Here is a 44109-nt window from a genome sequence, read left to right as displayed (position 1 = left end):
CGACGGACGGCGGTTCCTCGACCGGTGGCTCGTCCGACGGTGATTCGACGGACGGCGGTTCCTCGACCGGTGGCTCGTCCGACGGTGATTCGACGGACGGCGGTTCCTCGACCGGTGGCTCGTCCGACGGTGATTCGACGAACGGTGGTTCCACCGACGGCGGTTCCTCGACGGCAGGGGGTTCCACAACCGGCGGTTCCACGAGCGGCGGCACGACGACCGGTGGTCCGGCGGGAGACAAGCTCGCGGACACCGGGGCCGGGATGGCGGTCCCGCTCGGCGTGGGAGGAGCGGCCCTCCTGGGAGTGGGCGCGGGCACCTCGGTGTATCTGTACCGCCGCAAGTCACGCGGAACCTCCGGCACGACGCCGGACGCGAACGCGTCCTGACCCGGGGCACGGGAGAAGACGGCCGACCGGCTCGCCCCGGACGAGCCGGGCCGGGTCTCCCTCTTCCCTTTCTTCAACGAGCTGTCGCGACGGTCGCCGGGCGCACCGTCGCAGGACCGAGGAGAACTCACCTCATGGCATCAGCCAGAAATCCGCGCGGAGTCGCCGCCGGAGCCATAGGCTCCGTCGTGCTGACCGCCGCGCTGTCGCCGGTGGCCTTCGCCGGCACTCCCGGCGGCACCGGCCGGACGCCGGGCCCCACCACGCCCCGGGTCGTCGTGAGCCTGGACGCCGACGCGCTCTCCCTGTCGCTGGACGACGGCGCGGACGCCGGGCCGGAGCCGTCCGGCACGCCCGGCGCGGTGGACCTCGAACTCGGACCGGACGCGAAGATGATGGTGCCGGAGGGTGAGCGGTATGCCTTCCTCGGCAGCACCGGCGACCCGGTGTGGATGCTGGACGGCTCCTCCTGGGGGCCGGACCACCTCGACGAGAACCCCCAGTGGGACACGACGGGAGTACCCGCGGACGAACTCGCCGACGGCAAGGTCGAGTGGGCGTTCACCGGTGTCGAAGGACCCGGTGACGTCATCGTGTTCGCACCGCGTCCGGAGGCCGCCGCCGACCCGGCCGCCGCGGCCCCGGAGGTGCTGTTCGACAGCGCCGACGACCTGCCCGACGCCCAGCCGCTGCCGGCCGGCGGGACGGGCGACGTGGCCTGGGCCTTCACCCGTCCGGGCATGTACAGCCTCACCTCGCGGGCCACGGCCCGGCTCGCCGACGGCAGGACGACGACGGACACCCAGCAGTGGACGGTCCGCGTCGCCGACGACACCGGTACGGCGTCGACGCCTTCCGGCTCCCCGGCACCGTCGCGGCCGGGTGCCGCCGCCGCGACGCCTTCGCCCGCCGCCACCGGTGCCGCACGCGGCGTCGAAAGCGCCCAGGGCACCGCCAAGAGCGCCCTCAGGTCGCTCGTCGCGGCGGACCGGGCGGACGAGGGCGACGGCATCGCCACGCAGCAGGTCGTGATCGACGACGGCCATGTGGACGCGATCGCGGGCAAGATGGTGGACGGAAAGCTGCGGGCCCTGTTCAAGGACAGCCGCAACCCCGGCGACATCGTCTGGCGGGAACCGTCCTCCGCGGTCGTTCACGTCAAGCCACAGGCCAAGGAGAAGGTGCCCGACTCCAGCACGTACGCGTTCCTCGGCAAGGCCGGGAGCGACTTCTGGCTGATTCCCCAGGTCCAGAAGCAGGGCGTGGTGTGGGCCGGATGGAACACCGAGGCACTGGGCGCCGGAGACCTCAAGGGGCCGATCGACATGAAGCTGACCAAGGTCAGCGGGCCCGGATCGGTGGCCGTCTGGGAGACCGCCGGCCTCGGCGGAGCACAGGTCCTCTACAACAGCAGGGACGGGCTGCCCGACTCCCAGAAGGTCAACCTGGGCGTGCACGCGCACGGCAACTGGGGCTTCAGCGAGCAGGGCGTCTACAAGCTGACCTTCCAGCTCAGCGGCACGCTGCCGTCCGGCAGGTCGGCCACCGACACCCGCACGTACACCTTCGCGGTCGGAGACGTCGACCCCTCCAAGGTCACCCCGGGTGGCGGCAGCGGCGACGGTGGCTCCGGTGGGGGCACCGGAGGATCGACCGGCGGAGCCACGGACAGCGGGTCCACGAACGGAACGTCCACGGGCGGTTCGGGATCCTTTGGCGGCGGTACGGGCTCCTCCGGCGGCGGTTCGGGCGCCGGTGGCAGCCTCGCGCACACCGGCAGCGTCCCGGCCGAAGCGCTGGCCGCGACGGCCGGAGCGCTCGTCCTGGGCGGTGCCGCCGCCGTCGGCGTGAGCCGGGCAGTGCGGCGGCGCACCGCGACCGCCCAGCACGGCGACTGATCCGGCCCCTCACGGATGCCCGCCCCACCGGCGGGCACCTCTCCACGGGCGGCGCCGGGCTGCTCGGCAGTCCGCCCGGCGCCGCCCCCTTCCAGGGAGTTCACTTCTCATGCCTCTGCCCCGCCCGATGATCCGGGCGCTGGCCGCCGCGGCCGTCCTCGGCGCCACGCTGACCGGTTGCAAGGGACATGCCCGGCCCGCCGCCGAGGCGGACCATCCCGACGCGGCCCTGCGGGTGGTGACCACCACGGAGATCCTGGCCGACCTCGTCCGCCAGGTCGGCGGCGACCGGGTCCAGGTCGACTCGATCGTGCCGCCCGGCGGCGACCCGCACTCCTACGAGCCCACGCCCAGGGACGCCGACGCGGTGTCCAGGGCGGACGTCACCTTCACCAACCATCTGCTCCTGGAGGAGCACGCCCTGATCAAGACCGTGGACTCCAACGCCCGCAAGGGGACCCCCAACGTCTCCCTCGCTGAGGCGTCGGAGACCTACGGCGCACACGTCATCCCCCTGGTCGAGGACATCGGCCTGGACGTGCTCTGGCTGGGACTGCGGGTGCGCGGCGCGGGCGAGGAGCGGGGGGCGACGCGCTCCTCCGACATCCTGCTGTCGGCGACAGACGTCAAGGGGCCCGGCGACCTGGTGGCCTACCTGACGGAGTCCCTGGGGCAGCCGGACGTCTACTTCGACTCCGTCGACGGCTTCGACGCCAAGGACACCACCACCCTGCCGCCGGCCGCGCACACCCATCTGAACTGGGCGTTCACCAAGCCCGGCGTGTACCGGCTCACGCTGGAGGCCAGATTGCGCAACCCCGGCGGCAAGCCCCGGCCGGTGGGCAAGGGCACCTTCACCTTCGCCGTCGGCGTCGACCCGCACACCGTGGCGGGGCCAGGCGACACCATCCTGGACGACGGCCACACCGATCTCACCGTCAACATCGACACCGGCCGCATGTCCGCCTTCACCGATCTGCGGACCAAGGGAAAGACTCAGGAGGAGATACCGCCCGGGGACGTCGTCATCGACGTCCCCAACCGGGCCCTGGACAAGGTCCCCACGGGAAAGCGGTTCGCCTTCCTCGGCCGCCCCGGTGCCGAGATCTACCAGCTCCCCCAGGCTGTGCTCGGCAAGCACGTGCACGGCGAGATCGACCCCCACCTGTGGCAGGACGTGCAGAACACGAAGTCCTACGTGCAACTGATCCGGGACACGCTGAAGAAACGGGACCCCGAGGGCGCCGCGGCCTATGACGCGAACAGCCGGAAGTACGAGAGCAGGCTCGACGCCCTCGACCGGTACGTACGCACCCGGATCGCCGGAATCCCCGCTGACAGACGGCAGTTGATCACCACCCATGACGCCTTCGGATATCTCGCGGACGCCTATGGCATGACCGTGGCCGGGTTCGTCGTCCCCAACCCCGCCCAGGAACCCGGCGCGGAGGACGTCCGCAAGCTCTCCCGCACGATCAGGAACCTTCGGGTGCCTGCCGTGTTCATGGAGCCCAACCTGGTCCAGCGCGCCACCGTGCTCACCCAGGTCGCCAAGGACCAGCACGTCAAGGCGTGCACGCTGTACGGCGACGCCTTCGACGACCACGTCCGGCACTACACCGACATGATGCGGCACAACGCCGATGAGCTCCGTTCCTGCCTCGGAGGCAGCAAGAAGTGAACAACACCCGTTCCCGACGCCGCACCGCCGCGCTCCTCGTGGCGGGCGCCGCCCTGCTGGCCGTGGCGAGTCCGCCGACCGCCGTCGCGGTCCCCGCCGCGTCTCCCACGCCCGGCGCCGAGTCCGACGCCGCCGCCGAGACCGGCCGGGGCCGTACCGTCATCGGCGACGGCCACATCGACATGGGCCCCCGCTTCGACCACGGACGCTGGACGGTGCAGATCCGCGACGACACGGGACGACCGGCCGTGTGGCGGAACACCGAGGACGTCGTCCTCCAGGTCAGGGACCGTGCCAGGGTCGAGGTGCCCAAGGACAAGACCTTCGGTTTCCTGGGCAGTCCGGGCAGCCGTGTCTGGCTGCTGCCCCAGGTGCAGCAGGAGGGCGTGCTGTGGCCGGGCTGGAACAGCCAGGAACCCGAGGTCGCCGCCACGGTGGACCGTGAGGTGACCTGGCAGCTCCTCGACGTGGAGGGCCCGGGCGACTTCATCCTCTTCCTCAACGGCAGCTTCGGTACGCCCACCGTCGTCTTCGACGCGCGCAGGAAGCTCCCCCAGGAGACGGGGATCGACGTCAACAGCCACGTCCACGGCAACTGGGCCTTCACCCGCCCCGGCACCTACCTGCTGCGGGTCCGGATGAGCGCGAAGAGCAAGGACGGAGCCGACCACACCGACACCAGGACCCTCCGGTTCTCCGTCGGACCGCAGGACCCGCGCAAGGCGTTCGCCACCGGCACGTCCAGCGCGTCCCCGGAGCCTTCGAAGAAGACCCCGTCCGGCCGCGGCTCGGCGGCGCCCCTGTGGTGGGGAGCGGTCGCCGCCGCGGTCGTGGCACTGACGGCGGTCGTGGTGGTCCTGCGGCGCCGCCCCCGCACGGAAGGTGCCGAGCCCGCGGTGAACCGGAGCACGACGGAGAGGAACGGCGAATGACGACGAGTCCCGTCCTGGAGGTGCGGTCGCTCGCGGTGGAACTGGGCGGCCGCCTGGTCCTCCACGACATCGACCTGACGGTGCGCAGCGGTGAACTCGTCGGGCTCATCGGGCCCAACGGAGCCGGCAAGACCACGCTGCTGCGGACCGTCCTCGGCCTGCTCAGTCCCCACAGCGGGGACGTGTGTCTTCAGGACCGGCCCGTCGACCGCGCCCGGGGCACCATCGGCTACGTTCCCCAACGCCACGAGTTCGCCTGGGACTTCCCTCTGTCGGTGGAGAAGGCCGTGCTCACCGGCCGTACCCACACCGTCGGCTGGCTGCGACGCCCCGGCCGCGACGACCGCGAGGCGGTCCGCGACGCGCTGGACCGCGTCGCCATGACGGATCTCCGGCACCGCCCCATCGGGGAGTTGTCCGGCGGCCAGCGCCAACGCGTCCTGGTGGCACGGGCCCTGGCTCTGCGCCCCGCACTGCTCCTGCTCGACGAGCCGTTCACCGGCCTGGACGTCCCCACCCAGGAGCTGCTCACGGCCCTGTTCCGCGAACTGCGGCAGGAGGGCAAGGCACTGCTGATGACCACTCACGACCTGCCCGCGGCAGCCGACATGGCCACGCGCCTCTGTCTGCTCAACAAGACCGTGATCGCGGACGGGCCACCCGAGAGCCTGAGGGATCCGGCGGTGTGGCTGCGCGCGTTCGGCGTGGCCAGGTCCGAACAACTGCTGACATCCCTGGGGGTCACCCGATGAGCACGGCACTGGATTTCCTCACGGGTCCGTGGGAGCACCTGTTCATGCGGCGGGCGCTCGCCGTCGCGGTCATGTGCGGCATCGTCTCCGGGGTGATCGGCGCGCACGTCGTCCTGCGCGGCATGGCCTTCATCGGCGACGCGGTCTCCCACTCCGTCTTCCCGGGAGTGGCGATCGCCTTCGTCTTCCAGTTCAACCTGGTCCTGGGCGGCGCCGTCGCCGGTCTGCTCACCGCGCTCGCGGTCGCCGTGTTCTCGCAGAACCGGAGGCTGAAGGAGGACAGCGTCATCGGTGTGTTCTTCGCCGCCGCCTTCGGTCTGGGCATCGTCATCCTCAGTACGGCACCCGGATACAGCGGATCCCTGGAGTCCTTCCTGTTCGGACAGATTCTCGGCATCAGCGACGGCGACGTCGTCACCGTCGCGGTCATGAGCGCGCTGCTGCTCCTGGTGGCCGCGGCCGTGCACAAGGAGCTGGTCACCGTCAGCCTGGACCGCGAAACCGCGAGGGCGGCGGGGCTGCCCGTGTTCGCCCTGGACATCGTGCTCTACGCGCTGGTCACCGTGACTGTGGTGATCTCCCTGCAGGCCGTCGGGAACATCCTCGTCCTGGCCCTGCTCATCACTCCCGCCGCCTGCGCACGCCTGCTCACCGACCGCATCGGCGCCATGATGGCCCTGGCGCCCGTGATCGGCGCAGGGTCGGCCGTGGTGGGCCTGTATCTCTCCTACATGTACAACCTCGCGGCCGGCGGCCTGATCGTCCTTGTCGTCACGGCGGTGTTCGTCCTGTGCTGGCTGTTCGCCCCGCGGCACGGACTGCTGACGGCCAGTCGGCATCGGGACGGCGGCGGCTCCCCGGCGCGGGAACCGGGGACCGGCGAGCCCGTCACCGGGACCGGCGCGGTGCCGCCGCACGGGGCTCCGGCGGAGAAGTCCCCCGCTCCGTGACCGCGACCTTCCGGGCGCTGCGGGTCGTGAGCGATGCCGTCCTGACCCTGGGCCTCGTCCTGCTCCTCTTCGCCGCCTACCTGCTGTGGTGGACCAACCACTCCACCCGGGCCCAGGCCCGCCATGAGGTGCACCGGCTCGAAGAGGAGTGGGGCCGGCATGGGGAAGGCGCAGCCCATGACAGCGGGGGACACACGCAACGGTCCGGACCCCGCGCGAGCGGCCGTACGGCACCTTCCGGCAACCGGCGTACCCGGACGGCGACAGCGCCGCCGTCGCCGTCACGGACCTACGCCATCCTGCGGATCCCGCGTCTCGGCCTCACCACGCCCATCGCGGAGGGCGTGGACAAGCTCCGGGTCCTGGACCGGGGGTTCATCGGTCACTACCCCGGAACCGCCCAGCCGGGTGAGACGGGCAACCTCGCGCTCGCCGCGCACCGCAACACCCACGGCGAGCCCTTCCGGCACCTCGACCGGATGAGACCCGGGGACACGGTGACGGCCTCCACCGCCGACGGCGACTTCCGGTACCGGATCGACCAGGTGCTGCCCCGGACATCGCCGGGCGACGCCTTGACGATCGCCGCCGTCCCCACGACCTCCCGGCCGCACCGGGGCGTCGTGGGGTACGCCAGACCCGGCCGGTACATCACGCTCACCACGTGCACGCCGGATTTCAGCTCCCGCTACCGCATGGTGGTCTGGGGAAGCCTTCTCGAGAACCGCTGACCACCGTCGGGACGGGCCGGGGCGCCGCTGACCGGATCAGTGGTCGTCCCAGTGCCCGTCGTGCGCGCCGCATGCGCAGCAGCATCCGCCCCGAAGCATGGCGGAGGGGGACCGGACCGGAAGACCGACGGGTCTGGCAAGCTGCTGGACGTGACGACCTCAGAGACCACTTCCGCGCTCTCGCTCGCGCGGATCACCTGTCCTCAGGATGTCTCCGCCGCGCTGGAGCACGCGCTCACCGACTGCTGGGCGGCGGTGATCAACGGCGGCGGAGCGGTGATCCCGTCCGACTGTCCGCCTGTGCCCGTGACGGCGGCGGGGCTGGCCCCGGCGACCGCCCACATCGTCCAGGGGCTCGCTCCGCAACGGAGGGCCCTTCTCGTCGCGACCGTCGTCGGCTCTCTCGCGGGCTGGCTGGTCCTCACCCGCCAGACCCATCCGCTTGAGGCGCACTGCGGAGTGGTGAACCATGTGCAGACACACCCCGGCTTCCGGAAGCGGGGCATCGGGGCCGCCCTGATGCGTCACGCCGCGGACACCGCCCGGGAGGACATGGGCCTGGAGCGGCTGAAACTCAGCGTCAGAGACGGCCTGGGGCTGGAGGACTTCTACCGGAAGGCCGGCTGGACGGAGGTCGGCCGCTGGCCGAAAGCCCTGCGGGTCGGGCCCGGTGACGACCGCGACGAGATCCTGATGAGCCTCGCACTGTGAGTCCGCCGCCGTGCCCGGCGGACTTCCGCACAGCGGCGGTACGGCACCGGGAACTCAGCCCTTGACCGCCACCAGCACGCAGCTGTCCCCGTACTGCCAGACCGGTGCCACATGGGCGAAGCCGGCCCGCAGCAGCAGCTCGGTGTGGTGGGCCGCCGAGAAGTGACCGCTGCCGTTCCCGCCGCACGCGGAGACACGCCGTAGGCGTTCGTCGAACAGGTCGGCCAGTTCGGGGTCCTGGGCCGCCGCCGCCCACCAGGACTGCCAGTCCTCGGGGGTGTGGGCGTCCGTCCGTTCGGCATGGCGGCGTCCCACGTGTGCGGTGACGCTCCGGCACGCCCCGTCGGAGGGCGGGAAGTGGTCACCGTTGACGAGCACGCCGCCCGGCCGCAGCATGGCCGCCAGAGCACGGTAGGTGTCCAGCAGGGCCGGCTCGGCCAGGTAGTGCAGTGCCGTGGTCGAAACGGCGGCGTCCACCTCACGGTCGGCCTTGAGAGCATCGGTCCAGCCGTCCGCGCCGATCATCGCCTCGACATAGCGGGCGGCGTCCGCGTGATGGGTGCGCCCCAGCTCCAGCAGCAGGGGGTCCATGTCGACGGCGATGATCTCGGCGTCCGGCAGGCGCGCGGCGAGCCGGGCCGACAGGGAGCCCGGCCCGCAGCCCAGATCGAGCAGGAGCGGCCGGGAGCGGCCGGCCGCCACGTGTTCGACCACGTCCGCGATGACGGTGAACCGTTCCTCGCGGTCCACCGCGTAGCGCTGCTGCTGCCGTTCCCAGCGCTCCACCCAGTCCTTGGCCGCAGCCATGCTCACGCCCATCGGATCGCGCCACCTCTTTCCGTCGCTCACCTGTTGTGGTACCGAGCAATCTACAGGTGGAAACGGTTATCACTTGCTGTTCACGCCAATGACGCAAGAACGGTCAGCAGGCGGTCGATCTCCTCCTCCGTGTTGTAGACATGGAGGCTCACCCGCACCACCCCGTCGCTGTCCTTCGCACCTGCCTGGCACAGACTGTCGGCCCGCACCATGAAGCCGTGGCTGTAGAGGATGAAACCGAGGTCGTCGGACGGGATGTCATGGTGTCGGAAACTGACGATGCCGCGGCGCCGCTGAGCCGACGGGACCGAGGCGTCCGCGGCCAGACTGGTGGGGCAGCCGAGGATCTCGTAGGCGTCGAGGTGCCGCAGCCGGTCGGTCAGCCGGGTGGCCAGACCGGCCGTCCAGGACTCGATCCGCTCCACACCCGCCGCGTCGAGCCAGTCGAGCGCGGCGAGCAGCGAGACGATGCCCACGGTGTTCGGCGTGCCCTGCCAGCCGCCCGGGCGGAAGGCGGGCCCCCGGACGTCCCGGGCCCACACCGCGCCGGAGCCGGGCAGAGCCATCGCCTTGTGGCCCGAGAACACGACGAAGTCGACGTCGAGGCCGTCCGGACCGACCCGGAGAGGGGAGTGCCCGACGCTCTGCGCCGCGTCCAGGCAGATCGGCACGTCCGGACCGACGGCCGCCCGGATGCGGTGGACGTTCATGTCACCGCCGTACACATGGTGGACGTGGGTGGCCGCGACGAACCGGGTCCGCGGGCCGATGACCTCCGCGAAGGCACGGTGGTCGTAGTCCCCCGAGACGTCCTGGCACGGCAGGGCCCGTACGCGGATCCGCACGCCGCGTTCGGCGAGCAGCCGCTCCGCTTCGAGCCACGGCTCCAGATTGGCGCGGTGATCGGCGAAGGGGACGACGATCTCGTCGCCGTCCTCGAGCAGGGGGACGAGCCAGTCGCGGGCGACGGCACGCAGCCCCTCGCTGGTGCCGCTGGTGAAATGAACGGAGGAACCGTCCGGGGCGGGGTCTCCCAGGAACTCCTTGACGCGGGCGCGGGTACGTTCGACCAGCTTCGTGGTCCGGTTGGCCCAGGGATAAGTGCCGCGTCCCGCATTGGCGTTGATGGTCGTGAGATAGGTGTGGACCGCGTCCAGGACCGCTCGGGGCTTCTGGGACGTCGCCGCGCTGTCGAGATAGGACACGTCGGGGTGGGCGGTGACGATGGGGAACTGCTCCCGCAGACTCCGCTGCCAGAGCACGGTGTCGTGACGCGTTCCGTCGGAAGGGGCCACGGCGTTCACTCCCGCACCAACGGTGCGCCCGCGTCCCGCCAGGCGACGACACCGCCCGCCAGGCTGCGGACGTCCGGATGCCCCATGCGGGTCAGGAGCGCGGCGAAACGCATCGACTTCTCGCCGACCGGACAGACCAGCAGGAGAGGCGTCCGCTTGCTGAACGGCAGACCGGTACGGACGAGTTCCTCGAACAGTTCGTCGACGATGTTGATCGACCCCTCGATGTGCAGCGCGGCGTAGGCGTGCGGTCCGCGCAGGTCGACCACCAGCGGGCGCGGATCGGCCTCCGCCGTCCAGCTCCGCGCGTCGGCGACGGTCAACGCCTTCCCCCTCTCTTGCACTTCGGCTTCCGTGAGGGAGGCCACCGAGTGACCGTGTGCCGGCCGGCCCAGCAACTCGGGGCGCCGGTCCCGCACATAGCTGAGATAGCTCTCGGCCCGGTCGCACACGATGAAGACGGCGGACTGACGCTCGCCGGTCTCCGCCAGCCGGGCGTCGACGGCCCGCAGACGGCGCACCGCACCGTGGTAGGCGGCGCCCCCTGTGGGACCCGAGAGCACACCGCAACGGCGGATGAGGGCCACCATCCCGTCGATGGCCTCCTGGGAGGTCACCGACTCGATGGTGTCGTAGGTCGCCGGATCGAACAGACCGACCTGCTGGACCTCGTCCATCGTCCGGATGCCGGGAATGAAGTCGGACTTGTGCGCCACCAGCCCCACGACCCCCACCCGCGGATGGTGCTCGCGCAGCGCGCGGGCGACGCCGGTGGACGAACCGGCGGTGCCGACACAGGCGACGAACCAGTCGGGTGCGCGCCCGTCCAGGTCCTTGACGATCTCGGGCCCCGTGCCCATGGCGTGGGCTTCAGCGTTGCGCGGATTGAAGTACTGGTCGGTGTGGAGGTAGGCACTGCCGGGCTCGGCGAGCGCCTGGTGGAACCGGGTCAACGGATCGTCGGTGTCGGTCGGATCGAGACACTCGCTCCGGCCGGGAAGCTCCTCGATCTCCGCTCCCAGGAGCAGCAGCAGCTCCTTGATCTCGGGCACCCGCATGCGGTTGGTGACGCTCTTGAACCTCAGCCCGTGCATGCCCGCCAGCAGGGCGAGCGCCTTGGCCGTGTTGCCGCTGGAGAGTTCCACCACCGTCCCGTCACCGCCGGCCGCGGTCTCCAGGAGCGGGCGCGCCATGTGCCAGGCGGGCCGGTCCTTCACCGAGCCGAAGGGGTTGAGCAGTTCGAGCTTGGCGTAGAGATCGATGTTGCGCAGCCCGTGCACGTCCGGGTCGATACGCACCAGCGGGGTGTTGCCGATGGCCTCGGTGATGCTGTCGTACCTCATGACGGCGCTCCCTCAGGGTGAGTGATCGGCCAGTAGTCCTCGTCCGGGCACCAGCGCCAGGAGCTCTCCGCACGCTCCACCGCGACCGTACGCGCGACCGGCTGGCGCTGCGCCCGGTTGGCGCGGAAGTCCATCGCGTAACCGGCGGTGTTGACGAAGGCGAGTACGTCGCCGACGCGGGGGAGCCGTGGGAGGTGGACGAGCCGGCGGGTGATCAGGTCCGCCTCCAGGCAGAGATTGCCGACAAGGTGCACGGCGACCGGCTCCGGTGCGTGTGCGGGGTCCGCCGTAGCGCCGCGGGGCAGCAGAACGGGGTCGACCAGGACTCCGTGTTCCTCCAGGCTCATGTCGCCCGCGTTCATCTCCAGGCGGACCAGATACGGTCCGTGGTCCGCGTTCAGGCGGCGCACCTCCGCCACGCGGGCCAGGGTCAGCCCGCACTGGTCGACGAGGGAACGGCCGGGCTCGATATGGAGGTCGTGCAGGTGTTCCAGCAGAAGAGTGGACAACGGCCGCCCGAGGACCGGGCCGGGCGCTGACAGCAGCTCGTCCAGATAACCCGGCCCGGCACTGCTGCGATGAGCGGGATACAGGGCCGCGGCCCCGCGCAGGGTCCCGCCGTCGTTGCGCAACCCGTAGCCGTGGCCGCCCCAGGTCAGGGGCGGCCGGATGCCCAGCACCGCCTCGTTGAGCGCCGTCGCCCATCGCTCCCACTGCTCGGCTTCGGCGAGGTAGCCGACTCCGAAGCCCCCGCCGATGTCGAGGGCGCGGGGGGCCAGTCCCCTGCTCCGGGCCTCGTCCATGAGCAGCACACACTGCTCCAGGGCCCGGATCTTCTCCTGCGCGCCGGTGGTGTCCAAGTGATAGGCGAGACCCGTGGGTTCGACGGCGTCCTTGTGCCGCTCCAGCGCCTCCCATAGTTCTTCGGCCTCCCGTACCGGGACACCGAAGCGGCTGCGGCGCGAGAGCACGCGTGTCGCGGGGCGCCCCGGGCCGGTGGCCGCCTCGAACCCGGACAGCCGCGCCAGCACGTCCACCCGGGGAAGGCCGTACGTCCGGACCAGACCGGCCAACTGCTCCAGTTCGCCGAGGGAGTCCAGAGCGACGGTCGCGCCCACCCGGGCGGCCAGCCACAGGAACTCCGGGTTCTTGGGGCCGGTGGCCAGGATCCGGTCACTGGTGAATCCGCTGCCGAGTGCGTGCCGCAGTTCATCGAGGGAGGCGACGTCGATGCCTACGGCGGCCGGGTCCTCGGCCGCCAGCCTGCGGACCAGGGCGCTGGAACGGTTCGCCTTGTGCGCGAAGAATACGCGTCCGGTGAGGCGGTGACTCCGGTAGACGGCCCGGAAACGTGCCAGGTTCTCCGCGATCGTCTGCGGGAGCAGCACGTTCAGGGGCGACCCGAGCGCCGCGACGAGCGAGTACAGGAAGGGCCCGTCGTCCAGTAACGCGCCGAGTGGCGGTTCCACTCGCGGCCGCAGATACAGCGGCGCATCCATGAAGACCCCTCCCTGCCCCGTCCGGCCCTGCTGTTCGGGAGTAGTCGTTTCCAGGTACAAGTATTGCTAAGCCCAACTGGGCGGGAAACAGTACGAGTTGTCGGACCGTATCCGCCCGCCGCCACCGCGGAGGCGGGCCGGAGACCTGGCTGAGGTGCTCCGGCCCGCCGGCCGAGCGCGGGTCAGCCGTCGAGAACCTCGAAGGTGAACTGCTGTGGCCCGGAGGAGACCGTGGCTCCGGTGGAGCTGAGCACGCCCGTGACGTCGAACGTGACCGTGTAGGTGCCCGGCGCGTCGAAGCCCCAGTTGGCGTGGGTGTGGGCGCCCGCGTTGACATCGAGGGCGTCGGGCAGTCCGTCACCGCTGTCGAACAGCACGGTGGGCGTGGACCCGGAGGCGGTGTAGACGCTGAAGCCGGCGGGGCCGCTGACGTTGGTGAGCCGGAAGGACACGCGGTTGTTCCGGAAGACCCCGGACGGGACCTCCGTGGTGTTCCAGCCCGCCCACAGCAGACCGGAGTCCTGGCTCTGCGGAAGGATCCACGCCGTGCCGCCGGTGCCGAGGAAGGACCATGCCGAAGTGGTGGGCACGTTGGTGTGCTTGGCGGCCAGCGGTACCCGGAAGGTCACGTCGCCGGGAGGGCGTTCGACGTCGGTGGAACCGGTGCCGTCCAGGACGTGCACGGACAGGGCGCCGCACGCGTAGTCGACGTCCACGACATCGACGTGGCCGCTGGTCAGCACCGTGGCGGCCTGAGCCGGTGAGGCCACGAGCCCCAGAAGGGCGGCCGCGGTGGCGAGGGGACCGAGGAATCTGAGGGGGGTGCGCATGGTTGCCGCTCCTTTTAGTTCAGGACCTTGAAGGTGTAGGTCGCCGTGCGGGAGTGCACGGACTGACCGTTGGAGGCGAGGTGACCGCAGAGCTTGACGCGGATCTTGTACGTGCCCGCGGCGGTGAAGGCCCAGTTCGCGTGGGTGTGGTCGCCGGCGTGCAGGGTGACGGTGTCAGGTAGTCCGTCGCCGCTGTCGACCAGTACCGATTCGGGGGAACCGAACACGTCGTCGGTGTAGACGGCGAGCTTCCCGGGGCCCTGGAGGGACAGGAACTCGGCGTCGACGGTGTCGTCCTGGAGGACGCCGGACTCGAGCTCCTCGGCGCCGAAGCCGGCCCACAGAAGGTCAGGGTTCTGGGTCTCGGGCAGTATCCAGACCTTGCTGCCGGCGTTGCCCAGGAAGGCGTACGCCGGGTCGTCGGGCACGGTGGTCCTGGCGGCGGGCAGCGCCTGGAGCCGGACGCTCTCCGGTGCGTACTCGACCTCGTCGCCCGAGCTTTCGTCGTGAACGGCGAGCTCCAGCTCTCCGTCCTCGTATCCCACGCCGACGACGTCGACGTGGCCCTTGCTGAGAACCACCTGGTCGGCTGCCTGAACCGGTGTGGCGGCGATGAGAGTTCCGACCATGACGCCTGCGGCCATCAGCAGGCGAACGGGATGGCGCACGGAAGGCTCCTTTCGGGTGGCCCCTTCTGGACCACACGATGAAGATGATAATCATTTTCACGCGTCTCGCAATGGTGTACGCCCTCAACTTCCGTGTGCGCGGGTGACTTTGACCGGGTCGTATGACCCGGCGCTGGAGCGGGCCGTCCCCTCGCGCCGATCGCCTGCACCGACTGCCGGGAACTCGCCCTGCACGACGGACCGCAGACCCAGCGGGGCCGCCGTCCTGCTCGGACCTATCGCCACCGCGAACGACGCGGATGTGGTCTGTGCGTGGATCCAGGCCGGCATGCCCGACGACGGAACGCTTCCGCGGCGGCTGCGGGCCGAGCCGGCTCCGGGGCGCGGCGCCCACCTCAATTGAGGGGAGACAGCGTGCCGAAGGGTCTGTTGAGTGTGGTCGCGGGGAACACCCCGCAAGTCCGGGGCGCGGCCATGGACCGTCTGCTGCGCGCGGCACCCGGCGCCGTGGTCGCGGCCGTGACGATCCACGGCGGGGACGAGGGCCGTCCGGTCGTCCAGCGTTTCGTGTCCGGCGTCGACGCGGATTTCCGGAACGCCGTGGCCCACGGTGCGACGGGTGACCCCGCGGTGATCCTCCGTCAGGATCTCCACGCCCTGTGGCGTACGGCGGAGCGGCCCCACGGCGTCCTCGTCCTGCCCGAGAACCTGGACCTCCTGTCGTTGCTGGTGGAGTTGTGGCGCCCGCGCGTGGGGGCGAGTTCCATGGGGGACTGGTCCTGGCCGAAGCCGCTGCCCGGCAGGTGGAGGCGGCCGACGTGCTGCTCGTTCCCGAGGCGGAGGGCAGGCTCCCGGGGCCGCCGCCCTGGTGAGCCAACTCAACCCCCGCGCGGTGCCCCTGGCGGCCGACGTGGTCCATGAGGACGGATTTCCACCGGACCTGGTCCGGACCGCGCGTCCAGGAGCGAGTGAGGAATGGCAGGCGCAACTGGACCCGGTGGCCATGCCGCGCCTCGGACATGGCCCCGACCAACGGGTGGAGTCCGTCCTGTGGAGGGCCCGCCGGCCCCTGCACCCCGAGCGGCTCTCCGCGGCGCTCGCCGACGTGGTGCGCGGGGTGGTGCGCAGCCGTGGCCACCTCTAGGCTGCCCGGCAGGCCGGACTCCGTCGTCACCTGGCGTACGGCCGGAGCCCATCTGGAGCTCGCGGAGGCGGGCCGGTGGCTGGAAGCCGACGACCCGCGGGCCTGGGCCGCGGTTTCGCCCCGGCGGAGGACGCTCGCCTCCTGGTTCTGGCACGACTACTACGGTGAGCGCCGCAACGAGATCGTCTTCACCGGTGTCGGCATCGACGCCCGGCGGATCCGTGCCGCGCTCGATGCGGCTCTGCTCAGCGATGCCGAGCTGTCGCTCGGCCGTGACGGCTGGACGTCCTTCACCGATCCGCTCATCGACAGCGCCGGCTCGCGGTGACCTCGCCCGCACCTCCTCGGCAGGGCAGGGCACGGGGCGGGGCGGCGGCTCAGCGAAGTGCGGCCACCAGCGCGTCACTTGCCGAGCACCAGATCTGCCGTGCCTCCGAGAAGCCCTGTTCCCGCAGGGTGGTGAGGTGCCAGTCGGTGGTCGTGGGGCGGTCGCGCTTCGCGCTCGCGGGCCGGGGCTCGCGCGGGTCTCCCAGCAGGGCGAAGCGACGGGCCGCCGGTTCGGCGAGGGCGGGATCGTCGGCGACCCGGTTCCACCAGTCGGCCCAGTCGAGGGCGCCCTCGCCGCGCTGCCGTGCCTGGCGCCGGGTGAGCAGGGCGTTCATGGCGGCGTTGAGGCGGGGCGCCGACTCGTCGTACATGTGGTCGGCGTTGAGGAACACGCCGCCCTCCCGCAGCAGCCCGGCCAGGGTGCCGTAGAGGCGGCGTAGCGGCTCGGTGTCCAGCCAGTGCAAGGCGGTGGCCGTCACCACGGCGTCGAAGGACGTGTGGGGGAGCCGTTCGGTCCAGCCGGGGTCCGTGAGGTCGGCCTCAGCGAAGGCGACACGCTCGTCGTCGGCGAAATGACCGCGGGCGATGGTCAGCAGAGCCGGATCGATGTCGACGCAGACGACGCGGGCGCCGGGCAGCGCGCGCAGCACCCGGTCGGCGATGCTGCCGGTGCCGCAGGCGAGGTCGAGAACGAGCGGGGTCTCGCCCGCGACGGCCTCGACGGCGTCGGCCATGACGCGGAAGCGTTCCTCCCGGTCGGGCATGTACCACTCCTGCTGGCGGTCCCAGCTGGTCTGCCACTGCTGCCAGTCGGACGTGGACGGGATCGTGGTCATGGGCGGGGATGTTCCTTTCGCCGGTCGGTGGGCTGGGTTGCTGCTGCGGCGGCGGGGGTGGCTGTGCCCAGATGCCGGGACCGGAGCAGCAGGCGGGTGGTCGCGGAGCCGGGGGAGGAGAGGACGGCACGGCGCGCTCCGCTCTCCACCACCCTGCCCGTGTCGAGGACGACGAGGTCGTCGGCGAGCCGCTCCACGAGCGCGAGGTCGTGTCCGATCCACAGCACGGCCGCGCCTCTCTCCTCGCGAAGGCGGATGATCTCGGCGGTCACCAGGTCCGTGCTGACGGCGTCGAGTGCCGTGGTGATCTCGTCGCAGATCAGCACGTCGGGTTCGGCGAGCAACGCCCGGGCCAGCGCGGCCCGTTGGAGTTCACCGCCGGACAAGGAGGAGGCGCGCCGCGTGGTGTGCTCCGAGGTGAGCCCGAGCCGCTCCCACAGCTCTCGGGCCTGCCGCTCGGCCTCCGATGCGGTGAGACCGCGCAGCCGTACGGCGGTCCGGGCGACCTGTTCCAGGACGGTGCGCCGCTCGTCGAAGGAGTTGCGCACCTCCTGCCAGACGTACTGCACACCCCGGATCTGACGCGCGGTGCGGTGGCGGAGGAAGGGCAGCGGCTCGCCCCGGTGGGAGACCTGTCCGCGGTGGCGCTCGTGCAGTCCGGCTAGGCAGCGGGCGAGGACGGTCTTGCCGCTGCCCGAGGGGCCGACGATCGCGGTGCAGCCGCCCTCGGGCACCTGAACGTTCACATCGTGCAGCACCTCACCCCGTCCACCCGGGCGCAGCCACGCGGTCAGCCCCGTGGCGGCGAGAACGGACCCGGAGCGCACGGGCGCGGCCGGCGCGGGGAGCGGGGGCGGCACCGCCGGGGGCGGGAGCATCTCCGGCGTGGGGCCGGCACCGGTCACTCGGCCGCGGTCCAGCAGCACCGTGCGGGCGGACACCGCGCGGACCAGGTCGTGGTCGTGGCTGAGCAGCAGCAGGGTGTACCCCTCGGCGGCCAGGCGGGTCAGCTCTCCCGCCAGCCGCAGCCGGGCCACCGTGTCGAGGCCGGTGCTGGGTTCGTCGAGGACCAGCACGCGCGGGCCGCAGGCCAGAACCTGGGCGAGTGCCACCCGTTGTCGCTGACCGCCGGAGAACTGATGCGGGAAGCGGCGCCGGGTGGCGGCGTCGTCGGGCAGCCCGGCGGTGCGCAGCGCCTCGGCCGCGTGCTCCCGGGCGGCGGCGGACCGGCCGCCGGTGCCGCGCCCGCCGTCCGTGCCGCCCGGCCGGTGCAGCCGGGCGAGTTCGGTGAGCACCGGGCCGATCCGCCGGGCCGGGTTGAGGGCGTGGGCCGGATGCTGGGGCATGTAGGAGACGACCCGCCCACGGACGTCCCGTGCGGCACCCGTCGGTCCGTCGTCGCCCACCACCTGGACGCCGGCGACCCGGACCGTGCCGGCCAGCCGTACGCCGGGTGCGGCCTCGCCCAGGAGAGCCAGCGCCGCGGTGGTCTTGCCGCTGCCGGACGGGCCCACCAGGGCGGTCACCTCGCCGGAACGCACGGTGAGATCGACACCGTCCAGGAGACGGGCCGTCCCCGCACGGGCGGTCAGACCGCTGACCTCGATCACCGGGTCCATGCGGCGGCCCTCCTCGCCCCGGTCTTCCTTCCGGCCTTCCGGGCGTGCGGCAACAGCCCGTCCACCAGCAGATTGATCCCCACCACGAACATGACGAGCAACAGCGTCGGGGCGAGCACCGCCCATGGCTGTACGAACAGGGCCTCACGGCTTCCGGCGATGACCACGCCCCAGTCCGGGGAGGTCGGATCGAGGCCGAGACCGAGGAAGTTGGCGGCGGCCACCGTGAAGACGGCGACGCCGACGCGGGTGCCGGCGTCGGCGGCGGCGACCGGCAGCACGGTCCGTCCGACGTGCCCGAAGAGGACGCGTGCCGAGGACTCGCCCTGCAGACGCATCGCCTCGGCGACCGGTCCGCCGGCCGCGTCCAGCGCCGCGGCCCGCAGCAGCCGGGCCACAGCGGGCACGCTCAGGGCGGCCACTGCCAGTGCCACGGCGATCGGATGCCCGCGCCAGCCGACCCCGACGACACTGATGACGAGCAACGAGGGGAGCGGCAGGAGGAGTTCGACGGGCCGCATCAGCAGGTCGTCCAGCCACCGGCTGCGGGAGGCCGCCGCGGCCAGCCCGAGCACGGCGCCCACGGCGACCGCCAGCGCCACCGCCCCACAGGCCATGCCCAGTGCGCTGGCCCCGCCGCGCAGCACCAAGGTCAGCACGTCCCGGCCCAGGGCGTCCGTGCCGAGCGGGTGACCGTCACCGAGGGCGTAGGGCATACCGTCGGAAGGGATGTCGGCGTCCGTCACGAGCGGGCCGACGACGGCCGTGGTGACCGGCGGTATTACGAACAGAACCCCCACCGCCGTCCTCGGGGTGCGCCCGTGGGCGTTCAACGCAGCACCTCCGTACGGGGAGCCAGGCGCCGGCTCACAAGGTCCGCCGCCAGATTGAGCAGGCACGCCACGGCCGCCAGAGTGAGGGTGAGGGCCTGCACGGTGGGCACGTCACGGTTCTGCACGGCCTCGATCAGCGCGGTGGCCGTGCCGGGGATCGCGAACACGGCCTCGACGATGAGCACACCTCCCAGCAACTGGTCACCGGTACGGGCCAGTTCCTGCACTCCGGGCACCGCGGCGTTGGGCAGCACATGCCGCAGCACCAGCCGGACCGGCGGTACCCCGAGACGGCGGGCCTGCACCGTGTAACCGGCGTCCAGCGCCGTGACCGTACCCGCCCGGATCTGCCGCGACAGCACACACACGGTCCGGGCCAGCAGTACGGCCACCGGCAGGACGAACAGCTCCGGCCGCTGCCACCACGCGTCGTCCGCGCCCACCCAGGTCGACGGCAGCCAGCCCAGCCGGAGCCCGAAGACGCCGACCAGCAGCAGGGCCAGGACGAAGTCGGGCACCGAGGTCAGCGTCAGCGTCACCGCGGACACGACACGGTCGGCGCGGCCGCCCGCCCGCAGCCCGGTCAGCAGGCCGATCGCGACGGCCGGCGGTATCAGCAGCACGATCGTGACAACAGCCAGCGTGGCTGTCACCGGCACCGAGGAGGACAGCACCTCGCTCACCGGACCCCCGCCGACCAGTGACGTACCGAGGTCACCGGTGAGCAGGCCGTGCGCCCAGTCCGTGAACCGCTCGGCCATCGGCCGGTCGAGCCCCATCTGCTGCCGCAACTGGGCGACTTGGTCCAGGCCGGCCTGCTCGTTGAAGTCGACGGTGGCGGCGTCGCCCGGCAGCAGATCGGTCAGCAGGAAGACGATGACACTGAGTGCGGCGAGCTGGACGAGTGTCCATCCGCACCGCCGCAAGGTGTAGCGCAGCACCTCGTGCTCAGCCCAGCCACACCGTGTCGAACCTCGCCCAGTCCACGGTGTTGGGAGGAGCCTCCTTCACGCCGTGGACCGTGCGGGAGACGGCGTTCAGCCACTCCGGATGCCCCCACAGCACCAGCCCGCCCCGCTCGCGCAGCGTCGTCTGCACCGACCGGTACCGTGCGGTGCGCTCGGCGTCGCCCACCACGGCCCGCGCGGCGGTGAACGCCTCGTCGAAGTCCTCGTGCTTCCAGGCGGTCGCGTTCTGCGGGGCGTCGGAGAGCAGCCGCTCGCTGATGTACGTGGGGATGGTCATGGCGCCGCACCGGTGGTTGGTGATGGTGCCCTTGGACAGCACATCGGTGAAGTACGACTCCGGCGGCCCGTTGACCACCTCCACCCTCAGACCCGCCTCGCCGGCCTGCTCGACGAACAGATGGGCGGCCTGCGCGAAGCCGTCGGCCGCGGTGGAGGTGTAGAAGGTGACCTTCTTGTTGAACAGACCGGTGCGCTTGAGCAGGCGACGCGCTTCCGCCACGTCCCGCTCGCGCTGCTCCAGGCCCTCCGGGTAGTAGGTGTAGCCCTTGCCGTACACGTCGTTGCCGATCTCGGCACGGCCCGAACAGACCACCTCCACCAGCCGCTTCCGGTCCACGAGGAGTTTCACGGCCATCGCCGCGTCCGGGTCGTCGAAGGGCGGCCTGTCCGTCTTCAGCGCGAAGCCCTGCACTCCGCTGCGCTTGGTGGCCACCACCCGCACCCTGCTGTCGTGTGCGACCGTGCGGGCGAAGGTGGGTGTCATCTCGTGTGCGAAGTGCACCTCGCCGCCGCGTACGGCGGCGGCACGCGCCTCGGTCTCCGCGGACAGGATCCGCACCTCGTCGAGATGCGGGGCCCCGTTCCAGTGGTCGTCGAAGCGGCGCCCGCCGAAGCTGCGTCCGGCGGTGAAGGAGACGAACCGGAATGGACCGGTGCCGACAGGCTTGCTCGGGTCGCCCCAGCCGTCGCGGACGATGGACGTGCCGGTCATCGCCAGTTGACCGGGTAGCTCGGCGTTGGGCCGGGTCAGCGCTATCTCCACACCCCGCCTGCCCACCTTGCGGCAGTTGGGCAGGTCGATGTGGGAGAGGGAGTTCTTCGCCAAGTGGTCGGCGGCGCGGGGGTCGAGGATGCGGGAGAGGCTGTAGAGCACGTCGTCGGCGTCGAGGACATGCCCGTCGTGGAACCGCGCCGCGCGCAACTCGAAGCGCCACACCCGGGCCTCGTCGTCACTGGACCAGGAACGCGCCAGCCGGGGGACGGGCCGCAGGGTCGCGTCCAGCTCGACGAGCTTGTCGAAGACGGCCTTGTGCCGGGCGATGTCGACGAACTGCCGCTGCGCGTGCGGGTCCATCGTCTCCTTCACGCCCGCGCCGGGGAAGGCCGCGCGCAGCGTCCCGCCCTTTCTCGGAGACGTGGAGGCGGAGTTCGCGGACGAACAGCCGGCGAGAAGGCCAGCTCCTGTCGCGGCCGCGGCGGCGAGCACACTCCGGCGGGTGGGGGAGACCGGCATGTGGGCGTACCTTCCTGCCTGTTGAACCAGAGCCAAGACACAAGCATCCAATAAGCAATTGCAACCTATGTGCAATAGGGCTGGGTGGTGGCTGGTGTGGGACTGGTCACTCGGGCGGACGTCGCCGTCCGGGCGTTCGGGGTCGCCCTGCGGCAGGGGCCCGCAGGCGTGCGGAGCGGGCAGGACGACCCCGAAATGACGCGCGTGGCGGATGTCGCTATCGGCTCGCGTAGGGCAGCAGTGCCATCTCCCGGGCGTTCTTGATGGCCGTGGCCATCTGCCGCTGCTGCTGGGCGGTGATGCGCGTGACCCGGCGGCTGCGGATCTTGCCGCGGTCGGAGATGAACTTTCGCAGCAGGTCGGTGTCCTTGTAGTCGATATAGGTGATTCCAGCGGCGTCGAGGGGGTTGCGACGGGGCTTCAGGGGCTTGCGGGCGTCGGGGCGGCGGGCCATGGGACTTCCTTGCGTGGGGGCCGAGTCGGTCGGGGAAGGGACTAGGAGACGGGGTCGAGGAGGGAGTCGAACGCGCTGGGCAGGAGCTGCCACGCCTCGCGCCCTCCGGCGTACTCGGCGTCGGTGAGAAGGCAGGACTCGAGGAGTCGTTCCAGGCCGTCGCGGTCGAGGCCGGGAGAGGTGAACACAAGGTGCTGGCAGCAGTCGCCGTGTTCGGGGTGCCAGTCGAGGGCCGCCGCCGCGCGGCGTACGGGCGGCACCATCTCCCAGGCGGCGTCCGGCAGTGAGGCGAGCCAGGGACCGGCGTTCTCCACGCACAGCGCGCCCCCGGCGGCGTCCCAGGCGAGCAGGGTGTCGGGGCGGTCGGCGAGCCAGAACCGGCCACGGCTCCGCGCTGCCGCGCAGCACAGGTCTTCCAGTGCCTGGTAGAGACGTCCCGGGTGGAAGGGTCGGTGACGGCGCCAGACGAGGGTGGTGACTCCCGCCTCGTCCGCCTCCTGAGGGAGAAGGGCGCAGGCCGGATGCTGGGCATCGGCCGCCGAATCGACGTCGAAGCCGGCGAAGGCGGCCTGGGCGAGTTCGCCCGAGCCGGCGGGCACCCTTCGCGCGGTCGGGTGGAGCTGAGCGAGCAGCGCGCGGTCCTCGTCGTCCGCGTTCTCGCTGTCGACGAGCGCGAGAACGGGCGCGTACTCCAACTGTCGGGCCCATGTGTCGCCGACAGTGCGCTGGTCACTGGGAGCGGCCGCGAGACCGGTCTCGGCCAGGTCGTCGCCGTTGCCGAGATAGGGGAGTACGAGGGCGGGGTCGACTGCGGTGATCACGTTGGTGAGGTCGAGCGCCTCACCGCCGTGTGCGGCCACGACCTCGGCCATCGGCTTGGGTTCGACCGAGTCCCACAGCTCGACGATCGCGAGCCGGGTCAGCCCGCTTTCCGCCAGCCGCTCCAGTTCGGGGACGAGGTCTTCGCGAAGTGCGCAGCAGGCGCAGTCGTTGACGAGAGGAGCGTCGCTTCGCGACAACTCGCCCGAGGCGTCCCGGACCGTGCGCTGCAGGGTGCCCTCACTCGCGGTGGTCAGGTCGTGATGGAGAACGACACTGCCTGGGACGGAGCGCAGGAGGCGGTCGACGACCTCCTTGCGCGCGTCGGAGTGAAGTCCTCCGACGATGACGACGGGCAGCCGGGAGTCCCGCATCACCGCGCCTCGCGCAGGCCGTAGCGGCGCTCGAATCGCTCGACGCGGCCCGCGGTGTCGAGGACGCGGGCGGTACCCGTGTAGAAGGGGTGGCTCACGTGGGAGATCTCGACGTCCACGACGGGGTAGGTGTTGCCGTCCTCCCACTCGATCGTCTGGTCACTGGTCGCGGTGGAACGGGTGAGGAAGGCGTAGTCGGCGGCCTTGTCGCGGAAGACGACGGGGCCGTACGCGGGGTGGATTCCGGGTTTCATGACGTGCTCCTTCGGGGGGCGTGGACGGGGATCAGCGCTCTTCGCGGAAGTCGACGTGCTTGCGGGCGATCGGGTCGTACTTGCGCAGAACCAGGCGGTCCGGGTTGTTCCGGCGGTTCTTGCGGGTGACGTAGGTGTAGCCGGTGCCCGCGGTGGAGCGGAGCTTGATGACGGGACGTGCGTCGGTGCGTGCCATGACCGCTACTATATTGAACATGGTTTCCATTACCAAAACCAGTCACCCGACGAGAGGCAGGTAACTTCGTGTCCGCCCACTGCCAACTGACCGGCGCCCAGCCGGGCTTCGGCAACAAGATCTCCCACTCGCACCGGCGCACCCCGCGCCGTTTCGACCCCAACATCCAGCGCAAGCGCTACTGGCTCCCCAGCGAGGGCCGGCATGTGCGCCTGGCGCTGAGTGCCAAGGGCGTCAAGACCATCGACACCATCGGTATCGAGGCCGCGGTCGCCAGGATCCGTGCCAGGGGAGGGAAGGTCTGATGGCGAAGAAGAGCAAGATCGCGCAGAACGAGAAGCGCAAGGTGACCGTCGAGCGGTATGCGGCTCGGCGAGCAGAGCTGAAGGAGATCATCCGCCGCCCGTCCTCCACCGACGCCGAACGCCAGGCGGCAGCGGAGGAGTTGCGCCGTCAGCCGCGCGACGCCAGCGCCACCAGGGTGCGCAACCGCGACAGCGTGGACGGTCGGCCGCGCGGGTACCTGCGGAAGTTCGGCCTGTCACGGGTCGGCATGCGCGAGCAGGCCCACGCCGGCTTCCTGCCCGGGGTCGCCAAGTCCTCGTGGTAGCCAGGCTGCTCGCGTAGCCGGCGGAGATTCCGGCCGTGCCTCGGCGGGGGCACGGCCGGACTTGCCCCTTTCGGAAGCGCCGCTCCGAGCGGTGTGCATCCTGGCGTTGCAGGTCACGAGGCCGGTGCGGGGCACCTACCGTGCTCGCGCTCGTCGGCGGCCGGTATTCATGACGAAGATTGCCTGGGCAGTGTGGCCGGGGCGGCTTTCTGGTTCTGCCGCGCCTGTCGTGAGGTTCACTGGTGCACGTGTGCGCGCTGTCCGTCGCGGTCGAAGACCATGATCAACTCGGCCGGAGCGTTCGCCGCCGTGATCGCGTGCGGGACCATCGTCGCGAACTCCGCGGCCTCTCCCGCGGCGACGTCGATCTGCCGCTCGCCCAGCCACAGCCGCACGCACCCCTCAAGCACGAGGAACCAGTCGTGGCCCGGGTGTACCCGCTGGCTGGGCGGCCTGCCGGACGGCTCGAGGCGCATCTTCACCGCGATCATGCGGCCGTCCGGACGGCTCAGCGGCCACGTCGTTCGCGTGCCGCTACTGTGCGCGACCGGACGGATGACGACATCGTCGTCGGTGGGCGCCTCGAAGAGTACGTCGAGACTCACCTGGAGGGCGTTGGCCAGCGGCACGAGCACGTCGATGCTCAGCGTGCGCTTTCCCGTCTCGACGCGGCTGATGGTCGACGGGCTGAGGTTGGTCCGCTCGGCCAGCTCATCGAGGGAGTACCCCAAGGTGGTGCGCATGCTGCGCAGGCGGGACCGCGCCAGGGCTTCGATGTCGGCGACTCCGTTCATGCCCCTATCCTGGCACGCCTTGCTAATGGTGCAAGAAGGCTTGCGCAGAGCGCATGGCGCCGTACCGTCGGATGCATGAAAAACCACTCCGCTCAGAGCCGGCAGGCAGCCCATTCCGAGCCCACCGAGCATGGCAGCCATACCCAGTACCCCACCCTGGAGCGTCACTGCGACGTCGCCGTGATAGGCGGCTCGGCCGCAGGGCTCGCCGCCGCCCTGCAGATCTCCCGTCAGCGGCGCAGCGTCGTCGTGGTCGACGACGGCACCCCACGCAACGCCCCGGCCGAGCACATGCACGGCTACCTGGGACATGAGGGAGCCGCGCCCGGCGAGCTGATGGGCATCGGGCGCGCAGAGGTACGCGCGTACGGCGGGGAGGTGCTCCCGGGACGGGTCATGGGGGTGAGCCGTCACGACGACGGCCGGTTCCGGCTCGACCTCACCGGCGGGCACACGCTGGTGGCCCGTCGCGTACTCGCCGCGACCGGCCTGTCGGACGAACTCCCCGCGATCGACGGCGTTGCCGAGGGGTGGGGGCGCGGCGTGATCCACTGCCCGTTCTGCCACGGCTTCGAGGTGCGCGACCAACGCCTGGTGCAGATCGTCACTCACCCACTGGGCCTCCACCCGACCCCGCTGTTCCGGCACCTGACCGACCGGCTGACCGTCGTACTGCACGACCCGACCGGGCTCGACGAGGGAGTCGTCGAAGCACTCGCAGCCTCCGGCGTCATCGTCGAGCGCAGCGAGGTCAGCCGGGTTCTCACCGGACTGGATGGCGCGGCGTCCGGGGTCGAGCTCAGCGACGGTCGTGTCCTTGAGGCCGACGCAGTCGTGGTCGGCTCGCGGTTTCGGGCGCGCGCCGACGTGCTGGCCGGGGTCGGGCTCACCACCACCCCGCACCCGACCGGCGTCGGCGACTTCCTCCCGGTCGACCCGCGCGGCGAGACCGCTGTACCGGGGATCTATGCAGCAGGCAACGTCACCGACCCGAGCCTGCAGGTGCTGCCGTCGGCCGCCCAGGGCAGCCAGATCGGCGCCATGATCGCCTTCAGCCTCGCCGAGGAGGATCTGCAAGCCGCCGTCCGGCGCTCGGGCGAGGAGACCGACTGGGACACCCGCTATGGGGGCCGCGACCGAACGTGGAGCGGCAACCCCAACGGTACGCTCGTCCACGAGGTCACCGCCCTGGCACCGGGTCAAGCCCTCGACGTCGGAACCGGCGAGGGCGCCGACGCTCTCTGGCTGGCCGAGCGCGGCTGGAAGGTGACCGCCACCGACATCTCCGGCAACGCGCTCGCCCGGGTGCGCGCCGAGGCCGAACGCCGCGGGCTCGCCGTCAACCTCGTCCGTGGCGACGCCAACGATCCCGCACCCTTCGGCACCGAGACCTTCGACCTGGTCTCCCTGCAGTACGGATCGTTCAAACGCACGCCCGACCAGCGCGGCCTGCGCAGCCTGCTCGCCGCCGTCGCCCCCGGCGGCACGCTCCTGGTCGTCCACCACGACCTCACCCCCCTGCGCGACCCGGTGGACGTGGCGACCCAGACTCGGATGTACGACCCCGAGGCGTTCGTCGGGGTCGACGAGGTCGCCGCCGCGCTTGCTGCCCACCCCGACACCTGGCATGTCGAGACTCACGAAACCCGGCCGCGACCCCACGGCGCGGCCAGCACCCACCACGTCAGTGACGTCGTGCTGCGCGCGACTCGACGAACGGTCTGAACGCGCTGCCGGATCTGTCGGCGCAACAGGGCCTGGGGGCGAAAGGAACGAAGCTGCCACGGGCGTTGGAGCGGTCGGAGGCGTGCGGGTTTCCTCAACGCCTGCGTCGATCGGGAGCCCGTCGCCTCGTCGGCGCGCCCTCCGTGCCAGGTGAGTGGCGACCTGACGGCGGGTGCTTGCTGGAGTACGCCGGAAACCGGCACCCCGTCACATGGGTGTGCACCGCTGCTGTGGCAGCGCCTCGTCCGAGGTGGTGAGGGGGCGTCTCAACTGCCCAAGAGCTAGTTGAAGCAGGGTCCGGGCGTAGTGCTCGATGGTCATGTTCGCAGCCGCCGCCCTTGCTGCTAGGGCGTGGTGCTCGCGCGGGTCGAGGGTGATCAGCAGGTTCTGAGCTGGACCTATCCCCAAGGCGTCAGGGGTGTAGCGCCGGTGTAGTTGCTCGGTCAGCAGGTCAGCGACCAGCTCGGGTACAGGTGGTCGTGGTTTTTCGCCGTGGCGTATCCACCGGCTGACTCGCGAGCGGCCTACGGCGACGCCGGGGTGTCCGCGCTTGACGGCGAGCGTGTTGATGCGGCGGGCCGTCTCGCTGTTGCTCCAGCCAGCCTCGGCGAGTGCCAGCGCGAGTGCGTAGTTGGGAGTCCTCATCGGTCCCCGTCCCGGCGGGCGCAGCGTCCCTGACCGTTGGGGCCGTGTTGCGAACGGGTTCGCAACACGGCAGGTCGTAGACGGTGCGTGGGCCGCCGCGCGACGGTTACCGGGCCCCCTTCAACTCGGGGGAGATAGCTGTCAGTTGAGGTGGCGAGCGCCGCCTCCAAGGAGGCTGTTCCATGGCACAAACCGCAGTCCCCAAGATCAGGCCGGACCTGTCTGCCCGGCCGCTCGACCTGAGCCGGCTGCACTTCGTCGGCATCGGCGGCATCGGCATGCTGCCGGTGGCGCGGGTGTGCGCCGAGCAGGGCTACACCGTGTCCGGCTCCGACGTCCGGACGACGGAGGGGCTGGAGGAGCTGGCCCGCCTGGGCGTGCGTGTGTACACCGGCCACCGGGCCGGGCACGTCCCGGCGGACGCGTCCGCGGTCGTGTTCACCCACGCCATCGCGGAGGACAACCCGGAGATCGTCGCCGCGCGCGAACTCGGGCCGCCCGTCGTTCACCGGTCCGCCGTCCTGAACGCGCTGATGGAGGCGCACGTCAGGGCGGTCGCCGTGATGGGCACCCACGGTAAGTCGAGCACGGCGGGCATGCTGGCGTTCACGCTGGCCCGCGCGGGCCGGGAGCCCTCGTACGCGATCGGCGCCGACCTGGACGTGCCGGGCAGCGGCGGTCACCAGGGCAACCTGTCGGGCACCTTCGTCGCCGAGGTCGACGAGTCCGACCGCTCGCACCTGGGCGTGAACATGCACGTGGCGGTCGTCACAAACGTCGCGTGGGACCACCCGGAGAACTACTCCTCCGAGAGCGACGTGGTGGACGCCTTCGAGCAGTGCATCCGTCTGGGCCTGCACGAGCGCGGCACCCTCCTGCTCGACGTGGACTCGGCGGGCTCCCGCGAACTCGCCGCGCGTTTGCGGAACGACGGCCCGCGCGTGGTGACGTTCGGGTTCTCCCCGACCGCCGACTGGCGGCTGAGCGAGCCGTCCACCCAGGGTCGGCACACGCGAGCCGTGCTGCGCGGACCGCACGGCGGAACGTACGAGCTGGTGCTCCGTACTGCGGGCACCCACCAGCTCGCGAACGCCGCCGCCGCGATCGCCACGCTGGACGTCCTGGGCGTGGACTGCGACGAGGCGATCGAGCAACTCGGCTACTTCGACGGCATGGTGCGGCGTATGACCGCCGCGGGCGAGGCGGCCGGGGTCCGGGTGTACGACTCCTTCGCCCATCACCCCGAGGAGGTTGAGGCCGACCTCGTGGCCGCGCGCTCCCTGGCCGGTCAGGGCCGGGTGATCACGGTGTTCCAGCCGTCCGGCGCCGCCCGGCTGGAGGCGTTCGGTGACGGCTTCGCCAAGGCGCTGGCGGGCAGCGACGAGGTGGTGCTGACGGACAGCGCCCAGAGCATCGTGGGCGCGCTGGAGATGCTGTCCGAGCAGATCGGCGGAGTCAGCAGAGGCGTCGTGGCCGACCGGGCCGAGGCCGCCGCGCTGGCGGCCTCGGTCGCCCGGCCGGGCGACGTGGTCGTGCTGATGGGCACCGGTGACATCACCGAGGCGGGCCAGGTGCTGCGCGCCGCGCTGGACGCGCAGCACCCGGCGGTCGCCTAAGCGTCCTGGGCAGGGGGGGTCGGGTGCAGCAGCCTCTCGGCGAGGTCCTGCAACTGGACCCCCCTGCTCGCTTTGACCAGGACCACGTCGCCGGGCTGGAGGATTCGATGGAGCAGCTCCAGGGCGGTATCGGCGTCGGGGACGTGCACCACGCGGTTCTCGGTGTCGTTGGCGCCCTCCAGCATCCACCGGGCCTCTTCCTCTCCCACCAGGATGACGCGGTCCAGCTCGATGGCCGCCGCGTACCGGCCGATCTGGATGTGCTCGGTGCGCGAGTCGGCGCCGAGTTCGTTCATCCGGCCGAGCACGGCGATGGACCGCTGGTCCTTGCCTCGGGACATGGCGGCCAGCGCGTCCAGGGCGTGGGGCATGGAGCTGGGGTTGGCGTTGTAGGCGTCGTTGACGATGGTCACGCCGTCCGCCCGGGTGGTGGTCTCCATCCGCCACCGCGAGCGCGGCATCGCGGCGGAGAGCCGGTTGGCGACCTCCTCCACGGTGAGGCCGGCGTGGATGCCGATGGCAGCGGCGGCCAGGCTGTTGTGGACCTGGACGTCCCCGACGAACTTCAGCTCCACGCGGGCGCTGCCCGCGGGGGCGTGCAGGCTGTAGGAGGTACGGCCCTGGCCGTCGGTCTTCAGCTCGGTGGCGCGGATGTCGGCCTCCTCGGAGAGACCGTAGGTGACCACCTGCGCCTTGGTGCGGCTGCGCATGGACAGCACCCGCTCGTCGTCGGCGTTGAGCACGGCGAGACCGTCCGGTGCCAGCGCCTCCACGATCTCGCCCTTGGCCTTGGCGATGTTGTCGCGTCCGCCGAACTCGCCCACGTGCGCGGTACCCACGTTCGTCACCACGCTGATGTCGGGCCGGGCGATGCGGGTGAGGTCCCGGATGTCGCCGATGTGGCGGGCGCCCATCTCCAGGACCAGGTAGTCGGTGTCGTCCTGGGCCATGGTGATGGTCAGCGGCAGGCCGATCTCGTTGTTGAAGGACTGCGGGGTCGCCACCACGTTGCCCGGCAGCACCTGGGCGATGAAGTCCTTGGTGCTGGTCTTGCCCGCCGACCCGGTGATGCCGACGACCCTGGCCGTCAGCCACTCGGAGTTGAGGTGCCGGCCGAGGCGCGCGAACGCCTGGAGGACGTCGTCCACGATGATCGCGGGCACACCGAGGGGTCGGGTTGCCAGGGCCGCGACGGCGCCCTGCGTGATGGCGGAGGTGGCGTAGTCGTGGCCGTCGCCGTTCTTGCCCTTGAGCGCGATGAACAGCGATCCGGGCACGGCCTCGCGGGAGTCGAACACCGCCGCCTCGGACACCTGGACATCGGCGTCGGGAACGTCGGCGAGCTTGCCCGAGACAACCGCGGCGATCATGGACAGCGACAGGGGATGCAACGTAGGTCTCCTCAGATGGTGGGTCGGGACGCTCCCGGCTGTGACACACCGGGCAGCAAGGGACCGGGCCGTGAGCGGCGGCTCGGCTGGAGCGAGACGCCCCGGCCGCCGAAGAACACCCCGAACCGATCGACGGGCAGAACGGCGGACCGGCTCCGGGACGTGTGACCGCTGGGATTGCGGAAGACGATCCGTCCGTCGCAGTGGCCGACGGCCAGCACCAGGTGCCCGCCGCGCCGTTCCGGGTCACGCTCGGGACGCCGGATCTCCTTCGAGACCGACGCCATCACCATGCGGCCACCGTCCAACAGGCCCACCAGCTCTTCGAGTTCGAGGGCGCCGTGGAGGGTCGCGGGCAGGTGATGCGTCGCCTGCACGTACTGCGCGAACGGCGCGTAGATCATGCCCCGGATCTCGGTGCTGCCGGCCTGCCGGACGTATGCGCCGAAGTGACGCGCGCCCTGGAGGAGGGTGAACAGGTCCGGGGCGTAACCGTCGCGGTGGAGCAGCGCCATGCGCAGGCAGGCGATGCCGCACATGTGGCGGCACCATCGGGCGTAGACCCGCTGGGACGGCGCTCCGCTGGTCTGCCAGCGCGGGTCGTTCCCGGCGTCGTACCCCTCGTAGGCAATCGGGCCGATCAGGTCCGCCGTGGCGTACTGGGTGACGACGGGGACCGGCTCGTGCACGGGACTCGGAAGCGAGGGGTCAGTGCAGCACGGCGGCGGCATGGGGCAGGTACTCCGTTCGGGGCATGGTGTGGTCGAGCTGGGTCTTGTAGGTGTTCCAGTCCACGTTGCCGCCGGAAACCACCACGCCGACCGGGCCGTCCGGGAGCTGAGGCAGCACCCGCAGGAGCCCGGCGAACGCGACGGCCCCGGACGGCTCCGCGACGAGGCGGAAGTGACGGAACAGGTACGCCATGGCAGCGGATATCTCCTGCTCGGCGATGGTGATCACGCCCGCGAGCAGCCGCCGGTTGATGGCGAACGGCAGGCGCGCGGGCTCACGGTGCCCGAGCCCGTCGGCGATCGTGACCGGCGGGGGGATGGAGATGCGCATACCGGCGCGCAGGGACCGGTGGGTGTCGTCGGCGCTGGCGGGCTCGACACCGAAGACCGGGAGGCCGGGGTCGTGCCCGGCGGCCGCGACCGCGGTTCCGGCCGCCAGGCCGCCCCCGCCGACGGGCACGAGCAGCGACTTCAGGTCCGGAGCCTCTTGCAGCATCTCCCAGCCGACCGTGCCGGCCCCTGCGATGACCAGCTCGTGATCGGCCGACGGCACGATGGTCAGCCGATCCCGCTGGGCCAGCGCGTGGACAATCTCCTCACGGCGACCGGAAAGCCGGTCATAGGTGATGATCCGGGCGCCGAAGGTCTCGATCGCCTGCCGCTTCACGACGGGCAGGTCGGCCGGCACCACCACGGTGACCGGGACGCCGACCTCGCGGGCGGCCAGGGCGAGCGCGGTGGCGTGGTTGCCGGAGGAGCCTCCGATGACGCCCTGGTGCTGTTCCTGCTCGCCGCGGTTGGCGACCGCGTTGTACGCGCCGCGCAGCTTGAAGCTGCCCGTGCGCTGCTGGTTCTCGGCCTTCACCCAGACGGTGCGGCCGACCTGTTCGTTGAACGCGGCGGAGGTGAGCATGGGCGTGCGCACGGCGACGCCGCGCAGGGTCTCGACCGCGGTGAGAATGTGCTGGGTGGGCAGCGTCATAGCGGCCGGCCTTACCCTCGCGCCCGGCGGTCGGTGTTCGCGCCGCGCAGGATGTGGGTCAGCAGCAGCTCGTAGGAGATCCCGGTGGCCTTCGCCATACGGGCGAGGTTCCCCTCCCTGGACAGGCCGGGCAGCGTGTTCACCTCCAGCCACCAGGCACGTCCGTCGTCGCCGACGACGAAGTCGTGCCGGGAGTAGGAGTGGCAGCCCAGCGCGTGGTGAGCGGCGATCGCCTGCCGGTGCAGGTCGTCCAGCATCTCGTCGCTGACCCGCGCCGGGCAGTGGTAGTCGCAGTCGGCGGTGCCGCGCTTGGCCGCGTAGGAGTAGACGCCGTTGGGTGTCCGTGCTTCGAGCGGCGGCAGCGCGTGCGCGGCGCCCAGCTGGTCCTCCAGGACTCCCACGCTCACCGCGCGCCCCGGATGGAACACCTCCGCCATCAGCTCGTCGGCGCCGCCGTCCTCGATGATGCTGACGAGGCTGTGGTGATCGGCGGCGACCTGAAGGCCGATCGATCCGCCCTCGCTCACCGGCTTGACGATGACAGGCAGGTCCAGCAGGCCGCTGATCCGGGTGGCCTCAACCGTGGCAGGCGCCGCCCGGTTGATCCGTACGCCGCGCGGAACGCGGACGCCGGCGGGCGAGACCACCGTCTTGGCGTGGATCTTCTGCATCCCGATGGCGGAGGCCAGCACGCCCGACCCGGTGTAGGGGATGGCCAGCGTCTCCAGCAGGCCCTGGAGGCGGCCGTCCTCCGCTCCGCGTCCGGCGATGGCGAGGAATGCCTTGTCCATGTCCGCCAGCTGGTCGACCAGGGACTCGTGGTGGGCGAGGTCCAGCACACGGGTCTTCACGCCCATGCCGTCCAGGGCCTCGGCGACGGTCTGGCCGGACAATAAGGATCTGTCCCGCTCGCGGGACCAACCGCCAGTGATCACCGCGACTGGCGAGGCCAGGTCGGCGAGGGTGAGCGGAGCTATGCGCATCGTCGTCCTTTCATGTCGTGGTCGTGCCCACGGACTGCCGGAGTGGCGCCCAGGGCCGAACGAGAAGTGGTGCTGGCGACCCGCACGTCAGGGATCACGCGAGAGGCCCATGGGGGGGGGTGGGTATCAGGACGGACGCGCCCGTACGGGCCGCCGTCACTCATGGTGTCCTCTGCTTTGTGCCGTGCCGGATCTCGCAGTAGACGGCGCGCTCCCGCTGGGCCAGTGGCACCACGACCTGCGCGGCCACCACGGGGTGCAGCACGGCTCGGGCCTCGGCGCGGCTCGCCCAGCGCCAGCGGTCGAGTTCTTCGTTCGGCACCTTGATCCGGGCGGTGTCGAAGGCGGTGAGCAGCGGCCCGGCGAACAGAAACGCCAGCCTGTTTCGCCGGCGGGGGCGCGTGGCCTTGATCCATTCGACCGAGAGCAGGTCGCTTTCCCGCACCACCAGGTCCAGCCCCAGCTCCTCCCGTGCCTCGCGGCGCGCTGCATCGAGGGGTGACTCGTTCTGTTCAACGACGCCGCCGGGCAAATACCACCGCTCGGGGGCATTGGCCGGGTGTAGGACGAGCAGCTTGTCCCTGTCGTTGGTGATCAGCAGGTGGGCCGACACGGGATGGCCGTACGTATGAGGGTGTACGGGCGGAGACGCGGGGCGCCCCGCGGCCGGTACCAAGTTGGCCGGTCTGGAGGTCAGGTCCATGGGCACCACCTGTCGGACCAGGCCCGGACCCCGAGCGCCCCGACCGAGACCGGGACGCACTGAAGTCGCGGTTGCATCGGATTCCTTCGAACGTGCGAGGTGAGCGACAGCGCGTGCGGCCCACCCGTTTGGTCAGTGGATTCGCCATGCCGAAGCAGGGCGAGGGAATCAGGCGACGGTGTCGGCCTTCGAGAGAGGGACGAACTCGTCGTTCAAGATCCGGTTGAAGCGACGGTCGAACCGGTCGCGGGCCTCGGCGTCACGGAGCGCCCTGCACGCCTCCCAGTAGTCACGGCCGATCGAACGGGACATCAACCAGCCGGCCTGGACGCGCAGCGTGGCCGCGTCAAGGACGCCCACCTTGTAGCGGGCGGCGAGGGCGCAGACCAGCTGGTTGGCGCTCAGGATTCGGGCGTACTGGCCGAGGTCCATGACGTCATCGCCTTCGGGGGCCCAGAGCTTCAGCAACTCAGGGTCGCTCTCCAGGTGGCGCCGCCACTCCTGATCCATCCGGGTCGTCGCCAGGATGTTCCGCTGCCGCTGGTGCCTCTCCGCCTGCGCGAGGCGGAGAACGCCGACTCCGGCGATGGCCAGACCGGCCAGCAGGACGGACATCATGCCATTCATCGTGAATTCCTTTTCGTCCAGTTTCGTTGATGGGTGTCTCAGACGGGAAAGATGCAGTCCCCGGTAGGGCCTCGGTCCGGACCTACCGCCTGGCGGATGTACTCCCTGCCTCGCCAACCCCGTTGCGACTTCCTGAAGTTCGAGAACCGCGACGGCCAGGCACGCCGTCCGCCACACGCGCTCTTGGACGTCATCCGGCAGCTCCGCGAGGGCGGTGACGGCGGTGCGCCGCAGCAGCGTGTCTATGTCCTGGTACGCGGGCCGCGTCTCCAAGAGCGTGAAGAGGTGCGAAGCCGCGCCGACCAGCGTGCGGAAGGCGTCCTCCAACTGGTCGACGGGAGGCGTGAGCCGGCACCGCCACCAGTGCCTCGCGCGCTGGCAGACGTTCCGGACGTTCGACGGACTGAGATCCAGACCCCCAGCCGCGAGGCCGCGCAACTTCTGCGCCAGATCCGCGATCTCCGGGGACGGCTCGACGTCGGTGGGCGGCCAGGGCTTCCTCAGCAGGCGCATCCCGGCGCGGTAGATAAGGATGTTCTCGTCGGCCAGGATGCGCAGTGCCGCTGTGACGTCTGCAGACTGTGCGAGCAGAGCGAACCCCAGCTGCTGGCCCGTAGGAAGGTTGGAGTGCGGGGGAAATACGCCCTCCGCTATGAGCACACGAAGCCAACCCGCGATCCGGGTCGGCCGGTCGGGTTCCTCGACTTTCCCCGCGACACGCCACCGACCGGCCAAGGCGTTGAAGGTGACGAGCCCCTCCGCCTCAAGGTCACGGAGCGCGAGGCGTGCCCGCTCGACCGATGCCGCCATGCATCCGGCCTCGGTGGCGATGCGGCTGACATTCAGCCCTGCCCCAGCGGGGTACTCACCATCCTTGATCAGCTTCCGTACGCGGTCCGCGATGGCGACGACCCGCGGGCCGGGCCGCTCCGCCTCCAGCAGGCAGTGCAGCAGGACACGTGCGGCGGTGAGGAAGGCCACGAAGCCCGAATCGGCTTCCGCCCCCTCCGCTTCCGGCTCCTCGGCTTCCGGTTCTTCGGGTTCCGGTTCTTCGAGGAGCGCCACGCCCCGGATGGCCTCGCGCCAGCGCGCCTGATCCGATGGTGAGTCGACGGCCTCGCGCAGACGGGTCTTGGCGAGCGGCAGCCACAAGTCCACCAGGTCCTGGGTCTGCTGCCTCTCAGCGGCTGCGCCAGCAAGATCACTGGATTCGTCTCCCAGTTGGGCGAGTTGGGAGAGACCGCGGCGGAGGTCCTTGTAGGTCGTGTCGATCTCGAATGTCATGACGCCTCCGACCCGACGGAGGGCCTGCTGGAACTGGAGTTGACCGGATGCCCGCACGGAGTGGCGAGCGGAAGTACCCGAACCGGGTGCGCGCTCCATCGCCAATTCCCCATTTGAACCTTCACGGCGAACTCGTACGGTCGTCCCCCCTGAAGACTGACGACTCCGGCGTCCATGGCCCGGTGGTCTCCGAGCCACCCCCACGTCCGGTGGAACACGCGACGGTCAAAGGAGAGGAAGACGCCCCGGACGGACTCGCGGACCCAGTGGACTGCGTCCTCCGACGTCTCCACGGTCCGGTCCTCGGGCAGCGTCTCCACGGACGTGTCGGTGTGGCACCAGAACCGACGTGGCAGCAGGCTCATCAGCCGTCTTCCTCATCGCTCAGCAGGTCGAGGAGGTCGGAGGCCGCCATCGCCAGCCGACGCAGATGCGCGAGATCGCCCTTGAACTCGCCCACGGGGCGCGGCTGTGTGCTGCGCACGTCGTTCGCGCGGCGGATGGCCAGGTCGATGTCCAGGCTCGGCGGCGTTTCCAGACGGCTCTTAGCGATGTTGACGAGTTGACCCAGCGTTCGATCCAGGCGGGTTACGGCGCATCCCAGCTCGTACACCGCTGCCTTGTCGGGCGGCGGCAGCATCTCGCCAGCCGCGCGGACACGTCGATGAAACAGGCTCTTGCGACGTGCCCGCTGGCACCTGGCGCCAGCCACGCCCACAGGGCCGGCGGTAGCGCCGAGAACCGCGTCGAGGTCGTCCTCCAGGTCCTCGTCGCGGAGGAAGGAGGCTCGCAGCGAAGTGATTAGGGCAGAGGCCCCTTTGACGAAGTCCTCTTTCGGGAGTCGAGCTGGAGATGTACTCATGCCGTGACCCCCCGGGGGCCCTCAGGCTTGTCGCCGGTCTCGCCCAAGCGGAAGACGGCCACGGCGTCCTTCCCGGCTTCCGCTGGCACGAAGACGAAACAGTGCGTCAGGCCGCGAACGAGGGGCAGTCCCCTCCCACTGGTTGCGTCATCTTCAGCGAACCGCTCGCGCGGCACGTTCGGGTCGTCGTCGTGGATCACGACGACCAGACGACCGTCTTCTTGCGCGGTCGGGAGAGCCTGAATGAGGAAACTTGCCCGCTTCTCAAGCATGTTGGGCACGTTGGCGTGGCGCATGACGTTGGTCAGAAGTTCCGTGACGACCACGCCGACCTCAAAGGCCAGCCAGTCGTAACCCCACAAACGAACGCTCTCCATGGCGATGTTCTTGACGTGGTGAATGGCCTTCTCCGACAACACCAGCTCCTGCGTGAGCTGTGCCGGCACTCCCGAAGCAACGCTGCGCGCTCCAACGGGAGCGTTAAGAAGGTTCACCATGTCCAAGTCCAGTTCGTTGTCCGGAACCCCTCCTCGGGCCTCCGGTTGCGGTGTGTACTGGTTCTGCACCGGTCAGCAACTATTGAGGCAGCAGCGCACGGGGCGCGTGTAGTTGGTGATGCGGATGTCTCGCGATATCCGCATCAGGAGGTCAGGAGCCGCAATGCCGCAGCCAGAGAAGGTCCTCGATCCGACCCGGTCACCAGCGGAGTGGTTCGGGAATGAGCTGCGCTTGAGACGCAAGGCCGCAGGGTTCCCGAAAGCGGCCCCCTTCGCCAGCAAGGTGCAGGTCAGCGTCGACGTTCTTCTGAAGATCGAGAAGGGCAACTACCGTTGTCCTCAGGACCTTCCTCCTCGTTTGGACGCCGCGCTCGACACCGGCGGCTTGTTCACGCGGGCATGGGCCATGGTGTTCGGCGATGCGGATAAACGGAGCTGCGATGCGGATAAACGCTCTCCACGGCCTTCGGAGGATGCCGTTCCACAGCTAGAGCGCCCCATCCTGGGGGCAGGCGCCCCAACTTCATCGATCAGGAGCCCTGACCCCGTGCACCGTCGCAATATTCTGGCCATAGGGAGCCTCTTGGCTCTCGCTCCACTCGACCTCTCCGCCCTGCTCGGCCCGGCCACCACGCCATCTGCCCCCAGCAAGATCCGCCCCAAGGAGATCCGCGAACTGCGAGAGACATCGCAACTGGTCTACATACCTGGGACAACGCGTACGGCGGGGGCGGCCTGATCAGCCAGCTGGCCAGGAACTCCATGCAGTGGGCGGTCAGCCTCTTGGAGGTTGATTGCCCTAAGCCGCTACTTACTGAATTCCTCGGAGCTGTGGCCCAGTTGGGTCTCGTGGCGGGCGCCAGCCAGTTCGACGTCTATCGCCATGATGACGCCCGTATCGCCTTCAAGGTCGCCGTGGAGTGCGCGGAGGCAGGGCAGCACTGGCATCTTCGCGCGAAGGGCTACTCTTTCCTGGCTCGGCAGGCCATCTGGCTTGGCGACGCAGACGATGGGCTCACCAACGCGGAGAAGGGGCTGGTCCGGCAAGACCGGCTGACTCCCTCCGAGCGGGCCATGTTGCACACAGCCAGAGCCCGTGCTTTTGGGAAGCTGCGCAATGTCCAGGAGACGATCGCCGCCGTCGGTGCGGCCGATGACGCCTTCGCCCAGCGACGCCCCGAGAACGAGCCGCCGTGGATGGCCTATTACGACGAGGCTCAGCACAACGGTGATACTGCCCATGCGCTTTGGGATCTTGCCATCGGGATCGAGGAGTACGACCCGGCACAGGCCGGGCAGCGATTCCAGGCAGCCGTACGCGGGCATAGTTCGACCTTCGTGAGGTCCCGTGCGATGTCGTGCATCAAACTGGCGTCTTTGGTCATGAGGCGGGGGGATCCCTACGAGGCCGCCGCCATCGGGTGCAGAGCGCTGGAGATCGGTGGCAGCCTGACGTCTCGTCGAGCTGCGGATGACCTTCGCCAACTCGGTCAATTCGCTGGCGAGCATTCCAAGATCCAGCCGGTAGCTGACCTCAGGGAAGCCATCGAGGGTACCTTGCGAGCATGACGAACAGGGCGACACCCGCTTTCGACGCACTGCGAGACGCCTGCGCCGAGATCGGCATCGACGCCCGCAGTGCGGAGCCGATTCGCATCGCGGAGAACGAGATCTGGAGACTGCCGCAAGGCGTCATCGTCCGCATCGCGCCACCGGACCGGTTTCAGTCCGCGGCCCGCGAGATCAAAGTGGCCCGGTGGCTCGCCGGGCACGAGGTCCCGGTCGTGCGGGCTTTGCATGTTGAGCAACCGCTAGAACGCGGCGGGCGAGTGCTCACCTTCTGGCAGGAGGTCCCGCCGCACCGTCATGGATCGACCCAGGATGTTGCGCTGGCCCTTAAGGAGCTGCATGGGCTCCCGCTTCCTGACTTCGACATCGGACGATTGGACCCGTTCGTTCGCGTCCCTGAGAGGCTGCGTGCGGCTCGGACTCTGACTGGCGACGACCGGAAGTGGCTTACGAGCTTGTATGAGGAGCTTGTGGAGCGTTGGAACGCCGGCCTGCCCCCGGGTCTTGCTACGGCACCCGTTCATGGCGACGCATGGCCCGGCAACGTCGTGCGGCTCGAACGCGGGGGGCGGCTACTCATGGACCTGGAGCGCTTCTCGGCTGGACCACCCGAATGGGACCTCGTCTCGACCGCAGTCCGGACCAAGACCACCGGAGCTGTCGCGGAAGCCGAGTACAACGCCTTCTGCGACACTTACGGCCACGACGTCACTACTTGGGCGGGCTACGAAGTCCTGGCAAGTGCCCGAGAGCTGCGCATGGTGACGTACGCCGCCCAGCACGCGGCCACCAACCCGCAATGGCGAGCCGAGGCTCAGCACCGCGTCGACTGTCTCCGCGGGCGCGGAGGGCCGCGCCCCTGGCGCTGGACGGGGATCTTGTAGACGATCTTTACCCACAACTAGGTCCTGTCCGGCGTGCATGGGGCACACATGTGCAGGGCGAGCACGGCGTGCCCCGTGACGGAATGGACCCGGATGAAGAACTGGCTGGGGTCACGGGCCACTGCTGCACACCGTGCGCGAAGAGAAGATCATCAGGCGCCCACACAAGCTCGCCGCCCCCCGTCGCATCGACGCAGGCGGCGAGAAACCCGCCCATAGTGTCGCGGTCCAACGGGGCGGTCACGTTGAACTCACTACCGCTTGACGAAGCAGCCTGGTCCAGCGCGAAGGCCGCCACGTCCCGCACGTCCACCGGTTGGATCGTCTTACGCGGGGCGCCAGGTGCAAGGATCGCTCCCCCCGTTACCTTTTTCGTGGCTCCGCAATGGGGCCTCCGGCCTTCGGGTCCGGCATGACTTCCCCCCCCCCCTTGTTGTTGATGATCCGGGGGGTGGTGTCACCGGGCCCGGAGGCATCGACGGACCGCTGATGAGGGGCTTGAGCACCGGCTTCACCCAGGCCGGAAGAGCTCTCCGTAACGTGGATGTGGCAGCTCGGTGCCCTGGCAAGGCCGGACGAAAGCGTGATGGAGGGGCCTGCACGTGATCGACACCGGGGACATCGACGTCTTCCTCGGCCTGGACGTCGGCAAGGGCGAACACCACGCCACCGCCGTCACACCGGCTGGGAAGAAGGCGTTCGACAAGCGGCTGCCCAACACCGAGCCCAAGCTCCGCGAGCTGTTCGCGAAGCTCCAGGCCAAGCACGGGACGGTGCTGGTCGTGGTCGACCAGCCGGCCTCGATCGGGGCCCTGCCGCTGGCGGTCGCCCGGGACATGGGCTGCCCGGTCGCCTATCTGCCGGGCCTGACAATGCGGCGGATCGCCGACCTCTACCCCGGCGAGGCGAAGACCGACGCGCGGGACGCGTTCATCATCGCCGACGCCGCCCGGGCGACGCCGCCCGGGCGATGCCGCACACGCTGCGGGCGATCGACGGTGAGGACGAGACGATCGCCGAGCTGGAGATGATCGTCGGCTTCGACGACGATCTGGCCGGCGAGGCCACCCGGGTCGCCAACCGGCTCCACGGCCTGCTGACCCAGATCCATCCGTCGCTGGAACGGGTCCTGGGACCGCGGTTGCAGCACCCGGCCGTCCTCACGCTGCTGGAACGGTTTGGGTCACCGGCCCAGATCCGCAAGGCCGGACGGCGCCGCCTGGTCACCCTGTTACGGCCGAAGGCCCCGAGGATGGCCGAGCGTCTGGTCGAGGACATCTTCACCGCCCTGGACGAGCAGACCGTCATCGTTCCGGGCACCGAGGCGGCCGCACTGATCGTCCCAAGCCTGGCCGGCTCCCTGACCGCCGTCCTTGACCAGAGGAAACTGCTGGCAGGGCGGATCGAGGAACTCCTGGAGGCCCACCCTCTTTCCAAGGTCCTGAGGTCGATGCCGGGAGTCGGCGTCAGGACCGGAGCCCGCATCCTGATCGAGGTCGGCGACGGCAGCACCTTCCCGACCGCCGGCCACCTCGCCGCCTACGCCGGACTCGCCCCGGCGACCCGCAGCTCGGGCTCCTCGATCCGCGGCGAACAGCCTTCCAGGAGAGGAAACAAGCAGCTCAAACGGGCTTTCTTCCTCTCCGCGTTCGCGGCCCTGGGCGACCCGGCATCCCGGATCTACTACGACAAGAAGATCGCCCAGGGAAAACATCACCCCTAGGCCCTGCTCTGCCTCGCCAGACGCCGGGCCGACGTGCTGTTCGCGATGCTCCGCGACGGCACCTTCTACGAACCGCAGTCGTCGGTCGCAGTCACCTGACCTGCGGGTCTGCGAGAAGAACGACTCGATCGGCCTCTACATCGAAGCCGAGCACTGGATGGCCATGGTCGCTTTCCGGGTCCATCAACACGGGCTTGTCCAGCCGCCGCCCGATCTCACGGAGGAAGCCGCAGAACACGTCAAGCCGATCCTGGCCCTGCAACTCCCGCAGGTCGACGTCGAAGTCGACTTCATCGTCGGCATGAAAACGGAAGATCGCCAACACCTCGGCAGTGGGCCAGACCCGCAGGTCGGGGCACTCTGCATCCGCCGGGCGGGACAGCACGGCCTCCGCCCGAGGCACCGGAAGCACCGTCTCCCCTTCGGAGTACTGGCACTTCCATCCCTTCTCCGCGACAAGATCGAGGACCGCCTGCCAGTCATCCACCGAGGCATCCGGGACACGCACGTCCGGCAACGATCCCATCAAGTCCGGGTCGAAGAAGGAACTCACGTCATCCCACAGCAGATCAGCCACCCCGCCATGTTGCCCGGCTCGCCAACCCGACGCACCCCCGTTTCCCTTGACCAAAGAGATAGGGGCACCCCCCTTTGCAGCCCGCTGCAGCCACCACGGAAGGCGGCCCACGTATTCCCCGGGCCCCAGGATGACGCCAGGCCGCAGAATCGAGACACGGGAAGCGCCGAACGCCTCCTTCGCCGCGCGCTCGGCGCCGGCCTTCTGCCGACCGTAGTACCAGTCCGGGCCGTCCCAGTTCGCGGGGAGTCGCCCATAGTTCACGTCGGCGTCAGCCGGTGCGTCGAACAACTCCGAGGATTCCGTGAGCGGCTCGTCCGGCCATCCGCGGTAGGCGTTCACGGTCGAGATATAGACGTACTTCCGCGCGACGGGTTCCAGCGCCCGTGCTCCCGCCAGCACGTCGCGCGGGGCAAGCTCGGAGGCCGAGGTGTCGACCACGGCATCCCAAGGCCCCTGTTGCCCCAATCGCACCAGGTCCTCGCGTACGGTGCGATCTCCGTGGATCTCGTGTGTTCCGTCCGGCGCGGTGCCGGACCTTCCCCTGTTGAAGGCGTCAACAGATCACCCGCGATCGAGTGCGGCCTGGGCAACTGCCCGTCCGAGAAACCAGGTTCCGCCAAGCACCAGAATCTTCATGATGCTGATCCTGCCCGCCGGCTTGCCCTCCGTGCCACCACCTCGGCGTGTCCCGTCCTGCCCGACCGGCCGGGGCGTGCTGCCGTGCCGTCTCTACCGATAGTGACAGGTGGCGGTTAACCAGGTGACCTGGACGAGTGGACCGCCAACGTCGTCGGGGTCGTCCGGGGCAGCGACCTGCCGAACCTGCTCGATCTGCCGCTCGATCTCACGCAGGTTCTCTTGGAGATCCATGGTCACTACGCCGTCGACGGTGACCTTCAGCAGGTCCACGAGGAGCTTCGCTCTGCGCTCGCCCAGCGCAATCACGCGCAACGAGCACAGTCGGAAGTACCGTCGTTCCAGGTCAGCCGGATCTGTGTGCCGGTCCTAGCTGCGCCGATAGTCACGACCGCTGAAACTCGTCCACCCGCTCCTCCTTCCGCGCCATGGGCCGCCGCCGGAGTGTTTCCGACGTCGGCCCCGGTCTCGTGCGTCACGACGCGGTGGTGGCCGAATGGCTGCCGCGTCGGGTCGGGGACTTCTTCGCCCCACCAGCCCCGGCTGCCTCCGGTCGAGCCTCCTTGTCCTCCACGACGCCCTCGACGGAGTCGGTACCGTGCAGGGAAGCCAGCCACTCGCGGTTGGCGGTGGTGGACTCGTACGTCGAGATGGGCTGGATGGACATGTGCGTGTCCCATGGACGCTGCGGTCAGAATCCGCACACCGCCCACCGAGGCGATGTCGCCCACGAAGTTCAGGGAGCGTGGTCCCCCAAGGCTTTGGCATGGACTAGCGGGCGGCGGCGTCGCTGAACTCCGCTATCCGCCCACGACGTTTGGCCATCTCCAGCCCGGCCGAACCGGGCTTCGGCACCGGGGTCGTGCGGATCGGGCCGCGGCCGGCCGGGGCGCCCGTAGAAGCGGCCGGTGCCGGCGTGCGGACTTCACCGAACAGCTCGGGGCACCTCGTGCGGAGCTGTTCGGCGGCGGCCTGGATCTGGGCTCCGCCGGCGCCCTCGTCGTCCACGGCCAGCGGGGCGCTTGGCGTCCACCAGATCATCGCCTTCCGCGCCGAGCGCCACCAGCGCGGCCCGGCGCAGCGCCGCTCGGTCGCCGCCTGTTCCCGCCGCTCCACCTCCGACATCGCAGCCCGTTCACCCTGCGCCTTTTCACGGGTGAGCATCTTGCCCAACCGGTCCTGGGTAAAGGTGATTTGCTGCTCCTGGTCGCCGTCGTCCGGGCCGTCGTCGAGCTGGTCGTTCGTCTCATCCTCCGAGGAGGCACCGAGATTGGGGTAGATCGGCCGTCCGCCACGGCGGAAACCGATAGGACGGCGAGGCGGCAGGGGCCGGACCATGTATCTCCTCCAGAGCGCGCCCCCGCGCTGTGAATCAGTGAGCTTCTTCAGCGCTGCCGCTCCAGAGTGAGGATGGCCTTGGCGATTGACGTCATGCGGTTGGGGCTGCATCGGGACCTGCGGAAGATTCGCC

General features: G+C 70.3%; 45 protein-coding genes and 3 pseudogenes. 19 read left to right on the top strand and 29 right to left on the bottom strand.

What is annotated here, in order from left to right:
• The 8 genes and pseudogenes from AB0898_RS30300 to AB0898_RS30265 form a co-directional block, all read left to right on the top strand.
• Positions 1-389, top strand: a pseudogene (locus AB0898_RS30300) (hypothetical protein); the annotation flags it as partial.
• A gap of 134 nt (positions 390-523) precedes the next feature.
• Positions 524-2287: a TIGR03773 family transporter-associated surface protein gene (locus AB0898_RS30295; RefSeq protein WP_366806248.1), complete on the top strand. Its 1764-nt coding sequence runs from the start codon at positions 524-526 to the stop codon at positions 2285-2287.
• 109 nt (positions 2288-2396) lie between these two features.
• Positions 2397-3968 carry an anchored repeat ABC transporter, substrate-binding protein gene (locus AB0898_RS30290; RefSeq protein WP_366806247.1) on the top strand — a complete coding sequence of 524 codons (1572 nt, stop codon included), beginning with the start codon at positions 2397-2399 and terminating at the stop codon, positions 3966-3968.
• Complete coding sequence (locus tag AB0898_RS30285; protein ID WP_366806246.1) at positions 3965-4900, top strand: TIGR03773 family transporter-associated surface protein; 936 nt, start codon at positions 3965-3967, stop codon at positions 4898-4900. Before AB0898_RS30290 ends, AB0898_RS30285 begins: the two co-directional genes overlap by 4 nt.
• Positions 4897-5652: an anchored repeat-type ABC transporter ATP-binding subunit gene (locus AB0898_RS30280; RefSeq protein WP_366806245.1), complete on the top strand. Its 756-nt coding sequence runs from the start codon at positions 4897-4899 to the stop codon at positions 5650-5652. The genes AB0898_RS30285 and AB0898_RS30280 overlap by 4 nt, the downstream gene beginning before the upstream one ends.
• Complete coding sequence (locus tag AB0898_RS30275; RefSeq protein ID WP_366806243.1) at positions 5649-6602, top strand: anchored repeat-type ABC transporter permease subunit; 954 nt, start codon at positions 5649-5651, stop codon at positions 6600-6602. The genes AB0898_RS30280 and AB0898_RS30275 overlap by 4 nt, the downstream gene beginning before the upstream one ends.
• Positions 6599-7333 (top strand): class E sortase, encoded by a 735-nt coding sequence (locus tag AB0898_RS30270; RefSeq protein ID WP_366806242.1) that lies wholly within the window; start codon positions 6599-6601, stop codon positions 7331-7333. The genes AB0898_RS30275 and AB0898_RS30270 overlap by 4 nt, the downstream gene beginning before the upstream one ends.
• A gap of 150 nt (positions 7334-7483) precedes the next feature.
• Complete coding sequence (locus AB0898_RS30265) at positions 7484-8044, top strand: GNAT family N-acetyltransferase (protein ID WP_366806241.1); 561 nt, start codon at positions 7484-7486, stop codon at positions 8042-8044.
• 54 nt (positions 8045-8098) lie between these two features.
• Here AB0898_RS30265 and AB0898_RS30260 read toward each other — a convergent pair whose 3' ends face one another.
• From AB0898_RS30260 to AB0898_RS30235, 6 genes are all read right to left on the bottom strand, one after another.
• Positions 8099-8863 carry a class I SAM-dependent methyltransferase gene (locus tag AB0898_RS30260; RefSeq protein WP_366806240.1) on the bottom strand — a complete coding sequence of 255 codons (765 nt, stop codon included), beginning with the start codon at positions 8861-8863 and terminating at the stop codon, positions 8099-8101.
• A gap of 80 nt (positions 8864-8943) precedes the next feature.
• Positions 8944-10167 (bottom strand): aminotransferase class V-fold PLP-dependent enzyme, encoded by a 1224-nt coding sequence (locus AB0898_RS30255; protein WP_407078431.1) that lies wholly within the window; start codon positions 10165-10167, stop codon positions 8944-8946.
• On the bottom strand, positions 10164-11501 hold the full coding sequence (locus tag AB0898_RS30250; protein ID WP_366806238.1) for a pyridoxal-phosphate dependent enzyme: 1338 nt from the start codon (positions 11499-11501) through the stop codon (positions 10164-10166). The genes AB0898_RS30255 and AB0898_RS30250 overlap by 4 nt, the downstream gene beginning before the upstream one ends.
• Positions 11498-13000, bottom strand: a complete 1503-nt coding sequence (locus AB0898_RS30245) for an alanine racemase (RefSeq protein WP_366806237.1) — start codon at positions 12998-13000, stop codon at positions 11498-11500. Before AB0898_RS30245 ends, AB0898_RS30250 begins: the two co-directional genes overlap by 4 nt.
• A gap of 182 nt (positions 13001-13182) precedes the next feature.
• Positions 13183-13830, bottom strand: coding sequence for a choice-of-anchor M domain-containing protein (locus AB0898_RS30240; protein WP_366806236.1), 648 nt, complete (start codon positions 13828-13830; stop codon positions 13183-13185).
• 14 nt (positions 13831-13844) lie between these two features.
• Positions 13845-14498, bottom strand: coding sequence for a choice-of-anchor M domain-containing protein (locus AB0898_RS30235; protein ID WP_366806235.1), 654 nt, complete (start codon positions 14496-14498; stop codon positions 13845-13847).
• 698 nt (positions 14499-15196) lie between these two features.
• Here AB0898_RS30235 and AB0898_RS30230 point away from each other — a divergent pair.
• From AB0898_RS30230 to AB0898_RS30220, 3 genes are read left to right on the top strand one after another with little or no spacing between them, the layout of a single operon-like run.
• On the top strand, positions 15197-15331 hold the full coding sequence (locus tag AB0898_RS30230) for a hypothetical protein (RefSeq protein ID WP_366806234.1): 135 nt from the start codon (positions 15197-15199) through the stop codon (positions 15329-15331).
• A complete protein-coding gene (locus tag AB0898_RS30225; protein WP_366806233.1) occupies positions 15328-15603 on the top strand; it encodes a GTP-binding protein in 276 nt (91 codons plus the stop codon). The genes AB0898_RS30230 and AB0898_RS30225 overlap by 4 nt, the downstream gene beginning before the upstream one ends.
• Positions 15590-15931 carry a GTP-binding protein gene (locus tag AB0898_RS30220; RefSeq protein WP_366806232.1) on the top strand — a complete coding sequence of 114 codons (342 nt, stop codon included), beginning with the start codon at positions 15590-15592 and terminating at the stop codon, positions 15929-15931. The genes AB0898_RS30225 and AB0898_RS30220 overlap by 14 nt, the downstream gene beginning before the upstream one ends.
• A gap of 49 nt (positions 15932-15980) precedes the next feature.
• On the opposite strand, the gene AB0898_RS30215 is transcribed toward AB0898_RS30220, so the two are convergent.
• The 9 genes from AB0898_RS30215 to rpmG form a co-directional block, all read right to left on the bottom strand.
• Entirely contained in the window at positions 15981-16766 is a 786-nt protein-coding gene (locus AB0898_RS30215; protein WP_366806231.1) for a class I SAM-dependent methyltransferase, read from the bottom strand.
• On the bottom strand, positions 16763-18385 hold the full coding sequence (locus AB0898_RS30210; protein WP_366806230.1) for an ATP-binding cassette domain-containing protein: 1623 nt from the start codon (positions 18383-18385) through the stop codon (positions 16763-16765). The genes AB0898_RS30215 and AB0898_RS30210 overlap by 4 nt, the downstream gene beginning before the upstream one ends.
• Positions 18373-19185, bottom strand: coding sequence for an ABC transporter permease subunit (locus tag AB0898_RS30205; protein ID WP_366806229.1), 813 nt, complete (start codon positions 19183-19185; stop codon positions 18373-18375). Before AB0898_RS30205 ends, AB0898_RS30210 begins: the two co-directional genes overlap by 13 nt.
• Before the next feature lie 29 nt (positions 19186-19214).
• The gene (locus AB0898_RS30200) at positions 19215-20159 is read right to left on the bottom strand and encodes an ABC transporter permease (protein ID WP_366806228.1); all 945 of its coding nucleotides are present in this window, start codon (positions 20157-20159) and stop codon (positions 19215-19217) included.
• Positions 20160-20166: 7 nt separating this feature from the next.
• Complete coding sequence (locus AB0898_RS30195) at positions 20167-21699, bottom strand: ABC transporter substrate-binding protein (RefSeq protein WP_366806227.1); 1533 nt, start codon at positions 21697-21699, stop codon at positions 20167-20169.
• A gap of 217 nt (positions 21700-21916) precedes the next feature.
• Positions 21917-22153 carry a 30S ribosomal protein S18 gene (gene rpsR, locus AB0898_RS30190; RefSeq protein ID WP_366806226.1) on the bottom strand — a complete coding sequence of 79 codons (237 nt, stop codon included), beginning with the start codon at positions 22151-22153 and terminating at the stop codon, positions 21917-21919.
• A 41-nt stretch (positions 22154-22194) separates the two neighbouring features.
• Positions 22195-23346 carry a GTP-binding protein gene (locus tag AB0898_RS30185; RefSeq protein WP_366806225.1) on the bottom strand — a complete coding sequence of 384 codons (1152 nt, stop codon included), beginning with the start codon at positions 23344-23346 and terminating at the stop codon, positions 22195-22197.
• Complete coding sequence (locus AB0898_RS30180) at positions 23346-23600, bottom strand: type B 50S ribosomal protein L31 (RefSeq protein ID WP_366806224.1); 255 nt, start codon at positions 23598-23600, stop codon at positions 23346-23348. The genes AB0898_RS30185 and AB0898_RS30180 overlap by 1 nt, the downstream gene beginning before the upstream one ends.
• A 31-nt stretch (positions 23601-23631) precedes the next feature.
• Positions 23632-23796 carry a 50S ribosomal protein L33 gene (rpmG, locus tag AB0898_RS30175; RefSeq protein ID WP_366806222.1) on the bottom strand — a complete coding sequence of 55 codons (165 nt, stop codon included), beginning with the start codon at positions 23794-23796 and terminating at the stop codon, positions 23632-23634.
• A 68-nt stretch (positions 23797-23864) separates the two neighbouring features.
• Here rpmG and rpmB point away from each other — a divergent pair, with 68 nt between their 5' ends.
• Together rpmB and rpsN are read left to right on the top strand one after the other, a co-directional pair.
• Positions 23865-24101 carry a 50S ribosomal protein L28 gene (gene rpmB, locus AB0898_RS30170; protein ID WP_366806221.1) on the top strand — a complete coding sequence of 79 codons (237 nt, stop codon included), beginning with the start codon at positions 23865-23867 and terminating at the stop codon, positions 24099-24101.
• Positions 24101-24406 carry a 30S ribosomal protein S14 gene (gene rpsN / locus AB0898_RS30165; RefSeq protein ID WP_366806220.1) on the top strand — a complete coding sequence of 102 codons (306 nt, stop codon included), beginning with the start codon at positions 24101-24103 and terminating at the stop codon, positions 24404-24406. The genes rpmB and rpsN overlap by 1 nt, the downstream gene beginning before the upstream one ends.
• A 236-nt stretch (positions 24407-24642) precedes the next feature.
• Here the strand turns inward: rpsN and AB0898_RS30160 are convergent, their stop codons facing one another.
• Entirely contained in the window at positions 24643-25200 is a 558-nt protein-coding gene (locus AB0898_RS30160; RefSeq protein WP_366806219.1) for an XRE family transcriptional regulator, read from the bottom strand.
• 75 nt (positions 25201-25275) lie between these two features.
• Here AB0898_RS30160 and AB0898_RS30155 point away from each other — a divergent pair, with 75 nt between their 5' ends.
• The gene (locus AB0898_RS30155; RefSeq protein WP_366806218.1) at positions 25276-26925 is read left to right on the top strand and encodes a bifunctional NAD(P)/FAD-dependent oxidoreductase/class I SAM-dependent methyltransferase; all 1650 of its coding nucleotides are present in this window, start codon (positions 25276-25278) and stop codon (positions 26923-26925) included.
• Between the two features lie 207 nt (positions 26926-27132).
• Here AB0898_RS30155 and AB0898_RS30150 read toward each other — a convergent pair whose 3' ends face one another.
• Complete coding sequence (locus tag AB0898_RS30150; RefSeq protein WP_366806217.1) at positions 27133-27570, bottom strand: hypothetical protein; 438 nt, start codon at positions 27568-27570, stop codon at positions 27133-27135.
• A gap of 182 nt (positions 27571-27752) precedes the next feature.
• On the opposite strand from AB0898_RS30150, the gene murC reads away from it, so the two are divergent.
• Entirely contained in the window at positions 27753-29186 is a 1434-nt protein-coding gene (gene murC, locus AB0898_RS30145; RefSeq protein WP_366806216.1) for a Mur ligase domain-containing protein, read from the top strand.
• Here the strand turns inward: murC and murF are convergent.
• The 8 genes from murF to AB0898_RS30105 form a co-directional block, all read right to left on the bottom strand.
• Positions 29183-30577, bottom strand: a complete 1395-nt coding sequence (murF, locus tag AB0898_RS30140) for a UDP-N-acetylmuramoyl-tripeptide--D-alanyl-D-alanine ligase (protein WP_366806215.1) — start codon at positions 30575-30577, stop codon at positions 29183-29185. The genes murC and murF overlap by 4 nt on opposite strands.
• 11 nt (positions 30578-30588) lie before the next feature.
• Positions 30589-31266 carry a peptidase gene (locus AB0898_RS30135; protein ID WP_366806214.1) on the bottom strand — a complete coding sequence of 226 codons (678 nt, stop codon included), beginning with the start codon at positions 31264-31266 and terminating at the stop codon, positions 30589-30591.
• A gap of 19 nt (positions 31267-31285) precedes the next feature.
• A complete protein-coding gene (locus tag AB0898_RS30130; RefSeq protein ID WP_366806213.1) occupies positions 31286-32290 on the bottom strand; it encodes a pyridoxal-phosphate dependent enzyme in 1005 nt (334 codons plus the stop codon).
• 11 nt (positions 32291-32301) lie between these two features.
• Positions 32302-33273: a D-alanine--D-alanine ligase gene (locus tag AB0898_RS30125; RefSeq protein ID WP_366806212.1), complete on the bottom strand. Its 972-nt coding sequence runs from the start codon at positions 33271-33273 to the stop codon at positions 32302-32304.
• Between the two features lie 160 nt (positions 33274-33433).
• Entirely contained in the window at positions 33434-33886 is a 453-nt protein-coding gene (locus AB0898_RS30120) for an NUDIX hydrolase (protein ID WP_366806211.1), read from the bottom strand.
• Between the two features lie 258 nt (positions 33887-34144).
• Positions 34145-35887: a DUF6082 family protein gene (locus tag AB0898_RS30115; protein ID WP_366806210.1), complete on the bottom strand. Its 1743-nt coding sequence runs from the start codon at positions 35885-35887 to the stop codon at positions 34145-34147.
• Between the two features lie 364 nt (positions 35888-36251).
• Positions 36252-36749, bottom strand: a complete 498-nt coding sequence (locus tag AB0898_RS30110; protein ID WP_366806209.1) for a hypothetical protein — start codon at positions 36747-36749, stop codon at positions 36252-36254.
• Positions 36746-37315 (bottom strand): ATP-binding protein, encoded by a 570-nt coding sequence (locus AB0898_RS30105; protein WP_366806208.1) that lies wholly within the window; start codon positions 37313-37315, stop codon positions 36746-36748. Before AB0898_RS30105 ends, AB0898_RS30110 begins: the two co-directional genes overlap by 4 nt.
• 94 nt (positions 37316-37409) lie before the next feature.
• On the opposite strand from AB0898_RS30105, the gene AB0898_RS30100 reads away from it, so the two are divergent.
• The 4 genes and pseudogenes from AB0898_RS30100 to AB0898_RS30085 all read left to right on the top strand — a co-directional run bounded on the left by AB0898_RS30100 (position 37410) and on the right by AB0898_RS30085 (position 41521).
• The gene (locus AB0898_RS30100) at positions 37410-37985 is read left to right on the top strand and encodes a hypothetical protein (protein ID WP_366806207.1); all 576 of its coding nucleotides are present in this window, start codon (positions 37410-37412) and stop codon (positions 37983-37985) included.
• 23 nt (positions 37986-38008) lie between these two features.
• Positions 38009-38815 (top strand): hypothetical protein, encoded by an 807-nt coding sequence (locus AB0898_RS30095; protein WP_366806206.1) that lies wholly within the window; start codon positions 38009-38011, stop codon positions 38813-38815.
• Positions 38812-39699 (top strand): aminoglycoside phosphotransferase family protein, encoded by an 888-nt coding sequence (locus AB0898_RS30090; RefSeq protein ID WP_366806205.1) that lies wholly within the window; start codon positions 38812-38814, stop codon positions 39697-39699. Before AB0898_RS30095 ends, AB0898_RS30090 begins: the two co-directional genes overlap by 4 nt.
• A gap of 605 nt (positions 39700-40304) precedes the next feature.
• A pseudogene (locus AB0898_RS30085) lies at positions 40305-41521 on the top strand (IS110 family transposase).
• On the opposite strand, the gene AB0898_RS30080 reads toward AB0898_RS30085, so the two are convergent.
• The 4 genes and pseudogenes from AB0898_RS30080 to AB0898_RS30065 form a co-directional block, all read right to left on the bottom strand.
• Positions 41514-41999, bottom strand: coding sequence for a hypothetical protein (locus tag AB0898_RS30080; RefSeq protein WP_366806257.1), 486 nt, complete (start codon positions 41997-41999; stop codon positions 41514-41516). The pseudogene AB0898_RS30085 and the gene AB0898_RS30080 overlap by 8 nt on opposite strands.
• 732 nt (positions 42000-42731) lie before the next feature.
• A complete protein-coding gene (locus AB0898_RS30075) occupies positions 42732-42911 on the bottom strand; it encodes a hypothetical protein (protein WP_366806204.1) in 180 nt (59 codons plus the stop codon).
• A 202-nt stretch (positions 42912-43113) separates the two neighbouring features.
• On the bottom strand, positions 43114-43305 hold the full coding sequence (locus AB0898_RS30070) for a hypothetical protein (RefSeq protein ID WP_366806202.1): 192 nt from the start codon (positions 43303-43305) through the stop codon (positions 43114-43116).
• Positions 43306-44023: 718 nt separating this feature from the next.
• Positions 44024-44109: pseudogene (locus AB0898_RS30065) on the bottom strand (IS5/IS1182 family transposase); the annotation flags it as partial.

This window comes from Streptomyces sp. NPDC005435 (assembly GCF_040703155.1).
In the GTDB taxonomy this organism is placed as follows: Bacteria; Actinomycetota; Actinomycetes; order Streptomycetales; family Streptomycetaceae; genus Streptomyces.
Note: the sequence above shows the minus strand (reverse complement) of the source record. Positions and strands in the feature narration are given on the sequence as shown.

Coding starts and splice junctions, on each gene's coding strand:
- AB0898_RS30295 (WP_366806248.1), top strand. CDS start 524: ATGGCATCAGCCAGAAATCCGCGCGGAGTCGCCGCCGGAGCCATAGGC.
- AB0898_RS30290 (WP_366806247.1), top strand. CDS start 2,397: ATGCCTCTGCCCCGCCCGATGATCCGGGCGCTGGCCGCCGCGGCCGTC.
- AB0898_RS30280 (WP_366806245.1), top strand. CDS start 4,897: ATGACGACGAGTCCCGTCCTGGAGGTGCGGTCGCTCGCGGTGGAACTG.
- AB0898_RS30275 (WP_366806243.1), top strand. CDS start 5,649: ATGAGCACGGCACTGGATTTCCTCACGGGTCCGTGGGAGCACCTGTTC.
- AB0898_RS30260 (WP_366806240.1), bottom strand. CDS start 8,863: ATGGGCGTGAGCATGGCTGCGGCCAAGGACTGGGTGGAGCGCTGGGAA.
- AB0898_RS30250 (WP_366806238.1), bottom strand. CDS start 11,501: ATGAGGTACGACAGCATCACCGAGGCCATCGGCAACACCCCGCTGGTG.
- AB0898_RS30245 (WP_366806237.1), bottom strand. CDS start 13,000: ATGGATGCGCCGCTGTATCTGCGGCCGCGAGTGGAACCGCCACTCGGC.
- AB0898_RS30240 (WP_366806236.1), bottom strand. CDS start 13,830: ATGCGCACCCCCCTCAGATTCCTCGGTCCCCTCGCCACCGCGGCCGCC.
- AB0898_RS30215 (WP_366806231.1), bottom strand. CDS start 16,766: ATGACCACGATCCCGTCCACGTCCGACTGGCAGCAGTGGCAGACCAGC.
- AB0898_RS30210 (WP_366806230.1), bottom strand. CDS start 18,385: ATGGACCCGGTGATCGAGGTCAGCGGTCTGACCGCCCGTGCGGGGACG.
- AB0898_RS30195 (WP_366806227.1), bottom strand. CDS start 21,699: ATGCCGGTCTCCCCCACCCGCCGGAGTGTGCTCGCCGCCGCGGCCGCG.
- rpsR (WP_366806226.1), bottom strand. CDS start 22,153: ATGGCCCGCCGCCCCGACGCCCGCAAGCCCCTGAAGCCCCGTCGCAAC.
- AB0898_RS30185 (WP_366806225.1), bottom strand. CDS start 23,346: ATGCGGGACTCCCGGCTGCCCGTCGTCATCGTCGGAGGACTTCACTCC.
- AB0898_RS30180 (WP_366806224.1), bottom strand. CDS start 23,600: ATGAAACCCGGAATCCACCCCGCGTACGGCCCCGTCGTCTTCCGCGAC.
- rpmG (WP_366806222.1), bottom strand. CDS start 23,796: ATGGCACGCACCGACGCACGTCCCGTCATCAAGCTCCGCTCCACCGCG.
- rpsN (WP_366806220.1), top strand. CDS start 24,101: ATGGCGAAGAAGAGCAAGATCGCGCAGAACGAGAAGCGCAAGGTGACC.
- AB0898_RS30160 (WP_366806219.1), bottom strand. CDS start 25,200: ATGAACGGAGTCGCCGACATCGAAGCCCTGGCGCGGTCCCGCCTGCGC.
- AB0898_RS30155 (WP_366806218.1), top strand. CDS start 25,276: ATGAAAAACCACTCCGCTCAGAGCCGGCAGGCAGCCCATTCCGAGCCC.
- AB0898_RS30150 (WP_366806217.1), bottom strand. CDS start 27,570: ATGAGGACTCCCAACTACGCACTCGCGCTGGCACTCGCCGAGGCTGGC.
- murC (WP_366806216.1), top strand. CDS start 27,753: ATGGCACAAACCGCAGTCCCCAAGATCAGGCCGGACCTGTCTGCCCGG.
- AB0898_RS30130 (WP_366806213.1), bottom strand. CDS start 32,290: ATGACGCTGCCCACCCAGCACATTCTCACCGCGGTCGAGACCCTGCGC.
- AB0898_RS30125 (WP_366806212.1), bottom strand. CDS start 33,273: ATGCGCATAGCTCCGCTCACCCTCGCCGACCTGGCCTCGCCAGTCGCG.
- AB0898_RS30115 (WP_366806210.1), bottom strand. CDS start 35,887: ATGACATTCGAGATCGACACGACCTACAAGGACCTCCGCCGCGGTCTC.
- AB0898_RS30110 (WP_366806209.1), bottom strand. CDS start 36,749: ATGAGTACATCTCCAGCTCGACTCCCGAAAGAGGACTTCGTCAAAGGG.
- AB0898_RS30100 (WP_366806207.1), top strand. CDS start 37,410: ATGCCGCAGCCAGAGAAGGTCCTCGATCCGACCCGGTCACCAGCGGAG.
- AB0898_RS30095 (WP_366806206.1), top strand. CDS start 38,009: ATGCAGTGGGCGGTCAGCCTCTTGGAGGTTGATTGCCCTAAGCCGCTA.
- AB0898_RS30090 (WP_366806205.1), top strand. CDS start 38,812: ATGACGAACAGGGCGACACCCGCTTTCGACGCACTGCGAGACGCCTGC.
- AB0898_RS30070 (WP_366806202.1), bottom strand. CDS start 43,305: ATGTCCATCCAGCCCATCTCGACGTACGAGTCCACCACCGCCAACCGC.